At 63.2% G+C, this 55,015-nt stretch carries 56 protein-coding genes and 1 pseudogene (1 of these 57 cut by a window edge); 25 read left to right on the top strand and 32 right to left on the bottom strand.

Annotated features, from left to right (window positions below; all coding sequences use genetic code 11):
• A protein-coding gene (gene prfB, locus KFK14_RS23660; protein ID WP_212609381.1) for a peptide chain release factor 2 crosses the window boundary here: on the bottom strand, positions 1–1,045 show its 5' portion. Its footprint begins 83 nt before the window's first position; 1,045 of the gene's 1,128 nt are visible here — the first part of the coding sequence; it begins with the start codon at positions 1,043–1,045; its stop codon lies beyond the left edge, outside the window.
• Between the two features lie 464 nt (positions 1,046–1,509).
• Between prfB and KFK14_RS23655 the strand changes: the two genes are divergently transcribed.
• A complete protein-coding gene (locus tag KFK14_RS23655) occupies positions 1,510–3,249 on the top strand; it encodes a hypothetical protein (RefSeq protein WP_212609380.1) in 1,740 nt (579 codons plus the stop codon).
• Between the two features lie 53 nt (positions 3,250–3,302).
• Complete coding sequence (locus tag KFK14_RS23650) at positions 3,303–3,488, top strand: type II toxin-antitoxin system ParD family antitoxin (RefSeq protein ID WP_212609379.1); 186 nt, start codon at positions 3,303–3,305, stop codon at positions 3,486–3,488.
• Positions 3,489–3,642: 154 nt separating this feature from the next.
• Here KFK14_RS23650 and KFK14_RS23645 read toward each other — a convergent pair whose 3' ends face one another.
• The 3 genes and pseudogenes from KFK14_RS23645 to KFK14_RS23635 all read right to left on the bottom strand — a co-directional run.
• On the bottom strand, positions 3,643–6,174 hold the full coding sequence (locus KFK14_RS23645; RefSeq protein ID WP_212609378.1) for a penicillin-binding protein 1A: 2,532 nt from the start codon (positions 6,172–6,174) through the stop codon (positions 3,643–3,645).
• A gap of 130 nt (positions 6,175–6,304) precedes the next feature.
• Positions 6,305–6,964 (bottom strand): hypothetical protein, encoded by a 660-nt coding sequence (locus tag KFK14_RS23640; RefSeq protein WP_212609377.1) that lies wholly within the window; start codon positions 6,962–6,964, stop codon positions 6,305–6,307.
• Positions 6,965–7,110: 146 nt separating this feature from the next.
• A pseudogene (locus tag KFK14_RS23635) lies at positions 7,111–7,914 on the bottom strand (N-acetylmuramoyl-L-alanine amidase family protein); the annotation flags it as partial.
• A gap of 605 nt (positions 7,915–8,519) precedes the next feature.
• Here KFK14_RS23635 and KFK14_RS23630 point away from each other — a divergent pair.
• From KFK14_RS23630 to KFK14_RS23620, 3 genes are all read left to right on the top strand, one after another.
• Positions 8,520–11,207: an Rne/Rng family ribonuclease gene (locus KFK14_RS23630; RefSeq protein ID WP_246524768.1), complete on the top strand. Its 2,688-nt coding sequence runs from the start codon at positions 8,520–8,522 to the stop codon at positions 11,205–11,207.
• Positions 11,208–11,297: 90 nt separating this feature from the next.
• Positions 11,298–12,689: a M48 family metalloprotease gene (locus tag KFK14_RS23625; RefSeq protein ID WP_070157867.1), complete on the top strand. Its 1,392-nt coding sequence runs from the start codon at positions 11,298–11,300 to the stop codon at positions 12,687–12,689.
• A 50-nt stretch (positions 12,690–12,739) separates the two neighbouring features.
• The gene (locus KFK14_RS23620) at positions 12,740–13,462 is read left to right on the top strand and encodes a DsbA family protein (RefSeq protein ID WP_070157878.1); all 723 of its coding nucleotides are present in this window, start codon (positions 12,740–12,742) and stop codon (positions 13,460–13,462) included.
• A 135-nt stretch (positions 13,463–13,597) separates the two neighbouring features.
• On the opposite strand, the gene KFK14_RS23615 is transcribed toward KFK14_RS23620, so the two are convergent.
• Positions 13,598–14,242 carry a glutathione S-transferase gene (locus KFK14_RS23615; RefSeq protein WP_212609375.1) on the bottom strand — a complete coding sequence of 215 codons (645 nt, stop codon included), beginning with the start codon at positions 14,240–14,242 and terminating at the stop codon, positions 13,598–13,600.
• Between the two features lie 6 nt (positions 14,243–14,248).
• Positions 14,249–14,785 carry a hypothetical protein gene (locus tag KFK14_RS23610; RefSeq protein WP_212609374.1) on the bottom strand — a complete coding sequence of 179 codons (537 nt, stop codon included), beginning with the start codon at positions 14,783–14,785 and terminating at the stop codon, positions 14,249–14,251.
• A gap of 51 nt (positions 14,786–14,836) precedes the next feature.
• Here KFK14_RS23610 and pabB point away from each other — a divergent pair, with 51 nt between their 5' ends.
• Positions 14,837–15,997, top strand: coding sequence for an aminodeoxychorismate synthase component I (gene pabB, locus KFK14_RS23605; protein ID WP_212609373.1), 1,161 nt, complete (start codon positions 14,837–14,839; stop codon positions 15,995–15,997).
• A 256-nt stretch (positions 15,998–16,253) separates the two neighbouring features.
• On the top strand, positions 16,254–16,874 hold the full coding sequence (locus tag KFK14_RS23600; RefSeq protein WP_212609372.1) for an aminotransferase class IV: 621 nt from the start codon (positions 16,254–16,256) through the stop codon (positions 16,872–16,874).
• 63 nt (positions 16,875–16,937) lie between these two features.
• On the opposite strand, the gene KFK14_RS23595 is transcribed toward KFK14_RS23600, so the two are convergent.
• Complete coding sequence (locus KFK14_RS23595; protein ID WP_212609371.1) at positions 16,938–17,813, bottom strand: DUF5677 domain-containing protein; 876 nt, start codon at positions 17,811–17,813, stop codon at positions 16,938–16,940.
• 134 nt (positions 17,814–17,947) lie between these two features.
• Here KFK14_RS23595 and KFK14_RS23590 point away from each other — a divergent pair, with 134 nt between their 5' ends.
• The 3 genes from KFK14_RS23590 to msrA all read left to right on the top strand — a co-directional run bounded on the left by KFK14_RS23590 (position 17,948) and on the right by msrA (position 20,389).
• Entirely contained in the window at positions 17,948–19,150 is a 1,203-nt protein-coding gene (locus KFK14_RS23590) for a pyridoxal phosphate-dependent aminotransferase (protein WP_212609370.1), read from the top strand.
• A gap of 359 nt (positions 19,151–19,509) precedes the next feature.
• A complete protein-coding gene (locus KFK14_RS23585; protein WP_212611290.1) occupies positions 19,510–19,695 on the top strand; it encodes a hypothetical protein in 186 nt (61 codons plus the stop codon).
• 82 nt (positions 19,696–19,777) lie between these two features.
• Positions 19,778–20,389: a peptide-methionine (S)-S-oxide reductase MsrA gene (gene msrA / locus KFK14_RS23580; protein WP_246525086.1), complete on the top strand. Its 612-nt coding sequence runs from the start codon at positions 19,778–19,780 to the stop codon at positions 20,387–20,389.
• 159 nt (positions 20,390–20,548) lie between these two features.
• Here msrA and infC read toward each other — a convergent pair whose 3' ends face one another.
• Complete coding sequence (gene infC, locus KFK14_RS23575) at positions 20,549–21,082, bottom strand: translation initiation factor IF-3 (protein ID WP_212609368.1); 534 nt, start codon at positions 21,080–21,082, stop codon at positions 20,549–20,551.
• A gap of 132 nt (positions 21,083–21,214) precedes the next feature.
• Positions 21,215–23,209, bottom strand: coding sequence for a threonine--tRNA ligase (gene thrS / locus KFK14_RS23570; protein ID WP_212609367.1), 1,995 nt, complete (start codon positions 23,207–23,209; stop codon positions 21,215–21,217).
• Positions 23,210–23,340: 131 nt separating this feature from the next.
• Between thrS and KFK14_RS23565 the strand changes: the two genes are divergently transcribed.
• The 6 genes from KFK14_RS23565 to KFK14_RS23540 all read left to right on the top strand — a co-directional run bounded on the left by KFK14_RS23565 (position 23,341) and on the right by KFK14_RS23540 (position 27,760).
• Positions 23,341–24,078 carry an alpha/beta fold hydrolase gene (locus KFK14_RS23565; protein ID WP_212609366.1) on the top strand — a complete coding sequence of 246 codons (738 nt, stop codon included), beginning with the start codon at positions 23,341–23,343 and terminating at the stop codon, positions 24,076–24,078.
• Positions 24,075–24,965, top strand: coding sequence for a tetratricopeptide repeat protein (locus KFK14_RS23560; RefSeq protein WP_212609365.1), 891 nt, complete (start codon positions 24,075–24,077; stop codon positions 24,963–24,965). The genes KFK14_RS23565 and KFK14_RS23560 overlap by 4 nt, the downstream gene beginning before the upstream one ends.
• An 87-nt stretch (positions 24,966–25,052) precedes the next feature.
• Positions 25,053–25,469, top strand: a complete 417-nt coding sequence (locus KFK14_RS23555) for a VOC family protein (RefSeq protein WP_212609364.1) — start codon at positions 25,053–25,055, stop codon at positions 25,467–25,469.
• Between the two features lie 4 nt (positions 25,470–25,473).
• The gene (locus KFK14_RS23550; RefSeq protein WP_212609363.1) at positions 25,474–26,562 is read left to right on the top strand and encodes an NAD(P)H-dependent flavin oxidoreductase; all 1,089 of its coding nucleotides are present in this window, start codon (positions 25,474–25,476) and stop codon (positions 26,560–26,562) included.
• On the top strand, positions 26,555–27,277 hold the full coding sequence (gene gloB / locus KFK14_RS23545) for a hydroxyacylglutathione hydrolase (RefSeq protein ID WP_212609362.1): 723 nt from the start codon (positions 26,555–26,557) through the stop codon (positions 27,275–27,277). Before KFK14_RS23550 ends, gloB begins: the two co-directional genes overlap by 8 nt.
• Before the next feature lie 66 nt (positions 27,278–27,343).
• On the top strand, positions 27,344–27,760 hold the full coding sequence (locus tag KFK14_RS23540; protein WP_212609361.1) for a DUF6491 family protein: 417 nt from the start codon (positions 27,344–27,346) through the stop codon (positions 27,758–27,760).
• 278 nt (positions 27,761–28,038) lie between these two features.
• On the opposite strand, the gene KFK14_RS23535 is transcribed toward KFK14_RS23540, so the two are convergent.
• Together KFK14_RS23535 and KFK14_RS23530 are read right to left on the bottom strand one after the other, a co-directional pair.
• Positions 28,039–29,823 carry an AMP-dependent synthetase/ligase gene (locus tag KFK14_RS23535; protein ID WP_212609360.1) on the bottom strand — a complete coding sequence of 595 codons (1,785 nt, stop codon included), beginning with the start codon at positions 29,821–29,823 and terminating at the stop codon, positions 28,039–28,041.
• A gap of 422 nt (positions 29,824–30,245) precedes the next feature.
• A complete protein-coding gene (locus KFK14_RS23530) occupies positions 30,246–30,953 on the bottom strand; it encodes a hypothetical protein (protein ID WP_070156393.1) in 708 nt (235 codons plus the stop codon).
• A gap of 154 nt (positions 30,954–31,107) precedes the next feature.
• Between KFK14_RS23530 and KFK14_RS23525 the strand changes: the two genes are divergently transcribed.
• Positions 31,108–31,443, top strand: a complete 336-nt coding sequence (locus tag KFK14_RS23525) for a DMT family protein (RefSeq protein WP_212609359.1) — start codon at positions 31,108–31,110, stop codon at positions 31,441–31,443.
• 3 nt (positions 31,444–31,446) lie between these two features.
• Here KFK14_RS23525 and KFK14_RS23520 read toward each other — a convergent pair whose 3' ends face one another.
• Together KFK14_RS23520 and KFK14_RS23515 are read right to left on the bottom strand one after the other, a co-directional pair.
• Positions 31,447–31,836 carry a PH domain-containing protein gene (locus KFK14_RS23520; RefSeq protein ID WP_212609358.1) on the bottom strand — a complete coding sequence of 130 codons (390 nt, stop codon included), beginning with the start codon at positions 31,834–31,836 and terminating at the stop codon, positions 31,447–31,449.
• A gap of 107 nt (positions 31,837–31,943) precedes the next feature.
• The gene (locus KFK14_RS23515; RefSeq protein WP_212611289.1) at positions 31,944–32,165 is read right to left on the bottom strand and encodes a hypothetical protein; all 222 of its coding nucleotides are present in this window, start codon (positions 32,163–32,165) and stop codon (positions 31,944–31,946) included.
• 202 nt (positions 32,166–32,367) lie between these two features.
• Between KFK14_RS23515 and KFK14_RS23510 the strand changes: the two genes are divergently transcribed.
• The 3 genes from KFK14_RS23510 to KFK14_RS23500 all read left to right on the top strand — a co-directional run bounded on the left by KFK14_RS23510 (position 32,368) and on the right by KFK14_RS23500 (position 33,327).
• Complete coding sequence (locus KFK14_RS23510; protein WP_212609357.1) at positions 32,368–32,673, top strand: hypothetical protein; 306 nt, start codon at positions 32,368–32,370, stop codon at positions 32,671–32,673.
• Between the two features lie 62 nt (positions 32,674–32,735).
• On the top strand, positions 32,736–33,032 hold the full coding sequence (locus KFK14_RS23505) for a BrnT family toxin (RefSeq protein ID WP_212609356.1): 297 nt from the start codon (positions 32,736–32,738) through the stop codon (positions 33,030–33,032).
• On the top strand, positions 33,013–33,327 hold the full coding sequence (locus KFK14_RS23500) for a BrnA antitoxin family protein (protein ID WP_212609355.1): 315 nt from the start codon (positions 33,013–33,015) through the stop codon (positions 33,325–33,327). The genes KFK14_RS23505 and KFK14_RS23500 overlap by 20 nt, the downstream gene beginning before the upstream one ends.
• 4 nt (positions 33,328–33,331) lie before the next feature.
• Here the strand turns inward: KFK14_RS23500 and KFK14_RS23495 are convergent, their stop codons facing one another.
• Both KFK14_RS23495 and KFK14_RS23490 read right to left on the bottom strand, forming a co-directional pair.
• Positions 33,332–34,192: a hypothetical protein gene (locus KFK14_RS23495; RefSeq protein ID WP_212609354.1), complete on the bottom strand. Its 861-nt coding sequence runs from the start codon at positions 34,190–34,192 to the stop codon at positions 33,332–33,334.
• A 3-nt stretch (positions 34,193–34,195) separates the two neighbouring features.
• Complete coding sequence (locus KFK14_RS23490; protein ID WP_212609353.1) at positions 34,196–35,248, bottom strand: ribonucleotide-diphosphate reductase subunit beta; 1,053 nt, start codon at positions 35,246–35,248, stop codon at positions 34,196–34,198.
• 100 nt (positions 35,249–35,348) lie between these two features.
• Between KFK14_RS23490 and KFK14_RS23485 the strand changes: the two genes are divergently transcribed.
• Complete coding sequence (locus tag KFK14_RS23485; RefSeq protein ID WP_212609352.1) at positions 35,349–35,600, top strand: DUF2171 domain-containing protein; 252 nt, start codon at positions 35,349–35,351, stop codon at positions 35,598–35,600.
• 77 nt (positions 35,601–35,677) lie between these two features.
• On the opposite strand, the gene KFK14_RS23480 is transcribed toward KFK14_RS23485, so the two are convergent.
• Together KFK14_RS23480 and KFK14_RS23475 are read right to left on the bottom strand one after the other, a co-directional pair.
• Positions 35,678–36,082 carry an endonuclease domain-containing protein gene (locus KFK14_RS23480; RefSeq protein WP_212609351.1) on the bottom strand — a complete coding sequence of 135 codons (405 nt, stop codon included), beginning with the start codon at positions 36,080–36,082 and terminating at the stop codon, positions 35,678–35,680.
• A gap of 47 nt (positions 36,083–36,129) precedes the next feature.
• On the bottom strand, positions 36,130–38,031 hold the full coding sequence (locus KFK14_RS23475; RefSeq protein ID WP_425516697.1) for a ribonucleoside-diphosphate reductase subunit alpha: 1,902 nt from the start codon (positions 38,029–38,031) through the stop codon (positions 36,130–36,132).
• 614 nt (positions 38,032–38,645) lie between these two features.
• On the opposite strand from KFK14_RS23475, the gene KFK14_RS23470 reads away from it, so the two are divergent.
• Positions 38,646–39,296, top strand: a complete 651-nt coding sequence (locus tag KFK14_RS23470; protein ID WP_212609349.1) for a glutathione S-transferase family protein — start codon at positions 38,646–38,648, stop codon at positions 39,294–39,296.
• Positions 39,297–39,344: 48 nt separating this feature from the next.
• On the opposite strand, the gene KFK14_RS23465 is transcribed toward KFK14_RS23470, so the two are convergent.
• Positions 39,345–40,268, bottom strand: coding sequence for a HEPN domain-containing protein (locus KFK14_RS23465; protein ID WP_212609348.1), 924 nt, complete (start codon positions 40,266–40,268; stop codon positions 39,345–39,347).
• Positions 40,269–40,660: 392 nt separating this feature from the next.
• Between KFK14_RS23465 and KFK14_RS23460 the strand changes: the two genes are divergently transcribed.
• The 3 genes from KFK14_RS23460 (at position 40,661) to KFK14_RS23450 (ending at position 43,472) form a co-directional block, all read left to right on the top strand.
• On the top strand, positions 40,661–41,308 hold the full coding sequence (locus tag KFK14_RS23460) for an EF-hand domain-containing protein (RefSeq protein ID WP_212609347.1): 648 nt from the start codon (positions 40,661–40,663) through the stop codon (positions 41,306–41,308).
• Between the two features lie 92 nt (positions 41,309–41,400).
• The gene (locus KFK14_RS23455; protein WP_070156362.1) at positions 41,401–42,120 is read left to right on the top strand and encodes a response regulator; all 720 of its coding nucleotides are present in this window, start codon (positions 41,401–41,403) and stop codon (positions 42,118–42,120) included.
• Positions 42,117–43,472, top strand: coding sequence for a sensor histidine kinase (locus KFK14_RS23450; protein WP_425516643.1), 1,356 nt, complete (start codon positions 42,117–42,119; stop codon positions 43,470–43,472). Before KFK14_RS23455 ends, KFK14_RS23450 begins: the two co-directional genes overlap by 4 nt.
• 533 nt (positions 43,473–44,005) lie before the next feature.
• Here the strand turns inward: KFK14_RS23450 and KFK14_RS23445 are convergent.
• From KFK14_RS23445 to flgB, 14 genes are all read right to left on the bottom strand, one after another.
• Entirely contained in the window at positions 44,006–44,371 is a 366-nt protein-coding gene (locus KFK14_RS23445) for a hypothetical protein (RefSeq protein WP_212609346.1), read from the bottom strand.
• 129 nt (positions 44,372–44,500) lie between these two features.
• The gene (locus KFK14_RS23440) at positions 44,501–45,604 is read right to left on the bottom strand and encodes a flagellar motor protein MotB (RefSeq protein ID WP_083276918.1); all 1,104 of its coding nucleotides are present in this window, start codon (positions 45,602–45,604) and stop codon (positions 44,501–44,503) included.
• A 3-nt stretch (positions 45,605–45,607) separates the two neighbouring features.
• Positions 45,608–46,471: a flagellar motor stator protein MotA gene (motA, locus tag KFK14_RS23435; RefSeq protein WP_070156364.1), complete on the bottom strand. Its 864-nt coding sequence runs from the start codon at positions 46,469–46,471 to the stop codon at positions 45,608–45,610.
• 146 nt (positions 46,472–46,617) lie between these two features.
• Complete coding sequence (locus KFK14_RS23430) at positions 46,618–47,463, bottom strand: flagellin (RefSeq protein ID WP_070156365.1); 846 nt, start codon at positions 47,461–47,463, stop codon at positions 46,618–46,620.
• A gap of 15 nt (positions 47,464–47,478) precedes the next feature.
• Positions 47,479–48,810 (bottom strand): flagellar hook-associated protein FlgK, encoded by a 1,332-nt coding sequence (flgK, locus tag KFK14_RS23425; protein ID WP_212609345.1) that lies wholly within the window; start codon positions 48,808–48,810, stop codon positions 47,479–47,481.
• A complete protein-coding gene (locus KFK14_RS23420) occupies positions 48,807–49,139 on the bottom strand; it encodes a rod-binding protein (RefSeq protein WP_212611279.1) in 333 nt (110 codons plus the stop codon). Before KFK14_RS23420 ends, flgK begins: the two co-directional genes overlap by 4 nt.
• On the bottom strand, positions 49,139–50,215 hold the full coding sequence (locus tag KFK14_RS23415) for a flagellar basal body P-ring protein FlgI (RefSeq protein ID WP_246525085.1): 1,077 nt from the start codon (positions 50,213–50,215) through the stop codon (positions 49,139–49,141). Before KFK14_RS23415 ends, KFK14_RS23420 begins: the two co-directional genes overlap by 1 nt.
• Positions 50,216–50,289: 74 nt before the next feature.
• Positions 50,290–50,976, bottom strand: coding sequence for a flagellar basal body L-ring protein FlgH (locus tag KFK14_RS23410; protein ID WP_246524764.1), 687 nt, complete (start codon positions 50,974–50,976; stop codon positions 50,290–50,292).
• A 21-nt stretch (positions 50,977–50,997) separates the two neighbouring features.
• On the bottom strand, positions 50,998–51,786 hold the full coding sequence (gene flgG / locus KFK14_RS23405; RefSeq protein WP_212609343.1) for a flagellar basal-body rod protein FlgG: 789 nt from the start codon (positions 51,784–51,786) through the stop codon (positions 50,998–51,000).
• Between the two features lie 20 nt (positions 51,787–51,806).
• Entirely contained in the window at positions 51,807–52,550 is a 744-nt protein-coding gene (gene flgF / locus KFK14_RS23400) for a flagellar basal-body rod protein FlgF (RefSeq protein WP_212609342.1), read from the bottom strand.
• 29 nt (positions 52,551–52,579) lie between these two features.
• Positions 52,580–53,425, bottom strand: coding sequence for a flagellar hook-basal body complex protein (locus KFK14_RS23395; protein ID WP_212609341.1), 846 nt, complete (start codon positions 53,423–53,425; stop codon positions 52,580–52,582).
• Positions 53,426–53,452: 27 nt separating this feature from the next.
• Positions 53,453–54,106 (bottom strand): flagellar hook assembly protein FlgD, encoded by a 654-nt coding sequence (locus KFK14_RS23390; protein ID WP_212609340.1) that lies wholly within the window; start codon positions 54,104–54,106, stop codon positions 53,453–53,455.
• Positions 54,103–54,495: a flagellar basal body rod protein FlgC gene (gene flgC, locus KFK14_RS23385; protein ID WP_246524762.1), complete on the bottom strand. Its 393-nt coding sequence runs from the start codon at positions 54,493–54,495 to the stop codon at positions 54,103–54,105. Before flgC ends, KFK14_RS23390 begins: the two co-directional genes overlap by 4 nt.
• Positions 54,496–54,519: 24 nt before the next feature.
• Positions 54,520–54,876 carry a flagellar basal body rod protein FlgB gene (flgB, locus tag KFK14_RS23380; protein WP_070156398.1) on the bottom strand — a complete coding sequence of 119 codons (357 nt, stop codon included), beginning with the start codon at positions 54,874–54,876 and terminating at the stop codon, positions 54,520–54,522.
• Between the last annotated feature and the right edge of the window lie 139 nt (positions 54,877–55,015).

The following is a 55,015-nucleotide window of genomic DNA, read 5'->3' as shown; positions in this document are numbered from 1 at the left end:
CCAGCACGTCATCGGGCGAGGAGGAGACGACGCCGGTGCGCAGGTCCTTCACCATCTGATAGGGCTGCAGCACATAGGAGCGGATCTGGTGGCCCCAGCCGATGTCGGACTTGGCCGAATGCTCGGCGCTCGCCGCCGCCTCGCGCTTCTGCAATTCCGCCTCATACATGCGCGCCTTTAGCATGTTCATGGCCTCGGCCTTGTTCTTGTGCTGGCTGCGCTGGTTCTGGCAGGCGACGATGATGCCCGTCGGCACATGGGTGATGCGCACGGCGGAATCGGTGGTGTTGATGTGCTGCCCGCCCGCGCCCGACGCCCGATAGGTGTCGATCTTCAGGTCGCTCTCGTTGATCTCTATGTCGATATTGTCGTCGATCACTGGATAGACCCAGACCGACGAGAAGCTGGTGTGCCGCCGCGCCGAGCTGTCATAGGGGCTGATGCGGACCAGACGGTGGACGCCGCTCTCGGTCTTGGCATAGCCATAGGCGTTCTCGCCCTTGATCAGCAGCGTCGCGGACTTGATGCCCGCCTGCTCGCCGCCATGATAGTCGACCAGCTCCACCTTGTACCCGCGCCGCTCGGCCCAGCGCTGATACATGCGCTGCAGCATCTCGGCCCAGTCCTGACTTTCCGTGCCGCCCGCGCCCGCATGGATTTCCAGATAGGTGTCGTTGCCGTCGGCCTCGCCGGCCAGCAGCGCCTTCACCTTGTCCTCGTCCGCGCGTTCGGCCAGCGCCCTCAGCGCCGCCGTGCCCTCGGCGATCATATCCTCGTCGCCCTCGGCCTCAGCCATTTCGATCAGCTCGGCCGTGTCTTTCTTCTCGCTGTCGATGGCGCGGGTCGCGCCGATGGCGCTGTCCAGCCGGGTGCGCTCGCGCATCACCTCCTGCGCCTTTTTCGCGTCGTCCCACAAAGTCGGGTCCTCGACGCGCGCGTTCAGCTCGTCCAGCCGCCGCAGCGCCCGGTCCCAGTCCAGAAACCGGCGCAGCAAATCCAGCGCGGCGTCGATACGATCAATATATTGCTGCGCTTCGGCGCGCATGGGGGGTCTCCACTTTCACTATCGCCCCCGATATGGGGAGGCGGGGGCGTCGCCGCGAGGGGCGAGTCACCCACCCAGCCCGGCAGGCGCAAGCGCCGTCCTTTCCGGGGGATTTGCGCGTTCGTCAAGCGGGACGGGGTTGGAGGGGCTTGGCGGCGTGTCGGATTGCGCGGTGGCAGGGCTTCGTGCGGCGGTTGGAGCCGGGGAACGGCATGAGGGAGGGGGAAGTTGCGGTTTGTGCGCGTTTTGAGCCGGAAAGTCACAATAAGGTTGCATGTTGGTCTCACGAACGTCGCATGTAGGTCTCATCTGCGTCGCATCGCGGGCCATCGGAGTGATGGCGCAGACGTCGGGCGAGGGTTGGGTAAGGTTCCATGTGGGGGAGCAGAGCATGAGTGGTGGAATGTAGGACAGGGCGTCTTCTTACAGCGTTTATTAGAAATAGAATTTATGATAAATTACAAATGCTTAAATTATTTCGGACCAATTTGGACCAATTTGCACGGATAGTTCTATTTCGTTGTACCAAGGAGTCAGAGGAAATTGGAGAGCATGGCGTGACCAAAGGTGAGGAGAATCTTCATGGTACAAAGAAATCCGCCGTCGCTGCGCTAGTTTCGCCGACAGAAAGGCCGCTGAGATCGGTCATCGAACGAGAAATATTGCGGGTAGTTTCTATTATACCGGTCGCAGGCACCGAAAGTATGTTGAGGGCGTCGCAAAAGGAAGTCCTCAGATGGGCACGTAAACGTGCAGGAGCGGTGTTGCCCGAGCATGCGTGGCAGGGGGCACCCTTTGAGATGCTTGCTGCTGGGCGCACCACAATGGGAACTAATGTTGAAACCGAGAGCGGTTTCCTATGGTCACTTCGCGGCGATGACCCTGACAAGTCGGTTCCAGGACGAATTTGGTCGACCGAAGTCAGCTTGGGTCAGCCCGAGGGCAGCGAAGAAATTCTTCTTGGTGTACGCCTCCTCGTAAATTCCGCGGAGGCTGAAGTATCCATCACGCCTTCAGTACCAGGACTTGTGCTTCAAATCGCCGATAATTGTGGTTTGAGAGACGGGCCGATTCCTGTTCTAACCAAACCCTATTATGCCGAGACTGAAAGTGACGCAGATACTCTCATAGATTGGCTATTGTCAGATACGCGGCGAAATCCAATAATTGTTGCCAGCGGAGACGAGAGATCAGAATATCCCGCACGTCCACTGATAGATGTTGAAAGTTTGGCCAAATCTTTATGCGGATTGGCACATGTGGTATCTTTGCCAGCCAATCTTACCTATAAGCTGAATCACGTTCTTGGAAAAGAACTCATGGTATTTCACGGGGGTGTTCGGATATATGAGCCAAGATTATATGTTCGCGGAGATCCGAGAGATCATCGGCTTTATTTAGGCAATTCGTTGATAACCGCTTCAAAAGCGATAGAAGCTGAAATCCGAAGTGCTGTTGCCAGAGTTAGCCTCCGCGTAACGCGGCTTGGTCACGATGTATTGCCCTTCGCTGCCGTTAGAAGCGCTGCATTACGTCTCCAGCAGCGCCAGCAAATCGCTGATGGGGCAAGCGATAGCGTACAACTAGCAGCAGCGAACGACAGGAGTGACGCGCTCGAACTGGAAGTTGATGGACTCAGGGCGGAGGTTGATCAAGCGCTAGAGTTATCTCTGCAAGAGGCAGATAGAGCTGAAGATGCCGAAAAGCAGTTAGCTTCTGCATGGGCGCGTATCGAGCAGTTGGAAGCTGCGTTGAAATCGAATGGCACAGCGCTTGAGGAGGGTAATACTCAGCCGGACGATTGGTCTGAATTTGGAAAGTGGTGTGACGACACTCTATCCAGTCGATTATCGCTATCTTCCACCGCCAGAAGATCGATCCGTAAGCCAGATTTCGAAGACATTTCTCTGGCTGCGCGCTGCCTTCAGTGGCTTGCCAATGAAGCCCGCAATCGTTTTCTTAGGGGCGGAGGCGCGCTGGCAAACATTCCAGTTTTTGAAGGTGTAACAAACGCGCCTTGTGGTGCAGATGAGTATCAGTTTGATTTTCAGGGCCGCCGACTTTCGGCAAATTGGCATATTAAGAATGGCGGGAATACGCGGCAGCCGGAGCGATGTTTGCGGATATATTACGCTTTTGATGAAGTAAGTCGGCAGATTATAGTATCAGATATGCCGGGTCATAGACGTACGGGCGCTACTTAGATCGGTATAAATTCTAGCTGCCGATGTAGTAATATTTATAGAGAACTGTATCTATGCGCGTAGCCCATGACGCTATCGGCTTATTTGAGCAACTGGCTTCCTGCTTAAATGCTAACACTCGTAGAGTGATCCGTCAGGCGTTGATCAAGGGGGAGCAGAGCGGTGATCCCCGTCCATTCGACTTCGATGCCTTCCTCTTCGATGCCTTCCTCAAAGACATGGATGCCGCCAATGGCTAAATACCGGCGGGCATCTTAGCGAAGCCGGAACAGCGTGGCGTGAGAGTGCTTCGATACGAGCCTTCGACTTTGCCCAGTCTCTACTCAGCACGAACGGGGAAGTGTGGGTAAGGGGCCGTTTAGTGACCGGCGCGATCGCCAGCCCCGGCCAACCTCAATAAATCCCGCCCTGCTGCTGCAGGAAGTCATTGTCGTTCGTCGGCCGTCCGGTCGCGCCGGTCCTCGCCGCCGCCTTGTCCTGCGCCTCGACTTCTTCCTTGCGGATGGTGCGGCGGGGTTCGGTTTCGGGTTTGAAGGCTTCCCAGATGACTGACGCCTTGGGGTCATCAGTCGGCCATGCGCCGTAGACGCGCTTGCCTGAGCGCCGGTCGATGCGGACCATGCGGATGCCGTTGGGGGCGATGAAGGGCGTCTTGGGCATATCCTTCAGGATCGGTGCCATCGCCTGTTTCCAGATCGGCGCGGCGATGCGGCCGCCCTGCGCGTAACCGCCCAGGCTGCGCGGCGTGTCGTAGCCGAGATAGACGCCCGCGACGAGATCGGGCGATCCGCCCACGAACCACACATTGGTCGGGCCGTTGGTGGTGCCGGTCTTGCCGAACAGCGGCCGGTCCAGGTCGCGCAGCACGGTCGCGGTGCCGCGCTGGATCACGCCCTCGGTAATGTGCACCATCTGGAATGCGGTCATCGGGTTCATCACCTGCTGCCCCTCGTTCGAGAAGCGCGGCATCGCCCGCCCGTCCCAATTGGGCATGTTGCATCCCTGGCACGGCTGCCAGCGTTCCGGCCAGATCACCTTGCCGTGCCGGTCCTGCGCATAGTCGATCACCTTGGCGTCGAGCTGCCGCCCATGATTGACCAGCATCGCATAGGCGTTGGTCAGGCGCGCGACGGTGGTTTCGCCCGCGCCCAGCGCAAAGGAGAGGTAGGGCTGATAATCGCCGATGCCCATCGCCTTGATGGTGCGCACGACGCGCTCCATGCCGGTCTGCGACGCGGCGCGCACGGTCATCAGGTTGCGGGACTGCTCAATGCCCCAGCGCATGGTCTGCGGCCCCGCGCCGCCGCCGGAGAAGTTGCGGAAGCATTTCTGGCCGAGGCGGATCGACTGGAACACGCAGAAGGGGCCATCGACGATGATCGACGCAGGCGTCATGCCATTGTCGAGCGCGGCGGCGTAGACGAACGGCTTGATCGTCGATCCCGGCTGGCGCATCGCCTGCGTCGCGCGATTGTAGGAAGAGAGGCGCGCGTCGAACCCGCCCTGCAGCGCGTGGATGCGGCCGCCATGCGTATCCTCGATCACCATCCCGCCGGACACGCCGGGCACATTGCGCAGCGCCCAGCCGCCGCCATTCTTCGTTACGACGATCAGGTCGCCCGCTTTCAGCGAATCGAAGGCGGGGCGGTCGGTGCGGCGGTAGAGCATCTGCGCGCCCGATGCAGGCAGCGTGCCGGTGGTGCCGTCGGTAAAGCCCAGCTCCGCCGACCCGGACGTCTTGGACACGACCAGCGCGGCCTTCCAGTCCTGATAATCAATGCCGATATTGCTGACGGCCAGGTCGCGGCGCCAATTGTCGCTCATCTGGATTTCACCGACCGGGCCGGACCAGCCCTTGCCCGCGTCATAGCGGATCAGGCCCGCGCGCAAAGCTTCGGCGGCATGGTCCTGCATCACCGGGTCCAGCGGGCTGCGCACCCACAGGCCGCCGGCATAGATGCTGTTCGGGCCGTCCGACGCCTTCTCGCCGAATTTCTCCATCAGGCGGCGGCGGATTTCCTCGATATAATAGCCGCCCGCCGTGCCATAGGGCGACCCGCGCTGACGCACGGTGCTGAGCGGCGTGGCCAGCGCCTCGCGATATTGCGCGTCGTTGATCCAGCCATTCTTGCGCATCTCGCCCAGCGCCCAGTTGCGCCGCTCGATCGCGCGCTGATATCCGGTCTCGCTTTCCGGGCGGTAATTGGCGGGGCCTTTGGGCAGGATCGCCAGATAGGCCATCTCATTGAGTTTCAGCTCGCCCACATCCTTGTCGAAATAGGCGCGGGCGGCCGCCTGCACGCCATAGGCGTTCCGGCCGAGGAATATCTGGTTGAGATAGAGTTCCAGTATCTGCTGCTTGGTGAGGACATTCTCCATGCGATAGGCAAGGATCATCTCCTTGATCTTGCGCGTGGGCGAATAGGCGTCGCCGATCAGAAGGTTCTTCGCCACCTGCTGCGTGATGGTGGAGCCGCCCTTGGCCCGCTCGCCGGACCCGAACTTGCGCACATAATCGAACACCGCGCCGAAGAAGCCGGGAATGTCGACGCCATGATGGCTGAAGAAGGTCTTGTCCTCCGCCGCCAGATAGGCGTGGATCAGCATCGGCGGGAAATCGGCATATTGAAGCTGGACGCGCCGTTCGCGGGCATAGCTGTAGACCGGCTGGCCGTTGACGTCGCGCACGATGGTCGGCAGCGGCGGCTCATAGGCGAGCAGGGTGCGGGCGTCGGGCAGGTCGCGGGCGAAGATCACCCAGAACAGGCTGAACAGGATGACGATGCCCGCAAGCAGCCACAGCGCGCGGCGCGCCCATTTGTTGCGGACGCGATCCTGGAACCACGCCGATACGCCGCCCGCGCCCCTGCGCAGTCGGTACGCCACGTCGCTCTTTCCGGGATTGGTCGCTTCGGCTTCGTCCATACCGGACAGCGCTCTAGGCAAATCCGGCGCGCATTGCCAGCGCGGATCGACAGGCGGTGAACGCGACGGGGAAAGCGAGGGTGTCCGGCTATGCGAAATGCGGCGCGGCGGTGAACGCGATGCCTCGCCTTTATGCGTCGCTGGCGAGCTTGTCCCAGAGGGAGGGCGTGGTCGCTTTCAGGGCGAATGCGCTGGCGCTGGCGCGGGTGCTTTCGGTCCAGCCGCGGGCCTCGCGTTCCTCGTCGCTCATTGCGTCATATTGGCTGACGAGCTGGCTGCTATAGGCGGCGATGCCCCCGGAGGACCCCCCGGACGATAGAGCGGCATTGGCGAAATCCTCCTGAATCCGCGCGCGCATTTCGGCCTTGGCCGCCTGCACTTCGGTCCGGCTGAACGCGCCCGTCCGGTTGAGCGCGATGGCCGCGACGGCGCGCCCGGAAAGGGCCGACAGGTCCGGCGCGGAACCCCGTTCCACCGTCGCGTTCCCCGTCGCATTCAGTGTTGCATAATGCGCGTCCAGCGCCGCGCGCACCTGCGCGGACAGGGCGGCGAAATCCTTGGCGTTATCCTCCTTCGCCTGCGCTGCGGCGAGGGCCTCCGGAGAAATGGAGACGTCGGACTGGGATGATGCCGCTTGTGTCCTGGACGATGCCGTCGATGCCGTCGATGCAGCCTCTTTGGCGGTGGCGAGCGCCTTCTGCGCGGCGGCGCTCAGGCCCGTGCCGACATAGGCTTTGCTGGACTGGGTCTGGCTGGATTGCGCGCCGTTGAGCAGGGACAGGAGAGACATGGCCGATCCTTCAAGGGACAGGCCGCCAAGGCTAGGGAGTCGTGGTTAACAAATGGTTGCCGCGGGCGGATGCGGGCCAGTCTCTATTTAGATCTGGCGCTATCTGGCCAGTCGCTATTTGGGTCCGGCGCTATTTGGGCCGGACGCTATTTCGCCACCGCCCGGCGTGCGAAATGCACCTCTATGGCTTTGGCGACGCCCTTGGCGATCCGGTCCTGCCCCTCGGTCGAACCGAGCAGGGCCGAATCGTCGGCATTGCTGATATAGCCGGTCTCAAACAGGACCGACGGGATGTCGGGGGCCTTGAGCACGATCAGCGACGCAAAGCGGTGATAGGTGTTGCGGAAGGTGATGAAGGGCGCCGCCTCGCGCTGCAGCAGCCGGGCGAAGCTGGCGGATATGGCCATGGTTTCCCGCTGGGTCAGGTCGATCAGGATCGACGACACGTCGCCGCTCTGTTCATTAAGGTTCACGCCGTTGATGATGTCGGCCCGGTTCTCCCGCGCCGCCAGCCGCGCCGCTTCCCGGTCGGACGCGGTTTCCGACAGGGTGTAGACCGTCGCGCCGCGCGCCTCCGCATTCTGCGCCGCATCGGCATGGATGGAAATGAACAGGTCCGCATTCATCCGCCGCGCGATGCCATAGCGTTCCTGCAGGATCAGAAACTGGTCGTCATTGCGGGTCAGGGCGACCCGTATACGCCCGGATTTCAGCAATTCATCGCGAATGGCGTGGGCGATCGCCAGCGTGATATCCTTCTCCTGCCGGCCGGTTTCCTTGTTCACCGCGCCGGGATCATGCCCGCCATGCCCCGCATCGATCACGACAAGCGGGCGGGATGGGTCGCGCGGCCCCTGAATCGGGGGAAGGGCGATGCCCTTGGCGGTCGCAGGTATCGGAACGGTGATGCTGTGGCTTCGGCGCGGCGGGCGCGTCATGCCTGCCGATGCGCCGGAAATCGCCTCCATCGCGCCGGACGGACGATTCGGCGCGGGACCGGCGGTGAGCAGCATGGCGGCCAGGGCGAGGGAGGGAAGCATGGGCCGCTTTTGCTACCGCATCCCGCCCGCCGTCCAGCCGAATTTGGGAGCGGGCCGTCCCGCCGGTCCGAAAGGATGTTAAGGCATTGTTAACTATAGCCGGGCAGGATCATCCTGCATTGCAGCGGCAGGCCGAGCAAAAAAGTTGCGCGTTCCCCTCACCACTGCTACCCATCATCAATCCTGAAAAGTCCGCCTGATCGCGGCACACTGTCAGGATCGAACGATCGCCGATTTTTGAGGCGATCCAACAGGTTGACGCTGCATGAGGCATTTTTTCACGTTCCCGAATGGCCCGTTTCCGGGTCAAGGGGCGTGGACGGCCAAAGCCCGGCACGGCGATATCGCCTGCCCTGCCTTTGCAGCAGACACAAACACCGCCCTTCAAACCCGCCTTTCAACCCTGGCGCCGCCGCAGCACCCGCACAAGGTCGCACGCTGCCTGCGGAAGCCTATTTTTAACAGCATGGCCGCCCGGCCCCGCGTCGCGGCCCGCCATGCCCGGAGTATCATAAATGACATTGCGTATGCTGATCGATGCGCGCCACCGGGAAGAAACCCGCGTCGCCATCGTCAAGGGAAACCGGATCGAGGAATTTGATTTCGAATCCGCTGAGCACAAGCAGCTCAAGGGGAATATCTATCTCGCCAAGGTAACACGGGTCGAACCGTCGCTTCAGGCGGCGTTCGTCGATTATGGCGGCAACCGCCATGGCTTCCTGGCCTTTTCGGAAATCCACCCCGACTATTACCAGATCCCGCGTGAGGACAAGCTGGCGCTGCTGGCCGAGGAGGCGAAGCACGCCGCCGAGGAAGCCGCGCTGCGCGCCGACGACGAGGATGATGACGATCATGATCACGATCATGGCGATGTGATGGATGTCGATCATCCCGCGCATGACGAGGATGAGGACGCGCATGAGGCGGCAGAGGGCGAGGAAGCATCCGCGCGCCCGGCCCGGCCGTCGCGCAATAATGAGGATGCCGCCGACGAACTGCGCCGCAAGCGCATGTCGCTGCGCCGCCGGTACAAGATCCAGGACGTCATCAAGCGCCGTCAGGTGCTGCTGGTCCAGGTCGTCAAGGAGGAGCGCGGCAACAAGGGCGCGGCCCTGACCACCTATCTGTCGCTCGCCGGCCGTTACTGCGTGTTGATGCCCAACACGTCGCATGGCGGCGGTATCAGCCGGAAGATCAGCAACGCCGCCGACCGCAAGCGGTTGAAGTCGATCATCGCCGACATGAACCTGCCCTCGACCATGGGCTGTATCGTCCGCACCGCGGGCCTGCAGCGCACCAAGGTCGAGATCAAGCGCGACTTCGACTATCTCGCCCGCCTGTGGGACGAGATCCGCGAGAATACGCTGAAGGCCGCCGCGCCCGCGCTGATCCATAATGACAGCGACCTCATCAAGCGGGCGATCCGCGATATCTACAACAAGGATATCGAGGAAGTGATCGTCGAGGGCGAGCATGGCTATAAGGCCGCGCGCGACTTCATGAAGCTGCTGATGCCCAGCCATGCGCGGCGGGTGAAGCAATATGCCGACGCGGTGTCGCTGTTCCAGCGCTTCGGCGTCGAGGATCAGCTTGCGGCCATGTACCACCCGGTCGTGCAGCTCAAATCCGGCGGTTATCTGGTCATCAACCCGACGGAAGCCTTGGTGTCGATCGACATCAACTCCGGCCGTTCGACCCGCGAACATGGCATCGAGCAGACCGCCGTCGCCACCAATCTGGAAGCCGCGCGAGAGATCGCCCGGCAACTGCGCCTGCGCGACATGGCGGGCCTTGTCGTCATCGACTTCATCGACATGGAGGTGAACTCCAACATCCGCAAGGTCGAGAAGGCGATGAAGGAAGCGCTGAAGGACGATCGCGCCCGCATCCAGGTCGGCCGCATTTCCGGCTTCGGCCTGATGGAAATGAGCCGCCAGCGCCTGCGCACCGGCGTGCTGGAAGCGTCGACCCGCGAATGCCCGCATTGCGAGGGTACCGGCCTTGTCCGCACGGCGTCATCGGCCGGTCTGTCGGCGCTGCGCATGCTGGAGGAGGAGGCTGCGCGCGGCCGCGGCACCTTCATCACGCTGCGCGCCAGCCAGGAGGCGGCCTTCTACGTCCTCAACAACAAGCGCCGCGAGCTGGACGAGATCGAAAGCCGTTATGGTGTGTCGATCACCATCCTGCCCGATGGCGAGGTTGAGGGCGCGCGCATGTCGGTGGAGGCCAGCGGTCCCCGTCCGACGCAGGTCGTGACCTATGCGCCGATCGTCGAGGAAGATGACGATCTGGATCTGCTTGAGGAGGAGCTGGACGAGGAGGAGGAAGCCGAGGAAGCTTCCGAAGACTCCGAGCGCCGGGACTCGCGCAGTGAGGAAGATCGCGACGGGGAGGGCGGCCGCCGCGGCCGCCGCCGCCGCCGCCGTGGCCGCCGCAACCGCCGTGACGGCGAACAGGGCGAAGGCGCATCCACTGAGGGTGGCGCAGAAGCCGCCGATGGCGAAGGCGAGAGCGACGCCGGGGAACTGGACGCCGAAGCCGGTGAAGTCGAACAGGGCGAAGTGACCGCCGAAGAAGGCGGCGAACCGCGCCGCCGTGGCCGTCGCGGCCGCCGTGGAGGCCGCCGCCGTCGCGGTGGCGAAGGTGAGGGCACTGCCGCCGAGCATGGCGCTGAGGCCGAATCGGTCAGCGAGGACGCGCCTGCCGCAGAGCCGGTGGCGGAAGAAGCTGCTCCGGCCGAGGAAGCGCCGGTTGAAGCCGAAGCGCCCAAGACCCGCCGCCGTCCGCGCGCCCGCAAGGCTGCCGCCGCTGCCGAAGCGCCGGTAGAGGCGGCCGCGGTTGAGGCGGAAGCGCCCGCCGAGGCTCCCGTGGCCGAAGCGGCGGAAGCGCCTGCGAAACCGAAGCGCAGCCGTGCGAAGAAGGCGGCTCCCGCCGAACCCGCCGCCGAGGCTCCTGTGGCCGAGGAAGCGCCTGCCCCGGAATCGGCGCCCGCCGCCAAGCCCAAGCGCAGCCGCGCCAAGAAGGCCGCGCCCGTGGCCGAGGAAGCGGCTCCGGCAGAGGAAACGCCAGAGGCGGAAGCTCCGGTCTCCAGCCTCGCCAGCGCCAATGCGGGCGAGTTCGTCAGCGGCGCGCCCGCCGATGAGGAAACCGCGGAGGACGGCACGCCGCGTCGCGGCTGGTGGCAGCGCACCTTCGGCGCATAGACGCTCAGGACGCCCGGCCCCTTCCATGACGCGAAGGGGCCGGACGCCTTTCACGCGGCGTTCATCGCCCTTCTGTCAGGAGGCGCAGGCATGACGGGACAATCCGCTCCGAACGCCCTGCCGGGGAGCAGGACGCTGCTTCGGCTGCTGGCCGTTCTGCTATGCTCCTTCGCCCTGATGGCGCGCCCGGCGCTGGCCCAACAGATATTGCGCGACGCCGAAACCGAAGCGCTGTTCAACGATATTTCCCGCCCGCTGATCACGGCGGCGAAGCTCGACCCCAAAAATGTCCAGGTCCTGCTGATCAATGATCCGGAGATCAACGCCTTCGTCGCGGGCGGCCAATATGTCTGGATGCATAGCGGCCTGATCGCGTCGGCCGACGATGTGAACCAGGTGCAGGGCGTCATCGCCCATGAGCTTGGCCATATCGAGGGCGGCCATATCATCCGTTCGGCGGAGGGGATGAAGGCCGCGACCGGCATCACCCTGCTCAGCCTGGTCCTTGGCGCGGCGGCGATCGCGGCGGGCGGCGGCGAGGCGGGCATGGGCATCATGGCCGCCGGGCAGCAGGCGGCGATGGGCAAATATCTCGCTTTCTCCCGCACGCAGGAAAGCTCCGCAGATCTTGCCGGCGCACGCTATCTGAGCGCTGCGGGGCTGAGCGGCAAGGGCAGCCTGGCCTTCTTCAAGAAGCTGCAGAATCTGGAATATCGCCTCGCCATCCCGCAGGATGACAGCTACGCCCGCACCCACCCCCTGTCGGGTGAGCGCATCGCGGTGCTGCGCGAGGTGTATGAGCCGGACCCGGCCTGGAACAAGCCGGTCGATCCCCAATTGGAGGCGCGGTTCGAACGGGTGAAGGCGAAGCTTGTCGGCTTCGTATCCGACCCAACCCGCACGCTGCAGGTCTACCCGGAAAGCGACCAGACGATCCCGGCGCACTATGCCCGCGCCTATGCCTGGCACAAGAGCGCCTACCCGGACAAGGCGATGCAGGAGGTGCGGGCCTTGCTCGCCGCGCAGCCGCACGACCCCTATTTCCTGGAGCTGGAAGGGCAGATTTTGCTGGAAAGCGGCCGTCCGGCGGAGGCCATCGCGCCGCTGCGCGAGGCGGTGGCGCGGTCCAACAACCAGCCGCTGATCGCCGTGCTGCTGGGCCATGCGCTGATCGCCAGCGAGGACGATAATAATTTCAAGGAGGCCGAGCAGGTGCTGCGCACCGCCGTCGCCCGCGACCGGGAAAATCCCTTCGCCTGGTATCAGTTGGGCGTCGTCTACGAACGGCGCGGGGACACGCCGCGCGCCGCCCTCGCCACGGCCGAACGCTACCAGATGCAGGGCAATGACCAGTTGGCGCTGCTGAACGCGGATCAGGCGATGCAGGGCCTGAAGGAAGGCACCACCGACTGGCTTCGCGCGCAGGACATCGCCATGGTGTCCCGCTCCGCCGTCGAAGGCAACCGGAAGAAAAGACGATGAACACCCCCCGGCCCGGCCTTCGGGCAGCCCTTTCGAACAGGACCATACAGATGATGCTAGGCGGAACCGTGTTTATCGCGGCGGCGGCGAGCGCGGCGCTCGCCATGCAGGCGCCCGCCACGGTGAATATGGCCGACAAGGCAGCGATCGAGAAGATCGTCCACGACTATATCCTCGAACATCCCGAAATCATCCCGCAGGCGATCGAGAAGCTGCAGGGCAAGCGCACCGGCGCGCTGATCGGCCAGAACCGCTCCGCCATCGAAACGCCGTTCGCGGGCGCATGGGAAGGGGCGGAGAAGGGCGATGTCACCGTCGTCGAATTTTTCGACTATGCCTGCGGTTATTGCCGCGCCTCGCTGCCCGACCTTGCGAAGCTGGTTGCGGCCGACAAGGGCGTGAAGGTGGTCTATCGCGAACTGCCGATCCTGTCGGCGGCCAGCGGCGACGCGGCGAAGGTCAGCCTGCTCGCGGCGGAGAAGGGCAAATATATGCCCTTCCACAAGGCGCTTTACGGCGCGGGCAAGGTGACGCGCGACACCATTTTCGCGGCGGCCGCGGGCGTCGGCATAGACCGCAAGGCGGCGGAGGCGGCGATGGTGTCCAAAACCTATGATGCCGAGGTCGAATCGAATATGAGCCTCGCCCAGAAGCTGCAGGCGACCGGCACCCCGACCTTCGTGGTCGGCGACCAGGTGCTGAGCGGCGCGGTCGGCTATGACGCGCTGAAGGAAGCGGTGGACAAGGCGCGGGCGGCGAAGGCTGGGGGGTGAGCCTAAGCACTTTTCTTTTCTCTGGGAGGGGATGAAGTGATCGGCATTCTCCTCCGTTCGCCCTGAGCTTGTCGAAGGGTTGCCCTTTCTTCAAGTAAGGCAGTGCTTCGACAAGCTCAGCACGAACGGTTTTATTTAACGCCCCCCAAACACCACCATATCATCCCCCGCTTTCCACGGCGGCAGGCGCAGCATCGCGCGCGCGAACAGGTCCGATCCGATATGGCCGGCCAGCCAGCGCTGGAGGTGCGGCAGGGGCTGCGCGTCGAACCAGGCCTGATCCGTCGCCGCGAACTGGCGGATGAAGGGGAATGTCGCGATGTCGGCGATCCCCGCTACATCTCCGCAAAGCTGCCGATCTCCAACCTTACTGCCCGCCGCCAGCCGGGCGTCCATCTCCGAGAGGATCGCCAGCCCCGCCGCCCGGTGCGCCGCCGGGTCGGACCCGTGGCGGCCGGGATATTTATAGCGGTCCAGATGCTGTTTGAACGGCCCGTCATTGCGCGCGATCAGCGCGGCGTCGTCCCGCGCCAGCCAGCCAAGCGGATCGCTTTGCGCCAATGCCCAGCGCATGATGTCCAGGCTCTCGTCGATCACGCCGCCATCGGGCAGCACCAGTACCGGCACCGTCCCCTTGGGCGACGCGGCCAGCATCTCGGCGGGCTTGTCGCGCAGCACAACCTCCCGCAACTCCACCGCGATCCCGCTCGCCAACAGACCCATCCGCGCCCGCATCGCATAGGGGCAGCGGCGGAAACTGTAGAGGATGGGGAGGGTCATGGATGCTTATTGTTGGAGCGGCATACGATCAAATTCTTCGCCGTTAAAGCGGTTGACCTCTCCCTGGCCGCCAAACCGGAATATCGCCAGACCAGGTAAGGTGTGACGGCTATCGGCAGGCACCAGTCGAATACCGATCTGGTCGAGAGCACCAATGGCAAAGGAATTGAGGACATAGGTATCAACTTTATCAGGTGATTGGATGACCACGACGATGCGCGCATCGCCCTGTGCGGCATTTGATAATATGCGGGCTTCATCATCCCGCCCGTCGCCATTGAAATCGGCAGTTACGGATAGAAAACCTGCAGGATCAGCCAATCTGGCCGAATAGTGCGTGCTGCCGGTCAAGGTGTCCAAGGTCGTTTCCTTGTAGCCCATTGCGATAAAAGCAATGGGAGGAAATGGCCCGGCATCGGCAGGTGCCGATAACGAGATGCCTATTACAGAGACTGCCGTCCATGCCCGCTTAAAAATCGCCATCAATAGAATATGCTGGGAACTGATGGTGGCCGCAATCATCTCTACCTTCTTCCCAAACATTTCCCACCACCCCACTGGCGCGCAGCGCCGCTCCCTGCCATTACCCGCCCCATGCGCCTCCCCGGTCCCTCGGAACCCTTTCTGCTGCTGGACGATGCCCGCGTCACTGGCGCGGCGCCCTCCCGGCTTTATCGCGACCCGGTGGAGATTGTCTGCGCCCGCACCCCGGCGGAGGTGCAGCCCGCGCTCGACCGCATAGGCGAGGCGCGGGACGATGGCCTGCACGCCGCCGGATATCTCGCCTATGAGGCTGGCTATGCGCTGGAGGAGCGGCTGTGCCCGCTGGCCGAGCCGGGTCCGATGCCGCTGCTCTGGTTCGGCCTGTTCGACGGCGTGCGCTTCGTCGCGCCGGAGGATGTGCCCGCCCTGCTCCCCCCGCCGGGAGACGCCGCCGCCGGGCCGCTCCGCCCGCTGATCGATAAAGACGCCTATTTCGCCGCCTTTGCCGAGGTGCAGGAGCGCATCCGCGCCGGCGACATCTATCAGGCGAACCTGACCTTCCCATGCGAAGTGGACGTGACCGGCGACCCGCTGGCGCTTTACGCCGCCATCCGTCCGCGCGCGCGGGGCGGCTATGGCGGCATCGTCCATACCGGCGACCATTGGCTGCTGTCCTTCTCGCCGGAGCTGTTCTTCACCCTCGCCAGCGGCCAGCTCACCGCCCGGCCGATGAAGGGCACCGCCGTCCGCGAGGCCGATCCCGCCACGGACGCCGCCGCCATCGTCCATCTGCGCGAGGACCCCAAGCAGCGCGCCGAAAACCTCATGATCGTCGACCTGCTGCGCAATGACCTGTCCCGCGTGTCGCTGGCGGGCAGCGTGACGGTGCCGGACCTGTTCAAGGTGGAGACCTATCCCACGGTCCATCAGATGATATCGACCGTCCGCGCGCGGATATTGCCCGGCCTGTCGGCGGTGGACGTGCTGCGCGCCATCTTCCCCTGCGGATCGGTGACGGGCGCGCCGAAGATGCGGGCGATGGAGGTGATCGCGCTGACCGAACCCTTTTCGCGCGGGCCTTATACCGGCGCGATCGGCCGGATCGACGCGGACGGCAATGCGGCCTTCAACGTCGCTATCCGCACCCTCTCCCTCGCCGATGGCGACCGCACCGCCCGCATCGGCCTTGGCTCCGGCGTGGTCGCGGATTCGCAGGCGGAGGCGGAGTGGCGGGAATGCCTGGCGAAAGGCCGGTTCCTGGCGGGGGTTTAGGCCGGTCCTGACGCACGCCCTCTGCCACTCCTCCTTTCGTCATCCCGGACTTGATCCGGGACCCATCTCGCCTTGGGCAATGGAGGCGCCTTGGTGAGAGATGGGTCCCGGCTTCCGCCGGGATGACGGACGTGTGTGTGTGGCCGTACCGCAAAGCGCACGAAATAGCCTGTGGATCAAAGGCCATAGACCCTTGCGCCCACCCGAAGCGGGGTTACTGTGCGCCGCTTATATTCGACAGACGAGGATCGATCTGGTGGGTTTTGCCGACGGGCGTTTCGATTTGCTGGAAACGATGGCGTTCGATCCGGTGGAGGGCATCCCCCTCCTGGAATATCATCTGCGCCGGCTGGAAAGCAGCGCGAAGGCGCTGGACTTCGCGTTCGACCGGCATGGCGCCCGCAACGAGCTTCAGGCCGCGACGTTCCGCGTGCGCGACCGCAGCCGGGTGCGCATGCTGGTCTCGCACAAGGGATCGGTGGCGATAGAGGTGCGCGCCCACCGCACCTGGCCGCAGGCGATCGTGCCCGTGGCCGTGGTGCAGCGCCCGGCGGACAGCGACGACCCCCGCCTGCGCCACAAGACCACGGACCGGGGCGTCTACCGCGAGGCTCTGGCGGCGGGCGGCACGTTCGAAGTGCTGATGACCGACGCGGACGGCTACCTGACCGAAGGCTGCTTCAGCTCCATCTTCGTGGAACGCGACAGCAAGCTGGTGACGCCGCCTTTGTCGCGCGGCGTGCTCCCCGGCGTCCTGCGCGAAAGCCTGATCGCGATGGGCGAGGCGGTGGAGGGGGATTTGCGGCTGCACGACCTGGAGAAGGGATTCTTCATCGGCAATGCGGCGCGGGGGATGGTAGCGGCGACGTTGGTTTGAGGGGATGGCTAAAATACTTGATCGCTAGTCTTGCACCAATGTTGACCGTTCCGGCGAGCTGCCTCAACGACTCAATGGATCAAAAAGCTTATCGAAAGCCTGAAACAGTCGGCGGTTGACGCGCTCTACCCAATTGAGCGTGCCTTCAACATTTTTATCATAGACGTCGATCCGCTGGCACCACAAGCGGTAGGGCCGTGTCGTAAATCTCAGAAGCGGAGTAATGAAGCGGATATCCGCCGGATATGAAAACGGATTAGTTTTGTATGTCCCGTCGTCCTGAGAGACGAGGCACCAGTCGATAGATTCGTTCCATGAACCGTGAATGGATTCCGACATCATTCCGTAAGTGCAGGCGTACAGATCGGCGTGTTCGATTTGCGCGAATATGTCATAGAAACTTTTACCTTGTAATTTCCAACGGTTGCTCTTCTGTTCTTTGAAATCATCTCTGCTGAAGCCCTCGATATCCAGCTTTTCATGGACGGACCTGAGCAGGCGTTTCCCGGCTTTCGTCTCGAAAAAAGTCGAGCCGCTCTCTAGGTCTCGCAGAATCCGAAGCCGATCTTTATAGGAGCACTTGCGATAGTCGAGCATGACCTCCGGGCCGCTTGTCAGCAGGTATGTAGCGATCGTGGACGCCTCAATGATTGGGCGTTCAAACAAGGAAATAATTTCGGCATTGTCCTGCTCATAATATTTGATGACCTCCTTAAGCAGCTTCCAGACCCGCACAAGGAGGCCCAGTACGGGTGCGTCATCAATTGAAAATCCTGACGGATTGCGTTCGATATTTTTGAGTCGGGTGATGCAGTCATATATTTCCGCGACGTCCTTATAAAACGTCAGAGCGAAACTGTTTATGCCTTCAAGTGACGAGAAACTCTCGCTGACATATTCAGCATGATATTTTTCTGTGATCGCCTGCAATTCTTGCATTAACTCGATTTACGCAGTCTGTACCTTCCTCTGCAACCTCCCCATCCCCGGTTGCCCCAAACCCCTTTGCGCTCTATGGAACCGCGCGTCCGTAAGGGCGCCGCACTACACACCATCCATAAAGAGAAACGCCGATGACGAAGACGTCCGCAGCCCTTGGCCGCATCCAGCCCAGCGCCACCCTCGCCATGTCCGCGCGCGTGACCGCGCTGAAAGCCGCTGGCGTTGACGTGATTGGCCTGTCGGCGGGCGAGCCGGACTTCGACACGCCGGATTTCGTAAAGGAAGCGGGCATCGCCGCGATCCGCAGCGGCCAGACCAAATATACCGATGTTGACGGCACCGCTGCGCTGAAGGACGCAGTCGCGCTGAAGTTCAAGCGTGACAATGGCCTGATCTATGAACGCGGCCAGATCAGCGTCAATTCCGGCGGCAAGCACACCCTGTTCAACGCGCTGGTCGCGACCGTCGAGGCGGGCGACGAGGTGATCATCCCGGCCCCCTATTGGGTCAGCTATCCCGACATTGTGAATTTCGCGGGCGGAACCCCGGTGTTCATCGAGGGACCGGCGGCGCAGGGATATAAGATCACCCCGGCGCAGCTTGACGCGGCGATCACGCCCCGGACCAAGTGGGTGATGCTGAACTCGCCGTCCAACCCCTCCGGCGCTGCCTATTCGGCGGACGAGCTGAAGGCGCTGGGCGAGGTGCTGCTGCGCCACCCGCATGTGCTGGTGATGACGGACGACATGTATGAGCATGTCTGGTACGCGCCGTCGCCCTTTGCGACGATCGCGCAGGTGTGCCCGGACCTGTATGAGCGCACGCTGACGGTGAACGGCTGTTCGAAAGCCTTCTCCATGACCGGCTGGCGCATCGGTTTCGCGGGCGGGCCGCAATGGATCATCAAGGCGATGGCGAAGCTGCAGTCGCAATCGACCAGCAACCCCTGCTCGATCAGTCAGGCGGCCGCGGCGGCGGCGCTGACCGGCGACCAGGAGTTTCTGGAGGAGCGCAACGCCGCGTTCCGCAAGCGCCGCGACATGGTCGTCGCAATGCTGAACGACGCGCCCGGCCTGTCCTGCCCAACGCCGGAGGGCGCCTTCTACGTCTATCCCGACGCCAGCGGCGTGATCGGCAAGACGACGCCGAAGGGCGTGAAGATCGATTCGGACGAGGCGCTGATCGGCTATTTCCTCGACGAGGCGAAGGTGGCGGCGGTGCATGGTGCGGCGTTCGGCCTCAGCCCGGCCTTCCGCATCAGCTATGCGACATCCGACGAGCTGCTGAAAAAGGCCTGCACCCGCATTCAGGAAGCCTGCGCCGCGCTGAAGTGAGGGACGGGTTAGACCTGCCCTTGCCCCCGTTCGGGCTGAGCGAAGTCGAAGCCTTCCGCTGAGCTAAGCGAAGCGCCTCACTGCGTTCGGCTGGGCCCTTCGACTTCGCTCAGGGCGAACGGATACGTTAAGGCCGCACGATTATTTGCCGACAACCCTTGAACCGGCTCCCTTCCACCCTAAATCCCCGTTGCGTTATGCAACCTATCTGAGCGTTCGTCGATGCAATCGGCGATTTGGGCGACAAGCTGTGTCGTCCGGCATTTCGTTCAGACAGGGGCAATGCGAATTTTTTAAACCGCTTCGTAACCCGCGACGGGCATGGCCCGAATAGGTGCGAGACCAGGAAAGGCCGCGACATGATCGCATTCTTCAAATCCGACATGTTCCGCAACTTTGCGGGCGGGTTCGTGTTGGGCACGATAGGCATCCTGGCGTTGCAGATGACGGAGTCGCACCATGACCAGCCAGCCAAGCCATCGGCCGGATATAGCAGTGTCGTCCAGGCCAGCCCGCCTCCGGCGAGCGTTAAGGCAGCGCTTTAGTCCCTTCCTGCTGGCCGCTGCCGTGGGCGGCGGCCTGACGGGCGGGGTGTGGGCGCTGTCGCCCGGCCTGCTGCCCCCGGCGCTGGCGGCGGAAAGCGCTGTCCTTGCCCCGGTCCCCAAAATCGACGCCGTACCCGCACGCAAGCTGGAAACCGCGGTGTTCGCCGGCGGCTGCTATTGGGGCGTCGAGGGCGTTTTCTCGCATGTGAAGGGCGTGAAGCTCGCCGTCTCCGGCTTTGCCGGCGGGCCGCGCGCCATGAAGGTTGATTATGACCGGGTGGGCGAGGGCGACACGGGCTACGCCGAATCCGTCCGCGTCACCTATGATCCGCAGGTGGTGAGTTACGGCGCGCTGCTGCGCATCTTCTTTTCGGTGATCGCCGACCCTACCACTTTGAACTATCAGGGTCCCGACCACGGCACGCAATATCGCAGCGCGCTGTTCCCGCTGAATGCGGAGCAGGCGAAGGCCGCGAACGCCTATCTGGCGCAGTTGGGCCAGGCGAAGCTGTGGAACGGGCCGATCGTGACGAAGGTGGAGCGCTTCACCGGCTTTCAGGACGGCCCGGCCTATCACCAGAACTTTCTGGAGCGTAACCCGCGCCATCCCTATATCCTGCGCTGGGACGCGCAGAAGGTGGCGGCGCTGAAACAGTTGTTTCCGCAGAACTATAGCGAGCGGCCGTCGGCCTAACTTGCCGGACTACGCCAGCATTCGTCACCCCTGCGAAGGCAGGGGCCCCGCTGTCTGATCGATGCCGGAAGAACAAGCGGGATCCCCGCCTTCGCGGGGATGACGGGTTGCCTGAATGTGATCGGGGAGACGCCAGCAGAGCCGCCCCGCCTCGTCGCCTTACTTCGGCGCGAGCACCATCAGCATCTGGCGGCCTTCCATGCGGGGATAGGCCTCCACCTTGCCGTCGTCGGTCGTGTCCTCGGCCACGCGCTGCAGCAGGGCCATGCCGAGCTGCTGGTGGGAAAGCTCGCGGCCGCGGAAGCGCAGGGTGATCTTCACCTTGTCGCCGTCGCCCAGAAAGTCATGGACCTTCTTCATCTTCGTCTCATAGTCATGATCGTCGATGTTCGGACGCATCTTGATCTCTTTGAGTTCCTGCGTCTTCTGGGTCTTGCGGGCGATATTCGCTTTCTTCTGCGCCTCATATTTGAACTTGCCAATGTCGAGGAACTTGCAGACGGGCGGATCGGCGTTGGGGGAGACCTCGACCAGGTCCAGGCCGACCTCGGCCGCCTGCTCGATCGCTTCCTGCGTAAACATCACGCCCAGATTCTCGCCTTCATCGTCGATCACGCGCACTTTGGGGACCGTGATGAATTCGTTGTAGCGAGGGCCGGATTTCGGCATCGGCGCCAGCGGGCGGCGCATCATTGGGGGACGTATAGCGATATCTCCTGTGGTCGTTAACATACTTTGCGGCCGCTAATAGCGGATTTCATGGAAGGCGAAAAGGGGCGCGGGCCCTCGGCATCCGAAGGACTCGCACCCTGTGGCATCCATGCCTCACCGCATATCGGGAGGCAGCGCCTCATTTGCAAGCCGTTCAATGGCATCGTCGAGCGAAAGCATCGTCTGCGCCTGGCTGCCGAGTGTGCGGAGAGCCACGGTGCCCTCGTCCGCCTCACGCTTGCCGACGACCAGCAGGTTCGGGACTTTCGCAAGGCTATGCTCGCGCACCTTGTAATTGATCTTCTCGTTCCGCACGTCGATTTCCGCCCGGATTCCGGCGGCGTGCAGCTTCTCCACGACCTGATGCGCATAATCGTCGGCGTCGGACACGATGGTCGCGACGACCGCCTGCACGGGGGCAAGCCAGAGCGGGAAGCGCCCGGCATGATGCTCGATCAGGATGCCGATGAAGCGTTCGAACGTGCCCAGGATGGCGCGGTGGAGCATGATCGGCCGGTGCCGTTCGCCATCCTCGCCGACATAGCTGGCGTCGAGTCGCTCCGGCAGCACCGTGTCGGTCTGCAGCGTGCCGCACTGCCATGTCCGGCCAATGGCGTCGGTCAGGTGGAACTCCAGCTTCGGCGCGTAGAAGGCGCCTTCGCCGGGCAGTTCCTCCCAGCCATAGTCCGCCGTCGCGCGGCCGGCGGCAGCCACGGCGTCCCGCAGCGACTGTTCCGCCCAGTCCCACATTTCCTCGGAACCGAACCGCTTTTCCGGGCGCAGCGCCAGCTTGATGGCGTAGCTGTCGAAGCCGAGATCCTTGTAGATCACGTCCAGCAGGTCGCAGAAGGTCTTGACCTCATCCACCAACTGGTCGGCGCGCACGAAGATATGGGCGTCGTCCTGTGTGAACTGGCGCACGCGCATGATGCCGTGGAGCGCGCCATGCGCCTCATTCCGGTGGCAGCAGCCAAATTCGGCGAGGCGCATCGGCAGGTCGCGATAGGATTTGATGCCCTGGCGGAAGATCAGGACATGCGCGGGGCAGTTCATGGGCTTCAGCGCCATCATGTCCGCCTCGCCCGACAGCACCGGGCCTTCATCCTCGGTATTGGGCACCTCGTCGGGGACGACGAACATATTCTCGCGATATTTGCCCCAATGGCCGGACTGCTCCCACTGGCGCGCGTCCATCAATTGCGGCGTCTTGACTTCTTCATAGCCGGCGGCGTCGAGGCGGCGGCGCATATAGGCCTCCAGCGCGCGCCAGATGATATAGCCCTTCGGATGCCAGAAAACCGATCCCTGCGCCTCCGACTGGAGGTGGAACAGGTCCATTTCCTGCGCGATCTTGCGATGGTCGCGCTTGGCCGCTTCCTCCAGCCGCAGCAGATGCGCATCGAGTTGCTTCTTGTTGAGCCAGCCCGTGCCGTAGATGCGCGAGAGCATCGCGTTCTTCTGATCACCGCGCCAGTAAGCGCCTGACACGCGCGTCAGTTTGAACGCCTGCGGGTCCAGCTTGCCGGTGGAGGCGAGGTGCGGGCCGCGGCACATGTCGTACCAGTCGCTACCGCTATGATAGACGGTCAGCGGCTCGTCGCCCGAAAGCTCGCCCGCCCATTCGGCCTTGAACGTCTCGCCCGCCGCGCGCCATTTGGCGATGAGGTCCGCGCGATCGATCTCCTGCCGCACCAGTGGTTTGTCGGCGGCGATGATCTTGCGCATCGCCTCCTCTATCGCGGGCAGGTCCTCGTCCGTGAACGGGCGGTCCTTCGGCGCGAAATCATAATAGAAGCCGTCATCGGTGGACGGACCGAAAGTGATCTGCGTGCCGGGAAAAAGCTGCTGCACCGCCTCGGCCAGCACATGCGCAAAATCGTGGCGGGCAAGCTCCAGCGCATCCGCCTCGTCCCGCGCCGTCACCAGCGCGAGCGCGGAATCCTGTTCCAGCGGGCGCATGATGTCGCGCAACTCGCCATCCACGCGCGCCGCGATAGCCGCCTTGGCCAGCCCCGGCCCGATCGCCGCCGCGATGTCCGCCGGGGTAGTGCCGGGCGCGACTTCACGCACGGAACCATCGGGCAGGGTGATCTTCAGCATCTGGGACATGGCGGGGATATGGGCTTTCGTGGCGAAATTATAAGCGCCCTGCCATGTCCAGCGGCGGCGGCGAAGTCAAGCGGGGGCGAGTCTGTGCGCTATAGCTGTCGCCACTTCTTCTTTCCTGTCATAGCGTTTCCATGCCCAGTTACTTCCCCCGCCCCGATGGCCTGCGCCTTGCCTATCATCATCACACGGGTGCAGGCCCAGCGGTCGTGTTCCTGCCCGGATATATGTCTGACATGGAGGGCGGGAAGGCGCTGGCGGTCGAGGCGTGGGCGGTGGCGCAAGGGCGGGAGGTGCTGCGGCTCGACTATTCGGGATGCGGGGCGAGCGACGGGGCGTTTGAGGACGGGACGCTGGATATCTGGCGCGACGATGCGCTGATGTTGATCGATGCGCTGGTCGCCGGGCCGTTCATTGTCGTGGGATCGTCGATGGGCGGGTGGCTGGCTTTGCTGATCGCACAGGCCCGGCCGGATCGGGTTGCCGGGCTGGTCGGGATCGCCGCCGCGCCGGATTTCACCGACTGGGGCTTTTCGGAAGCGGAAATCGCCGAGATGGAGGCGAAGGGCAGGCTGGTCGAGGATACGCCCTATGGCGACGATCCCTATGTGACAACACTGGCGTTCCGCAATTCGGGGCAGGCGAACCTGTTGCTGGGCGGGGGCGAGATCGCGATCGATTGCCCGGTCCGGCTGCTGCAGGGGCAGGAGGACCCGGACGTGCCGTGGCAGACGGCGCTGCGGATCGCGGAGGGCGTGCGTTCATCCGATGTGCAGGCCGTGCTGATTAAGGATGGCGACCATCGCCTGTCCCGCGATGCGGACATTGCCCTTCTGATCCGCACCATCGCCCAAATGCCGGAACCTTCATGATCCTGACAGCCATTCTTCTGATGATGCAGGCCTATTCGCCGGAGACGGAGGCCGTGATGAACCGGTCACGCCAGCGGGCGGCGGAAAAGCGCGCGGCGAAGGCGGAGGAAGCGGCGACGGGCGGCAATGCCGCCGCAAGCAGCAATGCGCGGCAGGGCGTGGACAAACCGCTGCCCATGCCGCCACAGGCCGCGGCGAAATTTCAGGGATGCCTGGACGCGAGCGTTGCCGATCCCGACGCCGGGGTCCGCTTTGCAGACGAATGGCGGATCGACGGCGGCGGCTTCCATGCGCGCGAATGCATGGGCTTTGCACTGGCGCGGGCGGAGCGCTGGCCCGCCGCGCTGGTCGCGCTGGAACAGGCGGCGGACGAGGCGGAGCGCGCGGGCAGCATGCAGGACGGGGCGCGGCTGTGGGCGCAGGCGGGCAATGCTGCGCTGGCCGGGGGCGACGCCGCCAAGGCCAAGAGCAATTTCGACGCGGCGCTGGTGCGCGGCCTGCCCGACGGGATCGCCAAGGGTGAGGTGCAGCTTGACCGGGCGCGGGCGCGGGTCGCGCTGGGCGACCTGCCGGCGGCGCGCACCGACCTGGACGGGGCGCTGGCGCTGGTGCCGCAGGACCCGCTCGCCTGGCTGCTGTCGGCGACGCTGGCGCGGCGGATGAACGAACTGGCGCTGGCGCAGAAACATATAGCGCAGGCGGTGAAACTGTCGCCCGACGACGCCTCCGTCGCGCTGGAGGAGGGCAATATCGCCATCCTGTCCAGCAATGAGGATGTCGCGAAAATGGCGTGGGAGCGTGCGGTGAAGCTGGCCCCGCAAAGCGTGGCGGGCAAGGCTGCGACGGCCAATCTGGCGCAACTGGCGGCGGAAAAGCCAGCGAAATAGGCCCGCGCCCTTCTCCTTGGGGCTGGCATATCCTATTTAGCGGCTGACGGTATCCCACCCCGCCCATCCCGCCGGAGTCGCTTTTCCATGCCCAAATATCTGCACAGCATGATCCGTGTGACGGACGTCGACGCCACCGTGCGCTTCTTCAACCTGCTCGGCCTGGAGGAGCAGAAGCGCTTCGACAATGAACAGGGGCGCTATACGCTGGTGTTCCTGGCCGCGCCGGGCGACGAAGCCGCGCAGGTGGAGCTGACCTATAACTGGGACGTGGAGCCTTATGACGGCGGGCGCAATTTCGGCCATCTCGCCTATCGCGTCGAGAATATCTACGATACCTGCCAGCGGCTGATGGATGCCGGGGTGACGATCAACCGGCCGCCGCGCGACGGGCATATGGCCTTTGTCCGCACGCCCGACAATATTTCGATCGAGCTGTTGCAGGACGGGCATCTGGAACCGGCCGAACCCTGGGCCTCCATGCCCAATACGGGCGTCTGGTAAGCGCATGGCTGGCTGGCCCGACCGGCGGTTTCTGGAGAGGATCGGCGTCGATGCGCCGGTCATCCAGGCCCCGATGGCGGGGTCTGGCGGCGTGGAGCTGGCCATCGGCGCGCTGAAGGGGGGCGGGGTCGGGTCGCTGCCCTGCGCGCTGGTTCCGCCCGCCGATATCGCTGGGCAGGTGGCGGCTGTGCGGGCGGCGGCGCCTGGTCCGGTCAACCTCAATTTCTTCTGCCACACCCTGCCCGAAACGGTGGACGATAGCGCCTGGGTGGCGGCGCTGGCGCCCTATTATGCCGAATATGGCGTCGGGCCGCCCGCCGTGCCGCCGCCGGTGCGCGCGCCGTTCGACGCCGTGCGTTGCGCGGTGGTGGAGCAAGTCCGGCCGGAGATTGTAAGCTTCCATTTCGGATTGCCGGATGAGGCGCTGCTGGCGCGGGTAAAGGCGACGGGCGCGCAGGTCTGGTCATCGGCGACAAGCGTGGCGGAGGCGCGCTGGCTGGCGGAGCGCGGCGTGGACGCGGTGATCGCGCAGGGTTTTGAGGCGGGCGGACACAGCGCGCGGTTCCTGCCCGCGCCGCAGGGGGCCGCCATGGGCCTGTTCGCGCTGCTGCCGCAGATTGTCGATGCCGTGGACGCGCCGGTGATCGCGGCCGGTGGCATCTCCGATGCGCGCGGCGTGGTCGCGGCGCTGGCGCTGGGCGCGAGCGCAGTGCAGGTGGGCACCGCCTATCTGCTGTCGCCCGAAAGCAGCGCGGGCGAAACGCACAGGCGCTTGCTGCAGGGGCAGGAAGCAGAGGTCACGCGCTTCACCAACCTGTTTTCCGGCCGCCTCGCGCGCGGCCTGCCCAACCGGCTGATGGAGGAACTGGGGCCGGTGAGCGACGCCGCCCCGCCCTTCCCCTATGCCTCCAACGCGCTTGCTTCGCTCAAGGCAGAGGCGGAGAAGCGGGGTGATAGCGGCTTTACCTCCATGTGGAGCGGGCAGGCGGCGCGGCTGGCGCAGCCGATGACGGCGGAGGCGCTGACCCGGTCGCTGGCCGAGGGCGCGCTGGCCTTGATGGCGGGCATGACACAGGAGACCGCAGATGCTTGAAGTGGCCCGCATCCCGGTGCTGAACGACAATTATGTCTGGCTGATGCATGACGGCGCCAGCGGGGAGACGGTGGTGGTCGACCCTTCCGTCGCCGAACCCGTGCTTGCGGCGGCGGCGGAGCGCGGCTGGCCGATCAGCCAGATCTGGAACACCCACTGGCACCCCGACCACACCGGCGGCAATGCAGAGATCAAGGCGGCGACAGGCTGCATGATCACCGGGCCGGGCGCGGAGGCGGCCAAGATTCCGACGCTCGACCGGCTGGTCGGGGAGGGGGATTATGTCGCCATCGGCGCGCATGCGGCGAAGGTGATGGCGGTGCCCGCGCACACGGCCGGGCATATCGCCTATCATCTGGCCGATGACGAGATCATCTTCGTCGGCGATACGCTGTTCGCGATGGGATGCGGGCGATTGTTCGAGGGCACGGCGGCGCAGATGTTCAGCAACATGGCCCGCTTCGCGGCGCTGCCCGACGATACGGCGGTCTATTGCGCGCATGAATATACCCAGTCGAACGGGCGTTTCGCGCTGGTGGCCGAGCCGGACAATGACGCGATCCGTCAGCGCATGGGGGATGTCGACGCCGCCCGCGCGGCGGGCAAGGCGACGGTGCCGACCAGCATCGGGCTGGAGCGGGCGACCAATGTGTTCATGCGCGCGGGGGACGCGGAAACGCTGGCGTCGCTGCGCGCGGCGAAGGATGCGTTCTGACGGAATCTGTCCTATGATGGCGTCCTGTTTCCGCCGGACGGGACCGGAGAGAAAAGGACCTTCGCCATGCGCTCACTGATGCTTCCGCTATTCCTGTTGGCGCCGGTTCTGCTGGCGTCCTGCGCCACCGCGCCGGAGGGGCCGCCGAAACTGACCGAGAAGCAGACGCAGGCGCTGGAAAAGGCGCTGGACGGCAAGGTGCCGGGCGACAAGGTGACGTGCATCCAGCAATATCGCCAAACCAACCTGCAGGTGATCAGCGATCAGGTGCTGCTCTACAAGGTCAGCAACAGCCTGGTTTACAAGAATGAGGTCATGGGCCGCTGTTCCGGCCTTACCCGCGGCGACACGCTGATCACGCAGAGCTTTGGCGGGCAGTTGTGCCGGGGCGACATAGCGCGGGTCGCCAACCTGATGGTGGGCACTTTGTCCGGCGTATGTTCGCTGGGCGATTTCGTGCCGTATCGCAGGGTGAAGAAATAAGGCCGGTGGTATGGGTTGAGGAGTCTGGTGCCGGCCTAAAATCCCTCCCTGCAAGGGGAGGGAGAACAATCCACTTCCCACCCAATCCGTCATCGCGCACTTGATGCGCGATCCATTGGCTCCCGGTAAGCATGACTGCGCGGACGCTTGCGCTCATGGATCCCGGATCAAGTCCGGGATGACGGCGGGTATTTGGGATGACGGCAGTGTGTTGCAGCGTAAATTGCGCCGAGCAATGGCCGCTCTCTACCCCCAGCGGCAAGCTCAGCTATGCCGCCCTACCCTTTGTAGAGCGCATCCAGACGGTCCTGATAGCGCTTGCGGATGATGTGCCGCCGGATCTTCATTGAGGGGGTCATCTCCTCATTGGCGATCGTGAACGGCTCATCGGCAAGGATGAAGCGGCGGACCCGTTCGGTCACGGACAGGTCCTCATTCACCCGGTCGACGGCGGCGCGCAGCGCGGTTAGCAGGGCGGGGTCGTTCATGGCCGCTTCGGGCGACATGCGGCGGCCGCGCGCCCAGTCCTTCAGCCAGTCGGCGTCCGGGACCAGCAGGCCGACCAGATAGGGCCGCTTGTCCCCGGCGACCATCGCCTGGCCGATCTCCGGCTGCAGCGTCAGCATGCCCTCAACCTTCTGCGGGGCGACATTATCGCCCTTGTCGTTGACGATCAGGTCCTTCTTGCGGTCCGTGATCTTGATGCGCCCGCGTTCGTCAATCTCGCCGATATCGCCGGTGTGCAGCCAGCCGCCCTCCAGCGCCCGCTCGGTCTCCGCCGGGTTGCGCCAATAGCCCTTCATCACCAGCTCGCCGCGCACCAGCAGCTCGCCATCCTCCGCGACCTGCACCTCCACTCCGTCAAGCGGCGGTCCCACCGTGTCCATGGCGATGCCGGCGCCGGGCCGGTTGCAACTGATGACCGGGCCTGCCTCCGTCTGGCCATAGCCCTGCAGCAATGTGATGCCGAGCGACTGGAAGAAGATGCCGACGTCCGGGTTGAGCGGCGCGCCGCCCGAAACCATCGCCTTCATCCGGCCGCCGAAACGCTTGCGGATTTTGGGGCGGATGGTGCGCGCGACGATCATCTGCATGGGGATGTCCCATAGCGCGACGCCGCCATTCTTCACGTCATCGCCATTGATGCGCAGCGCCTGGCGGAACAGGAAATTGGCGAGTTTTCCCTGTTTCTCGACCCCCTTGATGATGCGGGTGCGCAGCACCTCGAACAGGCGCGGCACGACGACCATGAATGTCGGGCGGACTTCCTCAATATTGGCGGCGAGCTTTTCCAGCCCCTCGGCATAATAGATCTGGCCGCCGAGCAGCATCGGCAGGAACTGTCCGCCGCTATGTTCATAGGCGTGGGAGAGGGGCAGGAAGGAGAGGAAAACCTCGTCCTCCCACTCGAAATCCTCTGCAATGACCTTCAGCGCGCCCTCGACATTGCAGAGGATCGATCCGTGATGCTGCATCACGCCGCGCGGCGCGCCGCCGGTGCCGCTGGTGTAGATGATGCAGGCCAGATCATCGCGCTGCGCCGTTTGCGCGGCGGCGCAGGCGGCAACATCCGCCGGGTGCGCGGCGAGCAGTGCGTCCCAGGCGCGGCAACGGATCGTGTCGCCCTGCACGGCGCGCAGCGGTTCCATGCCGATGACCAGATTGACCTGCGACCGCAGCACGGCGGGCATCAGCACCGAGGCGAGCTTGGCCGTCGAGACGATGACGGCGCGCGCGCCGCTGTCGGTCAGGATATGCTGATGATCGCGGGTGGTGTTGGTGGTGTAGGTCGGCACGGTGATGCAGCCCGCCGCCATAATCGCCAGATCGGCGATGCAGAATTCCGGCCGGTTCTCGCTGACCAGCATCACCGTGTCGCCGGGGCGCAGCCCCTCCGCCTTCAACGCGGCGGCCAGCGATGCGACGCGGCGGGCGACCTCGGCCCAGCTCAGCGGATGCCATGCGCCGCCGGATTTGGTCCACAGAAACGGGCGATCGCCGCCCTCGGCCGCGCGCGCGAAGAACATGGTGACGAGGTTCGGGAATGTCTCCAGCGCGCGCATTCATCTCTCCCACCGGCGGCGCAGGGGCAACCGCGTGGCCGGTGCGCGTCTATAAACGCCCGCTTCCGTAAGGGCCAAGACTATTTCGCGTTTCCGGCGTGGGTTGGTTCATGGGGGCGACAGGGGTGGGCGGAGGAAAGTGGGAAGGTGTGGCGGCGCGCATGTGTGGCCGTGTTGAATAGCATTGTGCTCCCGCGAAAGCAGGAGCCTAGGGTTATCTGCGTCACTGCACCCTGGGTTCCTGCGTGCGCAGGAACATGTCGTTTTCGAACAGCCCGCAGTCCGCTTCCCACCCGGTCCGTCATCCCGCACTTGATGCGGGATCTATTGGCTCTACGCAGGCGTGACTGCACAAGCGCCTGGGCTCATGGATCCCGGATCACGTCCGGGATGACGGGAGTATGGGGTTCCAATCCGCACCCCTACACATCAAGCCCGATAAGCACGCCGCTGCCGATGCGGTCGATATAGCGCCTGCCGTCTACCTCCACCCAGTCCGGCGTCGCCTCCAGCCGGCGGCCGCGGATGGAGGTGCGCAGATGCTCCACGGCGATCCGGTTGCGCTGGATGATGCGCAGCACGGCAAGGCCGTCACCCGCGGTTTCGGTCACGAAATAGCGGTCGCCGCGATAGGCGAAGCCAAAGCTGCCGTCCGTGACCAGCCATTCATTGGCGTCGATCACCTGCACCGGCTCGCCATTGTCCCCGCCCAGGCGGATGCTGATGCGGGTCGCGCCGACGCCCTGGCGCGGGGGGGCGAAGAACAGCAGCGGCTCCCCGTCCAGTGCCAGAGGGATCGGCGTGTCGCGCACCGCGCGGGAGCCGCCGACGGCCAGTTCGGGCAGTTCATTGGAAAAAGGCAGGCGATCGCGCAGGAAATGCCGTTGCCGCGCGATCGGGCTGGCGTGGAAGCCATGGACCTGCGCCGGGGTCAGCCGTTCCTCCTCCACCAGCCGGTGGCAAGTAGGGCACAGCATGGTCGCGCCCTCGCCGCCCTCCGTCCGCTTGTCCTTGATGACCGGCAGGGAGAGATATTGATAGATGGTGACGCCGCAACGGACGCAGCCGAAGCCGCTGCGGTATCGCAGGTCTGCGCGGGCGTCTGGGGGCAGGTCTGGCAACGGGCGCATCAACGGCGCGGGCATGGCGGTACTTCCCCCTGGTTACGCCTCTCCGCACCGGCATCTGCGTACCGGCTTCCTTGACACCCATCGTTGACTTAAATGCAGTCAAGTCAAGGGGCGGTAACCATTCGGTCAGCCCAAAACCGGGAAAATGCCAGCCATGCCAGTCGTCGCCCTGCTGATCGCGTCCAACATCATGATGACCATCGCCTGGTACTGGCACCTGAAAGGCGGGATGGGGAAACCCCTGCTGATCGTGATCCTGATAAGCTGGGGGATCGCGCTGTTCGAATATTGCCTGGCGGTGCCGGCCAACCGCATCGGCTACGCCAGCGGATGGAGCGGCGCGCAGCTCAAGATCGTGCAGGAGGCGATCACCCTGATCGTGTTCGCCGGGTTCATGATCCTGGTGCTGCACGAGCCGGTCGGCTGGCGGCATCTGGGCGCGTTCGCCTGCATCATGGCGGCCGTCGCGCTGCTGTTCAGCGGGCGATGAGCGCTATCGGACGCTGACCGGCTGGGCGTCGTTATGGACCGACACCAGTTCGCGCACGCGGTCAGGATTGCGCATGCCGCGGATCGCGATCTCCGCATAGTCGCCGGCGCTGAATATCTCGATATTGCCGACGCCGAAGATGCGCTGGCCCACCGTCTGGCTGATGCGCACGGTGCGCACGGTGGACAGGTTGAGCTGCGTCCGCTGCTTGGCGAGCAGGCCGCGCTCCATCAGCACTTCGCGGTCGGAAACGGCCAGGCGCTCCCCCTTGCACTTGATCCACCAGACGCCAAGGCCAAGGATGCCGACGACGGAGATCAGGAGAAGGGTGAAAAGCAGCGGGCTGCTGCGGAACATGGCGGGATTTTCGTCATATAGCCAGGTTTCGGGCATCGCGCGGTCTCCTTATGGGCGGACCATCGGATGGCGGGCGGCCAGGGTCAAGGCTTTCCGCGCCAGGTCATGCGGGGTCATGCGGGGCCGCTATACTTCGGGGCGGGCTATTGCGCCTCGACCGCGTTGCGCAGCGCGGCGACATCCTGCGCGGTGATGGGGTCCCCCGCCGCATCGGTGGGAAGGGCGGTTTGATCGCCTCCTGCGCCGTCGTTACCCTTGCCGCCGCCGCCGACAAAGCCGACGGCCGTCAGGCAGATCAGCACGCCCCAGAGCAGCGCCATCCAGCGGCTGGTGAAAAGCGAGGAGGGGCGGACGCCGAAGATCATCGCCCCCTTATGCTGCAAACCGGTTAGGGCGGGGTAACGCCGGCGCGGCCGCCGCCTCCATGCGCATCAAAGGCGACGGGGAATGCGAGGGTATCAGGCCATTCGCCGGACGCCCGAAAGCCGCGATATCCGGCGGGTTGATGCGGAACCGGCGCGCGGCGCATCCGTTGATCCGCGCAGGACAGTTTGAGAGGATATGCCGATGCCCCGCTCCCCCGACGCGATCGACCCCGACACGGAAGAAAACAGCGAACAAAGCGATGCAGGCGCGCAGGCGCAGGACGTCGCCAGCGACGCGCTGACCCGCCGCACCGACCTGTCGGAGGACAGCGAGAAGGGCGGCGGATCGGACCGCGGCGCGGTGATCCCGGACGATGTGCCGGACCTGGTCGACACGATGGAGGCGATGAACCGCAGCGGCACCATCGACAACGGCGCTTATGCCGGCGAGCCGATGATGGACGATGAGGAGGGCTGGCTGGGAAATACGGAGGAGGATGTGGATTGAGGGGGGTAGCAACGCGCAGCAGGCCTGTTGATAATCATACAAAATTGTAGTAACAAAAATGTATGGACATGCGGTTCGAATGGGACCCGGACAAGGCGGCCAGCAATCGCGCCAAGCATGGCGTCAGTTTCGATTTAGCCATGCGCGCCTTTGCCGATCCTTTTGCGCTAAGCGTTCAGGACAGGATCGAAGGCGGCGAGTTTCGCTGGCAATTGCTGGGCATGGTCGAGGGGCGAGTGCTGTTGCTGGTTGCGCATACGGTGCGGGATGAACGCGACGGCGGCGAGACCATCCGCATTATTTCCGCCCGGCGGGCTACGGCCGGGGAGAGGAGGCGCTATGAACAACAGGCTTTCTGAAAAGCGTATGGATTTCGCTGCGCCGCCGCCCCTTGATGCGGAATTGGAGGCTGAATTGGTCGCGCTGGAGGCGATGGATGACGCACGGATCGACACCAGCGACATAGCGGAACAGGGCGACGCCTTCTGGCGCGATGCGGAGCGCGGGCGCTTCTATCGTCCGCTCAAGCAATCGACGACTGTGCGCATCGACGCGGATGTGCTGCATTGGCTGAAAGCGAAGGGGAAGGGGTATCAGACCCGGATCAATGCCATCCTGCGCGAGGCGATGATGCGGGATGGGGGTAAGAGGTAGTCCGCTATTCTGTGGCGCTTTCTGCGCGTTTTGTAGTTGTTTTATTCTCCCTCTTTAAATTATTTATTGCATCGGCAAGATGAGAAATAACTACAGATCCAAGTTGAAATATATCTTGAGCTTCTTGAGCGGTTAGGATAAATTCTGCATGTATTACTGGATTTCTGTGATTATTTTTTATTTGTCTTATAAGGTCTATAGTTCCAATTTGCGGCTTTTTTCTCGAATTTCCTCTGTAAATTTTCTTTAATTCTGCAATATATGATCCCCAGTTAGTATTTAAAGAAGAAAATCTTCTCCCGCAAATTAATTTCATATATTTCAACAGAACGTATTCCACTGCGCGCATCATGTGGAACCCGCAGGCGGTATTAAGCTGGAAACAAAGGCATTGTGCAGCTTCTTGAAATTGCCCCAGTGCCTCTTCCCCAATGGTAGTATGCATATCTTTAGGAAATCTTGCAGAAGCATTCGATACAAGATCATTGGTAGAATATATTCCAACTTTTGAAACAAAATAGGTTGATGCCATCCTACATTCAGCGGCAAGAACGTGTTCGAACGATTTTATAGCTTCTTGAGCGTGATATTTGATTGACCACCCCAATTCTGTAAAGCGCTCGCCGTTTTTATCTTTACCTCTCCAACGTGCGTCAATTTCGTCTAATGAAATTTTCACTTTCTTGATATTTTCGTCAAGAAGGCCAAATTCTACCAAATCGCCATTCTCAATTTTTTCTAGCGATTCTCGCACTAGATCCCCATTTATTGATGCGCGAACAGGCTCGGTTTCATCGCGCAACTCTGCGATACTTTGGAGAGCTTTGCCAAGTTCCACTAAATCATAGAGATTGATACGGCGCATTTATCACTCCGCCGCGATCCCCGCCTTCGTGAACATGTCCTCGCTCTCGTCGGCCGCATCGCCGCTGTCGTTCGCTTTCAGCCGCTTGCGCTTGTCGAAGCTGTCCCAGACTTCGTTCCACTGGCCGCGCGTCGCCGCCTTTGAATATTCGGTGGCGCGGGTTTCGAAGAAGTTGGCGTGCTCGACGCCGTTCAGCATCGGGGTGAGCCAGGGGAGCGGGTGCTCCTCGATCATGTAGATGGGTTTCAGGCCAAGCTGGCCCAGGCGCCAGTCGGCGATGTAGCGGACGTAGCGCTTGATGTCCTTGGGCGTCATGCCGGGGACCGGACCCATCTCGAACACTAGGTCGACGAACGCGTCCTCGATCCGCACCGTCTTCTGGCACATGTCCATGATATCTTCCTTGACCGCGTTGGTCAGGCAGCCGCGTTCGGCGCAGAAGGCGTGGAACAGCTTGATGATGCCCTCGCAATGCAGCGTCTCGTCGCGGATCGACCAGGTGACGATCTGGCCCATGCCCTTCATCTTGTTGAAGCGCGGGAAATTCATCAGCATGGCGAAGCTGGCGAAAAGCTGAAGCCCCTCGGTAAAGCCGCCGAACATGGCCAGCGTGCGGGCAATATCCTCATCCGTATCGACGCCGAACTGCTGCAGATAGTCGTGCTTGTCCTTCATCTCCTTATATTGGAGGAAGGCGCTATATTCGCTCTCCGGCATGCCGATGGTGTCGAGCAGGTGCGAATAGGCGGCGATATGGACGGTTTCCATGTTGCTGAACGCGGTCAGCATCATCTTCACCTCGGTCGGCTTGAACACCCGGCCATATTTTTCGTGATAGCAGTCCTGCACCTCGACATCGGCCTGGGTGAAGAAGCGGAAGATCTGCGTCAGCAGATTGCGCTCATGGTCGCTGAGCTTCTGCGCCCAGTCGCGGCAATCCTCGCCCAGCGGCACTTCCTCCGGCAACCAGTGGAGCTGCTGCTGGCGCTTCCAGAACTCGAACGCCCAGGGGTACTCGAAGGGCTTATACTGTTTGGAGGCTTGAAGAAGGGGCATGGGTCGGCTCCGGCGGAAATCGTTACGGGTGAAGGGCGGTTGCAACCTGCATGGTGGCGGGGCGTTCAATCGCCAACACCCCCCGTACAGGAGAATTATCATGGTCGATCTTAGCACGATCAAGGAACATGCCGAAGTGATTGGCGCGGACGGCGTTCATGTGGGCACCGTCGATCATGTGGACGGAGACCGCATCAAGCTGACCAAGGCCGATAGCGGCGAAGGCAGCCACAAGGGCCATCATCATTACATCGCGCAGGGCCTGATCGCGGGCATCGACGGCGACGGCACGGTGCGCCTTTCCGCGACCGGCGCGAACGCAGTGTTCTTCGAGGAAGAGAAGGACGGGTGACGCCACTGTCCCTCTCCCGCCGGGAGAGGGAAGGAGCTGCGAAGCAGCGGGAGGGTGAGGGTGTGTTGTCATCAACCTTACCCTCCCACGCCGCTACGTGACGCGGGCCCCTCCCTCTCCTGAAAGGAGAGGGGGTTCAGGGCAGCGGCAATGGTTTCCACGACGCCATCGGTATTTTCCATGACGTCATGATTCCAAACGCGCAGGACGCGGTAACCCTGCGATTCCAGATAGCGAGTGCGGGCGGCGTCCTGTTCGAAGCGTTCTACATGTTGGCCGCCATCGACTTCGACGATGAGCTTGGCTGAGAAGCTCAAGAAATCCGCAAAATAAGGGCCTAGGGGCACTTGTCGACGGAATTTCGCTTCACCAAGTTGCTGGCGCAAAGCACTCCACAGCCGCTTTTCCGCATCGGTAGCGTTACGCCGCAAGCCTTTGGCGCGATCGACGGAGCCAGAGGGCAATGTCTGATAATTGCGCATCGCCCTCACCTTTCCGTTTCCTCTCCCGCAGGGAGAGGAAAAGACTCCTACTGACACGCCAGACATTCGTCATAGTCCGTCGTCTCGCCGATTTCGAACTTGGGCGCGTCGATCGTGTTGTCGGCCTCGACTCCGCCCGCGAAGCCCGCGCGCTGCACCGATTTCGAGCGGAGATAATAAAGCGACTTGATGCCCAGTTCCCAGGCGCGGAAGTGGAGCATCAGCAGGTCCCATTTCTCCACGTCGGCCGGGATGAACAGGTTGAGCGACTGCGCCTGATCGATGAAGGGCGCGCGGTCGGCGGCGAGTTCGAGCAGCCAGCGCTGGTCGATCTCGAAGCTGGTCTTGAACGCATCCTTCTCGTCCTGGCTCAGAAAGTCGAGATGCTGGACGGAACCGCCGCGCTCCAGGATGGAATTCCACACATTGGTCGAATCCTTCGCCTTGTCGCGCAGAATCTTCTCCAGATGGACATTCTTGACCGAGAAGCTGCCCGACAGCGTCTTGTGCGTATAGACGTTGGCCGGGATCGGCTCGATGCAGGCGGAGGTGCCGCCGCAGATGATGCTGATCGACGCGGTCGGCGCGATCGCCATCTTGCAGGAGAAACGCTCCATCACGCCCATGTCGGCGGCGTCGGGGCACGGGCCGCGCTCCTGCGCCAGCATCATCGACGCTTCGTTCACCTGGGCGTTGATATGCTTGAAGATGCGCATGTTCCACGACTTGGCCATTGCGCCCTCGAAGGGAATGGTGCGCGCCTGCAGGAAGCTGTGGAAGCCCATGACGCCCAGGCCCACGGAACGCTCGCGGCTGGCGCTGTATTTGGCGCGGGCCATCTCGTCCGGCGCGCGGTCGATAAAGTCCTGCAGGATATTGTCGAGGAAGCGCATGACATCCTCGATGAAGCTCTTGTCGCCATGCCACTCGTCCCATGTCTCCAGATTGAGGCTAGAGAGGCAGCAGACGGCGGTGCGGTCCTTGCCCAGATGGTCGCGGCCGGTGGGCAGGGTGATTTCCGCGCACAGGTTGGACGTCGAGACCTTGAGGCCCAGATCACGATGATGCTTGGGCATCATGCGGTTCACGGTGTCGTTGAAGATGATATAGGGTTCGCCGGTGGCGAGGCGGGTCTCGACCAGCTTCTGGAACAGGGCGCGCGCATCGACGGTGCTGCGAACACTGTTGTCCTTCGGGCTTTTCAGCTCCCATTCCTTGCCGTCGCGCACCGCCTCCATGAAGGCGTCGGTCAGCAGCACGCCATGGTGCAGGTTCAGCGCCTTGCGGTTGAAATCGCCCGAAGGTTTCCGGATTTCCAGGAACTCCTCAATCTCCGGGTGGGAGATGTCGAGATAGCAGGCGGCCGATCCGCGGCGCAGCGAACCCTGGCTGATCGCCAGCGTCAGGCTGTCCATCACGCGGACGAAGGGGATGATGCCGCTGGTCTTGCCGTTGAGGCCGACCGGCTCGCCAATGCCGCGCACGCTGCCCCAATAGGTGCCGATGCCGCCGCCGCGCGCCGCCAGCCACACATTCTCGTTCCAAGTGCCGACAATGTCCTCAAGGCTGTCGTCGACCGAGTTGAGGAAGCAACTGATCGGCAGGCCGCGGCCGGTGCCGCCGTTCGACAGCACGGGCGTCGAGGGCATGAACCACAGGCGCGAAACATAGTCGTAGATGCGCTGGGCATGCGCCTCATCATCGGCATAGGCGGCCGCGACGCGGGCAAAAAGATCCTGATAGGATTCGCCGGGCAGCAGATAGCGGTCGCGCAGCGTTTCCTTGCCGAAATCCGTCAGCAGCGCGTCGCGCGACGAATCGGTCGCGACCGCAAAGCGGCGGGCCTGCACGGCGTGCGAGGCGGGCTTTGCCGCAACCGGCTTCTCGGCAGCGGCGCTCTGGGCGGGCGCGGACGCCGCCTTTGCCGTTTCGCTGCGTTCCTCAATCATCGTTGCCACGTCGTGCGCACCTGTTTCCTGGCTGTCCCGAAAATCCATAATCGCCCCAAATGTTCACGTTCCGTTCGATTCGGTCAAGTGCTCCAAGGACGAACGTCCCTTGTAGCAGCTTTCCGGCGCTCAAGGCACCGGAAACGGGTGGCGCGACCCTCCCCTGCGGTCGATAATGCATGCCCCAGGGAAAGTGTCCCGAAGCTGTTAACCACAATTTGTAGAGTAACCCCCGTTATCCCGACACCACTGATAGTGCCACAGCGATGCGCCTATGCAAGAGGGTAAATGACAGACCCATGACTCGTCCTGCCGCTGATATGACTCGGTTCATGGCATGACAAGCACGTTCCACCGTCGCGACGCGCGGGTTTGCAACGGGTTTTTGAAAGGCAAGAGCGAGAGGCGAAAAGAAAAATAAATTTCTTACAAAATCATGCGACTAAGGTCTGAATCGAACGGCCCCACATCCCGCATGGGGGCCACGATAACCGTACATACAGCCAAAACCCATTGAGAAAGCGGGGGAAGGGCGAGATCGCGGTCCCATCCGCCGTAGAAGATGCTATCCCGCCACGGCGCGCGGCGACGCCCGCGACGGACAGGAGACGCATATGGCCGGCCTCACTCTTTTCTACCACCCCTTGTCCTCCTACTGCTGGAAGGTGCTGATCGCATTCTATGAGAATGGCACGGCCTTCACCCCCTATCAGGTGGATCATGACCGGCCGGAGAGCGGCGCGGCGTTGCGCGCGGCCTGGCCGATGGAGCGATTCCCGGTGCTGCGCGACGACAGCCATGACGTCACCCTGCCCGAATCAAGCGCGATCATAGAATATCTGTCCGTGCGCTATCCCGGCGGCTTCGCGGCGATCCCGGCCGGGTTCGATGACGCCATGGAGGCGCGGGTGATGGACCGGCTGTTCGACAATCATGTGATGACGGGCATGCAGACGGTCGTTTTCAACAGTCTGCGCCCAGAGGACGCCAAGGATGAGTATGGCGCGGATCAGGCGCGGGCGATGCTGCGCAAGACCTACGCCATGCTGGAGGAGCGGATCGCCGGGCGGACATGGGCGGCGGGGGAGGCGTTCACGCTGGCCGACTGCGCGGCCATGCCGTCGCTGTGGTATGCGGACAAGGTGGCGCCGTTCCGCGGCGACCATCCGGTGCTGGCGGCCTATCTGGACCGGCTGGAGGCGCGGCCGTCAGTGCAGCGCGTATTGAAGGAAGCCGAACCCTATTTTGCTTTATTCCCTGGATAACAAGCTGCCATTGATCATTATCATAACATGCCACAATGGTAGATAATTTCAGACAGGCATAATTGCTTTCTCCAGCTCCGCGATCTTCTCGCTGCACACGGCATGGACGACGCGGCCAAGTTCCTCGACCTGTGTACCAAGCCAGCTGAGCTCCTCCTCACTGACGCGGTAATGTTTGGAGTAGCGGGCCTTCACATAAGCGTCCTTCAGTTTCTCGAACATCGCCCGCTCCTTGCGATTGTCCGAGGGCCAGACATGGACCAGCCGCCGATCAATCCGCTCCGCCTGCGTCCGCAGGAAGGCGAGGTTGTGCACATGCGGAGTATAGAAGGTGCAGACCAGAAGAACGCAGTGGTAGAGGCGTTCGGCAGCTTGGTGCATCAAAAATGCTGCTAATTTTCGGTCGCCATCCTCAATCGCGTATCCGGCATTGCGCATAAATCCGCCAGCACTAGGAAACCACTCCTCAAAATATTCCCTGGCTATGGCGAGGGCCTGATCGGGGGTCTTGGGCTTGGGGGTGTGGAGTTCACTGTCATTGGCCTGATAGAGGGCGATGCCGTCACGGGCCACGTCCATGAAGAAGTAGCGCCCATGCGCCAGACCGTCATTCACCTCCTGCAGACTGTGCACGATGAAGTTCACTGGCGTGCGCAGCGTGCCCGTGATCGCCCGCTCCCGGTTCAGACGCTCTTCCGCACGCGACCAATAAGCTACCCGGTCCGTCAGCTCCTTGCCGCTCACAATGATCAGCAGATCAAAGTCCGACTGATAGCCCTTGGCGGTATGCGGCTCATCCACCCAGCCGCCTCGCGCATAGGAGCCGTACAAAATGATCTTGCCGATACGCCCCAGCCGCTTGCGGCCGGTCGCCCCCGCCAGCGCATCGCCAAACTCCTCGAACAGGATCTGCACAACACGCTCAAGCTCCCGCACCTTGGCTGCCGGTAAATGATCAAGGTCGCTGCGCATCTCTCCTCATCCCTAACCCTTCCAACCCTCTCATGGCGAGAGCTCACAGCCAATAATCAAACCGCTTTGGGCAAATCTCTCAGCTTGCTTCCCAAGGTTATCAGGAACCGGGGCACGAACGGCACCTTCATGCTGGTTAAATCACGAGGCTAACGATTTAGGTGCACAGTCCATCTGACCTGCACGTCCACAAATGCTCAACTGGTATGCTGGTCCAGATTGTCGTTTGCCAAAATTAAAGTCATGCAAGATGTCGCGTCAGTGAAGGCGAAGATACATTTTGCGACAATTTTCCGCTGCGATGACACAAACTGACGACAACAGCCCTGCATAACCGCATTCATGGAAGGCGCCCCAACGCCTTTCTCTTATGAAAGATTATGAGGGTTGAGATGATGAAGAAGCTGATGATTTCCGCTGCGCTTGGCGCGATGCTGGTTGCCGGTGGCGTTGCCGCCGCCCAGAACGCAGCGCCCGCCCCCGGCGCGATGCCGCGCCACGGACTGCCCGGCGACGCCAATGGCGACGGCAAGGTCACCAAGGCGGAGCTGACCGCTTCCCTGCAAGAAAGGTTCGCGAAGATGGACCTGAACGGCGACGGGAAGATCACCAAGGAAGAACGCGACCAGCTTCGCGAGAAGCGGTTCGACGATCGCTTTGCGAAGATGGACGCCGACCATAATGGCCAGATCAGCAAGGACGAGATGAAGGTGGCGCATGAAGCGCGTGGCGAACGCCGCGGCGGGCAGGATGGTCCGGGCAAGCGCCATCATGGGCGGATGGGCATGAAGGGCGGCGGCATGATGGGCGCCGACAAGGATGGCGTCATCACCCGCGAAGCCTTCATGGCGCGCCCGCTGGCGATGTTCGAAAAGGCCGACGCCAACAAGGACGGCACCGTGACCGCAGAGGAAGCCAAGGCCGCCTGGGCGCAGTTCGGCAAGGGACGCGGGCCTGGCAAGTGGGGTGAGGGCAAGTGGGGCCGTGGCGGTCCCGGCGGGCCGCAGGGCGATACGCCCCCGCCTCCGCCGAGCAAATAAGCCCGGCGCAGGAGCCTGACATAGAGGGAAGCGCGGATGCCGATGGGCGTTCGCGCTTCCAACGCCATCAAAAGACTGACAAGTTGAGCGCCATGACCGATCGCCCCCACCTCCTCCTCGTCGATGATGAACGCTCCATCAGGGAGCCGCTCGCGCAATATCTGCAACGCAACGGGTTTCGCGTGACGGCGGTCGAAAATGCCGCCGAGGCGCGCACGCGGCTTGCCGCCAATGCGATCGACCTGGTGATCCTGGACATCATGATGCCGGGTGAGGACGGCCTAAGCCTCTGCCGCCACATCCGCGAGACGGGCGACATTCCGGTGATCCTGCTGACCGCGAAGTCGGAGGAGACCGACCGGATCGTCGGGCTGGAAATGGGCGCGGACGATTATGTGCTGAAACCCTTCTCGCCACGTGAACTGGTGGCGCGGATCAAGGTGATCTTCCGCCGCGTCGCCACCGGCGGCCAGCGCGTGACCGCGCCGGACGGGGCAAGCTATGCCTTTGCCGGGTGGGTGCTGAAAAGCCAGGAGCGGACATTGGTCGACAAGGATGGCGTTTCGCTGCCGCTGTCCACCGCCGAATATAATCTGATGCTCGCCTTCGCCACGCGCCCCAATCAGGTGCTGAGCCGCGACCAGTTGCTCGACATCACCCAGGGACGGGAGGCGAATGCGTTCGACCGCGCGATCGACAACCAGATCAGCCGGCTGCGCAAGAAGATAGAGATCGATCCGAAAAACCCGGCCCTCATCAAGACGGTGTGGGGCGGCGGCTATACGCTGTCGGCCGAGGTCCGCAAGCTGTGAAGGCGCTGTTGCGGCGGTTCCTGCCCCATAGTCTGGCCGGGCAGATCATCCTGCTGGTCGCCGTGGCGCTGCTGGTCGCGCAGATGATCAGCTTCTCCATGATCTATCGCGAGCGGCAGCGGCAGATATTGACCGGAGCGGCCGCCCCCGCCGTGGTCCGCATCGTCGATGCGCTGGACCGGTCGGCGGCCGGGCAGGACATACCCTCGCGCGTTACCTTCTCCGCCAGCAAGCCCGTGCTGACGGGCGAAAGGCGGCCGGATATCGAGCGCCGCGCCGCCGACATGCTGGCCGATTTCCAGGAGCCTGCGCTGCAGGTGATCGCCATTGCCGACGATGTGCCGATGCGCGCCAACCGCTGGCGGGCGTTGCGCGAACGCGCGCATGGCGACCATGATCACGACCGGCGGGGACGGCGCGACAAGCGGCTGACCATGGCGGTTGAATATCAGGCTGGGAAATGGGTCAGCGTCCAGTCCCGGCTCGATTCCGATCCGCCGCGTTTCGGCGGCTGGCTGATCGCGCAGACGATCATCCTCTATGTCATCGTGCTGTTGCCGCTGGCGTGGATCGGCAGGCGGCTGGCGCGGCCATTGAAGGACCTGACCGGATCGGCGCAGCAATTCGCCGCCAGTGGCTCAGCCGATCCCGTAGAGGAGCGCGGGCCGGGCGACGTGCGCGAACTCACCACCGCCTTCAACGCCATGCGCGCGCGCATCTTCGCGATGCTGGACGAGAAGGACCGGATGCTGGGCGCGATTGGCCATGATTTGCGCACGCCGCTGGCCTCGCTGCGGGTGCGGACCGAGTCTGTCGAGGATGAGGGCGAACGCGCCCGCATGTCCGAGACGATCGAGGAAATGAACCGGATGCTGGACGACATATTGGCGCTGGCGCGGGCCGGGCGCAGCATGGAGCAGGTGCAGAAGGTCGACCTGTCCGCGCTGGCCGACGCCGTGGTCGAGGATTTCCTGGAGCTTGGCGAACCGGTCGGCCTGATCGAGGGCGAGCGGGTGATCGGATCGGTCCGGCCGCAGCTCATCCGCCGGGCACTGCGCAACCTGATCGAGAACGCAATCAAATATGGCGACCGCGCGCATGTGACGGTGGTCGCCGAGGACGGGCGGTTACGCATCGCCGTGCGGGACGAGGGACCGGGCATCGCCGAGGACCGGATGGAGGAGATGATGCAGCCCTTCACCCGCATGGAAAGCTCCCGCAATCGCGAGACGGGCGGGGCCGGGCTGGGATTGGCGCTGGTGCGGGCGATCATGGCCGAACATGGCGGAACATTGCGCCTCGCCAATCGGCCGGACGGCGGGCTGGAGGCGAGCTTGATCCTGCCGGTGTGAGAGGCGGCGTAATGTCCCCTTTGGTGGGGGTGTTGAATTGCGGATGTCCTGCATGGGTGGTTTGCGGAATGGCAGCTTAGCGCCGATCAAGCATTAAAGCTGCCGGCGAGATCGCAAATACCAAGAACCATTCCAAAGGGCGATGGCGCAGGTCCAAGCTACACCAACACACCACACTCCTGCGCCAACCATCAATATTGCAACGACTGGTGGACGGAGGGCGAAATCCATCCATAATTGTCCGGAAATCATCAGAACCGGGCAAGACATATAACAAAGTGCGGCAGTTTTTGCGGTCCTGCGTAGCCCGGTAGATTTGCCTCTAGACAGACTTCCAACCACAAATACGATGATTGCAATTAATACGACGCAGACGCTTAGCCAGAGCGTGCCTGCTACCGAAAGGCCGAGAAAAACGAGTCCCCAAGACAGGACAACGGCTCCGATAAATCTAGCTGCGCTCATATTGTGGAAATGTCTTGTTTGAGATGATCAGACAAGCCCATCAAACAGACATAAATGGTTGCTTGCTGCTAGACCGCTTCAGTTGGCCACAGGCCGTGGCGCGTCCCAAGGTCCTTCCACGCATCTCTGATGCTTGCAGAGCCCGCTCTCGATGATATGCTCCCGAACAAAGGCGATCCGGCCCGATGGAGCTTGGGTTCAAATTCGACCCACAAACGGCCAGCACCTTTGGGCATCGCTGCATACTGCTGAAGGTAACGATCAAATTCAGCGTCATCGAGCTTTTGGCCGTTCCATTCGATGTCCCCGGCACGCCTTACTTGCACAAGATAGCCATCACGAAAACCGGTGGAATTATCAATCGGAATGCGCGCGCCACGTTCGTCGCAGGCGGTCAGTGCCAACACGATCGAGCATATGAGGATGATCCGCATCGCTCCATCTTATGACCACGGAAGCATGCCGCTATCAAGAACGTATGCGCCAGCCCGGAATGTCCCCTTCTAGCCCCTAGCCGTCATCGCGCCGTTACCCCCGGTACAAGGCCGGGGCGGCGGCTGCGATCATTCTTCCTTGGGTTTCGGCTTGGGCTTCTGCCCGCCAACCTTGCCGCTGCGTGACACGTCGGCGGCGTTGATCGGCACGGCGCCCGCGGGCAGGCCGGTATTGCCCATGTCGGCCGCGATCGCCTCCCGCCGGATGACGTTGATGGGATTGTCGCGTTCGCGGATCGCCGCCGCGATCTGCGCCTGCGATGCGCTGTGCGCCACCGTGTCGGAGTCCGGCGTCTCGGTCTGGCCCTTGCTCCAGGCGAGGATGATCGACATGCGGCGGTTGCGCGGGTCGTAGATGTCGCCATTGGCAAAGGGTTCGCGGTCGGCGACCCCCTCAATCTTGGCGAAGCGATCGCCGCCGACGCCCGCATCGCTCAGCGCCTTGCGCGTCGCCTCGGCGCGGGCGGATGACAGCATCCAGTTGTTCATCGTCTGACCCGCCGCATAGGGCAGGCCATCGGTATGGCCGCGCACGATGACGTCATTGGGCACGCCCTGAATGACCTTCGACACCTCGCCGATCAGCGCGCGCGCCTGCGGCACCAGCCGGTCGGTCGCCATTGCGAACATCGAGAAGTTCGCCTGATCGACCAGATCGATGCGCAGCCCTTCGCGTGTTTCGGTGAAGCGCACATTCTTCAGCATCTGGCTCAGCGCCTTGTTGGCGGCCATGCGCTTCTCAAGCTCTTTCTTGATCTTCTCAAACTTGGTGCGGTCGCGGTCCTTCATATCCTTGCCGCCGACATCCTTGGTGCCGGTGGCGTCGCGCGGGATGGTGATGGCCAGGTTGCCCTGACCGCCCGTGGTCGGATAATTTTCCTTCCCCGTAACGCTGTCGCCGCCCATCAGCCCGTTCGACCCGGCGCTGTCCGCCTTGGTCGTGATCAGGGTGGGGGTGAAATAGTCGGCGAGGCCCTTGCGCTGCTTCTCCGTGGTCGCGCCGAGCAGCCACATCAGCAGGAAGAAGGCCATCATCGCCGTCACGAAGTCGGCATAGGCGACCTTCCATGCGCCGCCATGATGGCCGCCATGTCCCTCGACAATGATCTTCTTGACGATGATCGGACGCGGTTCAGGCTCATTGGCCCCCCGCTTCTTGCTGTCCCCCGCCATGGCTTACTTGCCCCGCATGCCGTCGAACACTTCGGCGAAACCGGGCTGGTTGGCGTGGCTGAGGCCGGAGCGCGCGGCTTCGATCACCAGCGGCTGCGGGTGGCCGTGGAGCGACGCGATGATGATCTGCTTGACGACATGGTAGATCGCGCCGTCCGCCTCGATCACCGAGCGGCAACGGTTGGCGAAAGGATTGACCATGCCATAGGCGAGCAGAATGCCGAGGAAGGTGCCGACCAGCGCCGAACCGATCATCGCGCCCAGAATTTCTGGCGGCTTGTCGATCGAGCCCATGGTCTTGACCACGCCCAGAACCGCCGCGACGATGCCCAGCGCGGGAAGCGCGTCGGCCAGGCCCTGCAGATTGTCGGCGGGTTTGATCGCCTCATGATGGTGGGTCTTGAGCGCATTATCCATCACTTCCTCGACCGCGTGCGGGTCCAGCGTGCCGGACGACACGACGACCAGCCGCAGCGTGTCGCAGATCAGGTGGATGAGCGTGCTGTCCTTCAGCAGGCGCGGATATTCGCTGAACACGGTCGAGGTCTTGGGATCCTCGATATGGGGTTCGAGCGCGACCGGGCCTTCGACGCGGAGCATCTTCATCAGCTTGCTGACGAGGAAGATGCAGTCGAGGAAATCCTGCTTTTTGTAGGCGGGGCCTTTAAAGACCTTGCCGAAGCCGCCGCCAAGCGCCTTCAGGTCGGAACCGCTGTTGCCGATGATGAGTGCGCCGACGGCCGCGCCGCCGATGATCAGCATTTCGTGCGGAAGGGCGTGCAGAACCGGTTCGAGGTCGCCGCCGGTGAAGGCGAACCCGCCGAACACCATGACGATCAGAACGACTAGGCCGATAGCTGCAAACATTAAGGATCCCCGCGAAAATCTGGTCCGGGTGGCGCCGCTGGAGCAGCGGCTTCCACCCTTTCTAATAACGACTTGGTTAGCGCGGGGTTTAGGCTAAGAAGTTTTTTCGCTGCATTATTCCAAGATATTGGAAAAAGGCGGAAAAATCAGCTTATCAGATCGAACAGGCTCTGCCGGTTGATTCGCGCGAAGGCGGCTTGGGCGGCCTCCAGCGTCAGCAGCTTGTTCTGCAGCTTGGTGATCGTCTCGGTCAGGTCGGTATCCTCAAGATTGCCGCGCCGTTCCGTCAGGTTCAGGTCAACATTCTTCAGCCGGTCCGTGACCTGCTCCAGCCGTTCGCTGCGCACGCCCTGAAGCGATTGCTGTCCGATGATATGGTCGATCGCGATGTTGAGGCCGGTCAGGCCATCGTCGCTGGACGTGGCGGTGCCGGCCTGCACGGCGGCGATCGCTGCGCCCATGATGTCGTCGATCGACATCGGCGTGCCGCCGACATTGATGCCCTCGGAAACAGCCTGGCGCGTGCCCACCGTCTCGACATCCAGGCCGCGCCCGACAGGAACCGCGACCGATGTGGTGTCGTCAAAAACGGGAAGGCCCTGATAGTCCTTCTCCGTCAGCAGATCATTGATGCTCTTGCGCAGGCCCTCCAGGCTGGTCACGGTGGACGCCTTGCCCGCTTCATCGAGCGTCGAGGTGGATGCCGCGATATACAGCTCGCGCGCGCGCGCCATCAGATTGTTGATCTCGTCCAGATTGGATTCCGCCTTGTCCGAGCGGGTCTGCGCATATTTGACGTTGGCGGTCCAGGCGGCCTGCTGCGCCTGGGCCTGCGCGACCTGCGACACCTGAACCCAGGCGCGGGGGTCCTGCGAAGGCGTGATCAGCTTCTTGCCGCTCGAAATGGCGGCCTGATCGGAGGAAATGCTGCGGGCGAGCAGTTGCTGGCGCCGGATTTCATCGAGCATCGACTGTTGCGTGATGGCGACCATGAAACGGCGTCCTTCTTACAATATCTGCATGATGGCGTCGAAGGTCTCGCGCGCCACCTGGATGATTTTCGCGCAGCCCGAATAGGCCTGCTGGATGCGCAGCAAGTCCGCCGCCTCCATGTCCAGATCGACGCCGCTGACATTCTCGCGCGCCTGGCGCGCCTGCGTGTCGCGGGTTTCGGCCGCCGTCTGCTCCGCCTTGGTGCCGGCGAGCAGGTTGGCGTTGGCGGCGACCAGCGCGGTCCAGCCTGCCTCGACGCCGCCGGTGCCCCGGATGCTGGAGATATTGTTGAGATTGCCGTTCAGCGTGCCGTCCGACGATTTGGTCGCGAGGTCGGCGATGTTCGTGATGACCTTGGTCAAGTCGGCGGCGGTCGTGCCCGACACAAGCGGGCCGCCAGCGGCATTGGCGTTGGTCAGGCCCTGCGAATGCCAGGTGTTGATGTCGGTCGTGAACTGCGCTGCCAGAGCATCGAGGCTGGCCAGCCGCTGCGAGGCGACGGTCGCGCTCTGGAACAGGCCGCCCAGCGATCCGCTGGCGGGCGCGGTGGTCGCGGCGCCGCCCAGCGAAAGGGACAGGGTGCCGTCCGTGGCGGCGGTGACGTCAAAGGTCGTCACATCCTTGCCCTGAACAACCTGCGTGCCGTTATAGCTGATCTGCGCGGTGCCGCTGGCGCCGAAAGCGATGTTCACGTCCAGCTTGCTGGTGATCTGGCTGAGCGCCTGGTCGCGGCTGTCGAGCAACTGCGCCTGATTGGCGGTGCCGGGCTGCGAGCGCAGCAGGTTCGCATTGATGCGGCCAAGCTCCTCCAGCGCGCTGTTGAGGCCGGATACCGCCGCCTGCGCATTGGAGGTGATCGCGGTCTGAACGCCTTCCAGATCGTGCGCGCTCTGGTTGAACGCGGTCACCACCTGCTCAATGCCGAACAGGACATTGGTGCGCAGCGACGGATCGGTGGGATTGGCGGCGAGCTGCGTCACTGCGCCATACATGCCGGAAAGCTGTTGCCCGACGCCGAGCGTGTCGTCGTTGAGCGCGGTTTCGATGTCGGTCTGGAACTGCAGGCGCTGATTGGCGCTGGCGAGCGCCTGCCCGGTCATGCGGGCGGCGGCGTCCAGATAGGGGTCGTTGGCGCGGTTGACGCTCTGCACCTCTACGCCGCCAAAGGCGACCTGAGATTTGTAGAGAACCATCGACGAGGAGGACAAGGCGGACTCGCGAGTCGTCACCGTGCGGCGGCTGTAGCCCGCGGTGCTGGCGTTCGCGATATTCTCCGAAATCGCGCCCATCGCGGCGCGATAGGCCCGGGTGCCCGAAGCGCCGATCTGGAAAAGGTCAGAACTCATGCCTTGGCCTCACCGGTTGCAGCGGCGTCCGTCTGCGGCGCGGCCGAGGCGATCCTGCCCTCCAACTGCTTGATAAGAAGTGAAGCAATGCCGAAGCCATGACCGTTTTCGGCCATCGCATCGGCTGTACGGGCATCCGCCATGTCGCGAAACTGCTGGGTGGCGCTGGAATCGCCAAGGCCCTCGTCAAGGCTGGCCGAGCGCATGGCGCCGATCATCTGGCGCATGAACACCGCCTCGAACGCCTTGGCCGCCTTTTGCAGGTCTTCCCTGGCCTTCGCGCCGGTCGGGCCGGACAGGGGATTGAGGGTAGTCGAGGAAATCTGCATCACAATACCACCAGTTCAGCCTTCATCGCGCCCGCCTGCTTCATCGCCTCCAGGATCGCGACGAGGTCCGCCGGCGATGCTCCGATTGCGTTGATAGCCTTGACTATATCGGCCAGAGACGCCCCACCTTTAAAATTGATCATCGGTTTTTTCTCCTGCTCGACCGAAATGGAGCTGGAGGGTTCGATGGCGGTCTGACCCTGGGAGAAGGGCGCGGGCTGCACGACGCGGGGGGATTCGCTGACCGTGACGGTCAGTTTCCCGTGCGCGACGGCGGCAGGGGCGATGCGGACCGCGCCGTTGATGACGACGGTGCCGGTGCGGGCGTTGACGATCACCTTGGCGGCGGCGTCGGCGGGCTGAACCTCGATATTCTCGATCATGCCCATCATGGTGATGCGCTGTTCCGCGCCCGGATCGGCATTGATGACGATCGATACGGCGTCCTGCGCATGGGCGCGGCGATCGCCAAAGGCGCGGTTGATGCCGTCGGCGACGCGCAACGCGGTGGTGAGGTCGGCCTCGGCGAGATTGAAGGTCAGGGTCGGCGCAGTGTCGAAGCCGGTGGCGACGGCCTGCTCGACCGTGGCGCCGCCCGGAATGCGTCCGGCGGAGGGGACGTTCACCGAAACCTGGCTGCCGTCCGCGCCCGAAACGCCAAGGCCGCCGACAGCAAGGCTGCCCTGCGACATGGCGTAGATCTGGCCGTCGGCGCCGCGCAGGGGCGTCATGACCAGCGTGCCGCCGCGCAGGCTCTTGGCCTTGCCCAGCGCCGAGACAGTGACGTCGAGGAGCTGGCCGGGCTTGGCGAAGGCGGGCAGGTCGGCGGTGACGAGCACGGCTGCGGCGTTCTTCAGCGCCGGGTTCACGCCCTGCGGAAGGTTGAGGCCGAAGCGCGAGACGACGCCCTTCATGCCCTGCGTCGAATAGTCGAGGCTGTCATCGCCCGTGCCCGCAAGGCCGACGACGATGCCGTAACCGACGAGCTGGTTGGGGCGGACGCCCTGGAACGCGCCCAGGTCCTTGATGCGTTCGGCATGCGCGACCGAGGCGAAGCCAAGCGACGCCAGCAACATCGCCAGCACGCCGACCAGGAGGACGGGCGCGCGCGAAAGAGAGAAGGTGCGGTTCATAATGCGTGCTCGTCCCGTCAGAAGGGGCTGATTCTGGTGAAGAAGCGCTGCAGCCAGCCCTGGCTGCTGGCGCGGGCGATCTCGCCCTTGCCGCTATAGGTGATCTTGGCGTCGGCGACGCGCGTGGAGGGCACGCGGTTGTCGGGCGAGATGTCCGCCGGGCGCACGATGCCGGTGATCTGGATGAATTCGTCGCCGCGATTGAGCGTCAGCGCCTTCTGGCCCCGGACGAGCAGGTTGCCGTTCGGGAAAACCTGCGCGATCGTGACGGTGATTTCACCGGTCAGCGCGTTCGACTGGGTGGCGGCGCCCTTGCCGGTGAAGGCGTTCGATCCGCTGGAGCCGACATCGCTGGAATTGACGATTTTCGACAGCGGGCCGGTGCTGGGCGGCGTCAGCGAGATGCTGCCGTCGCGCGAGGTGTTGGCGCTGTTGCTCTTCGTCGCCTGCGTCCGTTCGACCAGCGTGATGGTGATCACATCGCCGATCATCGCGGCGCGGCCGCCGCTGGTCAGCGGGGAGAAGCCCTGCGACACCTGAAAGATCGAACCGTTCGCCTGCGGCTGCGCGACGGGCGGTGGCGCATAGGTGGCGGTGTAGTCGATCTGCGGCTTTTTCTTCGCGTCGGCTGCGCTCGCGCCAAGCACGCCGGCAAATGCCAGCGCGCCTGCGAGGATCAGCGAATGACGGGCGATGTGCATCATTATGGTTCTCAGTCCCGGCCGTTAGAGCTGCTGGTTGACGTATTGGAGCATTTCGTCGGTCGCCTTGATCATCTTGGAATTGACCTCATAGGCGCGCTGGGTCTCGATCATGTCGACCAGCTCCTCGACGACATTGACGTTCGATCCTTCGAGCGCGCCCTGACGGACGCTGCCGCGGCCATCGAGACCGGCGACGCCGACCTGCGGCGCGCCGGAGGCGGCGGTTTCGGACAGCAGGTTGCCGCCGATCGACTGAAGCCCGGCCGGATTGACGAAACGCGCGGTCTCGATCTGGCCAAGCTGGGTCGCCTCGGCCTGACCGGGGACCATGGCGGACACGGAGCCGTCATTGCCGATGGTGATCGACGTCGCGCCTTCCGGGACTTGGATCTGCGGGATCAGCGGCAGGCCGTCGGAGCTGACGATCGTGCCCTCCGCCGTCAGGCTGAAATTGCCCGCGCGGGTATAGCCGATCGTGCCGTCCGGCTTCTGAAGCTGGAAATAGCCCGCGCCCTCAATGGCGAGGTCGAGCGAGTTGCCGGTGGTGTTCAGCGTGCCCTGCGTATCGGTGCGGCTGGTGCCCTGAAGCGAGACGCCCGAACCCAGCGCAAGGCCGGTCGCATATTTGTTCTCGCTGTCCGAATTCGCGCCCGCGGCGATCATCTGCTGATAGGCGAGCGTTTCGAAATCGGCGCGGTCGCGCTTGAACCCCGTGGTGTTCACGTTCGCCAGGTTGTTGGCGATGACGCGCATCTTTGTGTTCTGGGCGTCCAGGCCCGTGCGGGCGACATGAAGTGCGGCGTTGGTCATGGCTTGGTTCCTTCTTGTCCTCAGCTATCCAGGCGCATCAGGCTGGCGCCGCCGTCGTCGATTTCCTTGGCGGTGTTGATCATCTTGATCTGGGTTTCCCACGACCGGCTGGCCTCGATCATCTGCACCAGCGCCTGCGTGGCGTTGACGTTCGATCCCTCGATCGCGCCGCCCGTGACGGAACCCAGCGGGTCCTGCGGCAGTGCGCCGCCATTGGTTTCGCGGAACAGATTGTCGGCGCCCTTGGCGATCGACGAACCCTTCGGGCTGACGATCTTAAGTCCGTCGACCCGCTGCGGCTGCGCGGAATCGCCGCCCTGCGGGATGATCCAGATGCCGCCGTCATTGCCGATCGACAGGCTGTCATAAGGCGGCAGGGTGATCGGACCGCCCTCACCGATGACGGCATAGCCGTCGCCGGTGGTGAGCAGCCCGCTGTCATTGACCTTCAGGTCGCCACGGCGCGTATATGCCTCGTCGCCCTCCGGTCCCTGAACGGTGAGTAAGCCATCCCCGTTCACGGCCACGTCGAGCGGATTGCCGGTCTGCGTCACCGCGCCCTGACCCATGTCCGCGCCCAGCACCTGTTCGGCCTGCTGCGCGCGGGTGTTGTAGGTCTCGCCGTTCAGCCACTGCGACGTGGCGTTGGCGATTTCGGCGCGAAAGCCGACGGTGTTGGCGTTCGCCAGATTGTTGGCGATCGCCGTCTGCCGCGCCATCGCCCCGCGCATCGCGGTGAGAGCCGTGTTGACAAGCCGGTCCATAGGTCAGTCCTGCGCCTTATGCGTCTAGATCAGGTACGGATCTGGACGACGGTCTGGGTGATGTTCGAGGCGGTCTCGATCGCCTTGGCGTTCGCCTGGAAATTGCGCTGCGCGTTGATCAGCGCGACCAGTTCCTCGGTAATGTCGACGTTGGAGCGCTCAAGGCTGCCGGAGCGGACCGAACCGAAGGACCCCTGATTGCCCGAACCATATTGCGCGTCGCCTGACTGCAGCGTGGCCGCCCAGTGCGCGTCGCCCTTCTGACGCAGGCTGTCCTGGCTGGCGAAAGTCGCCATGGCGATGTTGCCGAGCGGCGTGGTGGTGCCGTCAGCCCAAGTCGCAGAGATCAAGCCGGTTTCCGAAACCGCGAGGCTGGAAAGCTGCACGTCAGGATCGGTCGGCGCCGCCTTGGGCTTGAGAAGCGGAACGACCAGATCAGAAAGATCAGATGCAGCGTTGCCGGTGATCTCGCCCGTGGTCGCATCGACCGGCAAGACCTGCAGATGCGCGCCGGTGGTGTCGACGACATTACGATCCTCGGTGATCGAGAAGGCACCGTTGCGGGTATAACTGACCGCGCCGTTCGTGCCCGCGCCCTTAACAGTGAAGAAGCCTTCGCCGGTGATCGCGACGTCCAGCGTCTTGTCGGTGCTCTCAACGGTGCCCTGCGTGAACTGCTGCTGGATGCCGATGGTGCGGGTACCCTGACCAGATACCTGCGTCGTCGTCTGCATCGGCGCGGCCGAGAAGATGTCGCCGAAATTGGCGCGGCTCTTTTTGAAGCCCGTCGAGTTCACGTTCGCGACGTTGTTCGCGATCGTGGACAGGTCGGTCTGGGCGGCCTTGAGGCCCGAGAGCGAGATATAGAAGGACATGCGCTTACTCCTTGGTCAATTCAGATGTCAGCCGAGCCGGATGGCGTCGGTGGGTTTGTAGGTTCCCAGCGGGGTGATGAGCGAAGACGAGCTGCCGTCTGCGGGCGACTGCACGGCGGCGATGGTGGCCCAGGTGGCGACGGCGGTCGGCGATGCGCCGTTCACCTTCACCTGTAGGGCCTGGGTGCCGACGGTGTTGCCCGCGTCATCCTTGCCATCCCAGTAGAAGTTGACTTCACCGGCCTTCTGCGCGCCGAGATCGAGCGTCTTAACGACATTGCCGCTGCCGTCCTGAAGCTGAACCGTCACATTGTCGGCGTCCGCGGGCAGTTCGAGCACGCCGGCATATTGCCCGGCGGCGTCGGGGGCCGCGATGTTGCTCTTGACCAGCATCGACTTGCCGATCCAACTCGCCGCGTCGCCAAGGCGCGTGCCCGAAAGCTGCTCCTTGATGCCGGCCAGCGTCTGGTTCATCTCGGCGATGCCGGTCGAATTGGTGATCGTCGCCATCTGGGTGACCATCTGACTGTTGTCCATCGGCTGGAACGGGTCCTGCGTCTGCATCTGCGTGGTCAGCAGGCGCAGGAAATCGGCCTGGCCCATTTCCGACTTGCCGGTGCCGACAGTCTTTGTGGAATTATAGGTTGTGAGGCCGGCGGCATCAGTGGCTGCTACGGTCATTTGCCCATCCTTATCGTATCGAGCATGAGGGACTTGGCGGTCTGGACGACCTGCACATTGTTCTGGTACATTCGGGCGGTTTCCAGCATGTCAACAAGTTCGGCGCTGCTATCGACCGCGGCCTCGAACACATCGCCATTGGCGTCGGCCAGCGGATGGTTCGGGTCGTGGCGCTTCACGGGCTTCGCGTCAGTGGTGACCACGGACTCCACCTTGACGGTGGAGACGCCAGGGCTTTCGGTGACCGAGCGGAACACCGGCTTGATCGCGCGATAGGCTTCCTTCTCCGTGCCGGTGACATTGCCCGCATTCGCCATGTTGGACGCGGTGGCGTTCAGGCGGACGAGCTGCGCGGACATCGCGCGGCCGGCGATGTCAAATACGTTCATGGGGCGATCCACACCGGCCATGCCTTATTCTCCCTTCAGCGCGCGCGAGATCGTGTTGATCCGGCCTTCAAGGAAGGACAGGGTCGTGCGATACTTCACGGCGTTTTCGGCAAAGAGGTTCTGTTCGGTCGACAGTTCGACCGTGTTGCCGTCGAGGCTGGGCTGCAGCGGGATGCGATAGCCCATCGTGTCCTTGGCGGCCTGGGCAGCGCTGTCATTCTTCTGCGTCGCCTCTTTGAGCGCCGCGTCGAAATCAATGTCCCGCGCCTTGTATCCAGGCGTGGAAGCGTTGGCGATGTTGGACGCAAGCAGGTCCAGCCGCTGCGACCGCAGCGCCAGCGCCTTTCCGTGCACTCCAAACAGGCTGTCTTCCAAAGCCACGATTTTTTTCCTTCAACCCTCTAAAAGTTTGGCGTCCCGTGCCGTTCTTCCCATTGCGGATCGTTCGGGCGGGATATCCTGTCAGATACGTGCAAAGGGCGTGCCAATTTTGTCCGGCAACGGCGAAAGGGGCGTCCAA

This window comes from Sphingobium phenoxybenzoativorans (assembly GCF_018286635.1).
Taxonomy (GTDB): Bacteria; Pseudomonadota; Alphaproteobacteria; order Sphingomonadales; family Sphingomonadaceae; genus Sphingobium; species Sphingobium phenoxybenzoativorans.
This window is presented reverse-complemented; position numbering and strand designations above follow the sequence as displayed.

Coding starts and splice junctions, on each gene's coding strand:
- KFK14_RS23655 (WP_212609380.1), top strand. CDS start 1,510: ATGCTTAAATTATTTCGGACCAATTTGGACCAATTTGCACGGATAGTT.
- KFK14_RS23650 (WP_212609379.1), top strand. CDS start 3,303: ATGCGCGTAGCCCATGACGCTATCGGCTTATTTGAGCAACTGGCTTCC.
- KFK14_RS23645 (WP_212609378.1), bottom strand. CDS start 6,174: ATGGACGAAGCCGAAGCGACCAATCCCGGAAAGAGCGACGTGGCGTAC.
- KFK14_RS23640 (WP_212609377.1), bottom strand. CDS start 6,964: ATGTCTCTCCTGTCCCTGCTCAACGGCGCGCAATCCAGCCAGACCCAG.
- KFK14_RS23630 (WP_246524768.1), top strand. CDS start 8,520: ATGACATTGCGTATGCTGATCGATGCGCGCCACCGGGAAGAAACCCGC.
- KFK14_RS23625 (WP_070157867.1), top strand. CDS start 11,298: ATGACGGGACAATCCGCTCCGAACGCCCTGCCGGGGAGCAGGACGCTG.
- KFK14_RS23620 (WP_070157878.1), top strand. CDS start 12,740: ATGATGCTAGGCGGAACCGTGTTTATCGCGGCGGCGGCGAGCGCGGCG.
- KFK14_RS23615 (WP_212609375.1), bottom strand. CDS start 14,242: ATGACCCTCCCCATCCTCTACAGTTTCCGCCGCTGCCCCTATGCGATG.
- KFK14_RS23610 (WP_212609374.1), bottom strand. CDS start 14,785: ATGTTTGGGAAGAAGGTAGAGATGATTGCGGCCACCATCAGTTCCCAG.
- pabB (WP_212609373.1), top strand. CDS start 14,837: ATGCGCCTCCCCGGTCCCTCGGAACCCTTTCTGCTGCTGGACGATGCC.
- KFK14_RS23595 (WP_212609371.1), bottom strand. CDS start 17,813: ATGCAAGAATTGCAGGCGATCACAGAAAAATATCATGCTGAATATGTC.
- KFK14_RS23590 (WP_212609370.1), top strand. CDS start 17,948: ATGACGAAGACGTCCGCAGCCCTTGGCCGCATCCAGCCCAGCGCCACC.
- KFK14_RS23585 (WP_212611290.1), top strand. CDS start 19,510: ATGATCGCATTCTTCAAATCCGACATGTTCCGCAACTTTGCGGGCGGG.
- infC (WP_212609368.1), bottom strand. CDS start 21,082: ATGATGCGCCGCCCGCTGGCGCCGATGCCGAAATCCGGCCCTCGCTAC.
- thrS (WP_212609367.1), bottom strand. CDS start 23,209: ATGTCCCAGATGCTGAAGATCACCCTGCCCGATGGTTCCGTGCGTGAA.
- KFK14_RS23565 (WP_212609366.1), top strand. CDS start 23,341: ATGCCCAGTTACTTCCCCCGCCCCGATGGCCTGCGCCTTGCCTATCAT.
- KFK14_RS23560 (WP_212609365.1), top strand. CDS start 24,075: ATGATCCTGACAGCCATTCTTCTGATGATGCAGGCCTATTCGCCGGAG.
- KFK14_RS23555 (WP_212609364.1), top strand. CDS start 25,053: ATGCCCAAATATCTGCACAGCATGATCCGTGTGACGGACGTCGACGCC.
- KFK14_RS23550 (WP_212609363.1), top strand. CDS start 25,474: ATGGCTGGCTGGCCCGACCGGCGGTTTCTGGAGAGGATCGGCGTCGAT.
- gloB (WP_212609362.1), top strand. CDS start 26,555: ATGCTTGAAGTGGCCCGCATCCCGGTGCTGAACGACAATTATGTCTGG.
- KFK14_RS23540 (WP_212609361.1), top strand. CDS start 27,344: ATGCGCTCACTGATGCTTCCGCTATTCCTGTTGGCGCCGGTTCTGCTG.
- KFK14_RS23535 (WP_212609360.1), bottom strand. CDS start 29,823: ATGCGCGCGCTGGAGACATTCCCGAACCTCGTCACCATGTTCTTCGCG.
- KFK14_RS23530 (WP_070156393.1), bottom strand. CDS start 30,953: ATGCGCCCGTTGCCAGACCTGCCCCCAGACGCCCGCGCAGACCTGCGA.
- KFK14_RS23525 (WP_212609359.1), top strand. CDS start 31,108: ATGCCAGTCGTCGCCCTGCTGATCGCGTCCAACATCATGATGACCATC.
- KFK14_RS23520 (WP_212609358.1), bottom strand. CDS start 31,836: ATGCCCGAAACCTGGCTATATGACGAAAATCCCGCCATGTTCCGCAGC.
- KFK14_RS23515 (WP_212611289.1), bottom strand. CDS start 32,165: ATGATCTTCGGCGTCCGCCCCTCCTCGCTTTTCACCAGCCGCTGGATG.
- KFK14_RS23510 (WP_212609357.1), top strand. CDS start 32,368: ATGCCCCGCTCCCCCGACGCGATCGACCCCGACACGGAAGAAAACAGC.
- KFK14_RS23505 (WP_212609356.1), top strand. CDS start 32,736: ATGGACATGCGGTTCGAATGGGACCCGGACAAGGCGGCCAGCAATCGC.
- KFK14_RS23500 (WP_212609355.1), top strand. CDS start 33,013: ATGAACAACAGGCTTTCTGAAAAGCGTATGGATTTCGCTGCGCCGCCG.
- KFK14_RS23495 (WP_212609354.1), bottom strand. CDS start 34,192: ATGCGCCGTATCAATCTCTATGATTTAGTGGAACTTGGCAAAGCTCTC.
- KFK14_RS23490 (WP_212609353.1), bottom strand. CDS start 35,248: ATGCCCCTTCTTCAAGCCTCCAAACAGTATAAGCCCTTCGAGTACCCC.
- KFK14_RS23485 (WP_212609352.1), top strand. CDS start 35,349: ATGGTCGATCTTAGCACGATCAAGGAACATGCCGAAGTGATTGGCGCG.
- KFK14_RS23480 (WP_212609351.1), bottom strand. CDS start 36,082: ATGCGCAATTATCAGACATTGCCCTCTGGCTCCGTCGATCGCGCCAAA.
- KFK14_RS23475 (WP_425516697.1), bottom strand. CDS start 38,031: ATGATTGAGGAACGCAGCGAAACGGCAAAGGCGGCGTCCGCGCCCGCC.
- KFK14_RS23470 (WP_212609349.1), top strand. CDS start 38,646: ATGGCCGGCCTCACTCTTTTCTACCACCCCTTGTCCTCCTACTGCTGG.
- KFK14_RS23465 (WP_212609348.1), bottom strand. CDS start 40,268: ATGCGCAGCGACCTTGATCATTTACCGGCAGCCAAGGTGCGGGAGCTT.
- KFK14_RS23460 (WP_212609347.1), top strand. CDS start 40,661: ATGATGAAGAAGCTGATGATTTCCGCTGCGCTTGGCGCGATGCTGGTT.
- KFK14_RS23455 (WP_070156362.1), top strand. CDS start 41,401: ATGACCGATCGCCCCCACCTCCTCCTCGTCGATGATGAACGCTCCATC.
- KFK14_RS23445 (WP_212609346.1), bottom strand. CDS start 44,371: ATGCGGATCATCCTCATATGCTCGATCGTGTTGGCACTGACCGCCTGC.
- KFK14_RS23440 (WP_083276918.1), bottom strand. CDS start 45,604: ATGGCGGGGGACAGCAAGAAGCGGGGGGCCAATGAGCCTGAACCGCGT.
- motA (WP_070156364.1), bottom strand. CDS start 46,471: ATGTTTGCAGCTATCGGCCTAGTCGTTCTGATCGTCATGGTGTTCGGC.
- KFK14_RS23430 (WP_070156365.1), bottom strand. CDS start 47,463: ATGGTCGCCATCACGCAACAGTCGATGCTCGATGAAATCCGGCGCCAG.
- flgK (WP_212609345.1), bottom strand. CDS start 48,810: ATGAGTTCTGACCTTTTCCAGATCGGCGCTTCGGGCACCCGGGCCTAT.
- KFK14_RS23420 (WP_212611279.1), bottom strand. CDS start 49,139: ATGCAGATTTCCTCGACTACCCTCAATCCCCTGTCCGGCCCGACCGGC.
- KFK14_RS23415 (WP_246525085.1), bottom strand. CDS start 50,215: ATGTTGCTGGCGTCGCTTGGCTTCGCCTCGGTCGCGCATGCCGAACGC.
- KFK14_RS23410 (WP_246524764.1), bottom strand. CDS start 50,976: ATGATGCACATCGCCCGTCATTCGCTGATCCTCGCAGGCGCGCTGGCA.
- flgG (WP_212609343.1), bottom strand. CDS start 51,786: ATGACCAACGCCGCACTTCATGTCGCCCGCACGGGCCTGGACGCCCAG.
- flgF (WP_212609342.1), bottom strand. CDS start 52,550: ATGGACCGGCTTGTCAACACGGCTCTCACCGCGATGCGCGGGGCGATG.
- KFK14_RS23395 (WP_212609341.1), bottom strand. CDS start 53,425: ATGTCCTTCTATATCTCGCTCTCGGGCCTCAAGGCCGCCCAGACCGAC.
- KFK14_RS23390 (WP_212609340.1), bottom strand. CDS start 54,106: ATGACCGTAGCAGCCACTGATGCCGCCGGCCTCACAACCTATAATTCC.
- flgC (WP_246524762.1), bottom strand. CDS start 54,495: ATGAACGTATTTGACATCGCCGGCCGCGCGATGTCCGCGCAGCTCGTC.